Origin of the sequence: Paenibacillus amylolyticus (assembly GCF_001570725.1) — a bacterium.
GTDB lineage: Bacteria > Bacillota > Bacilli > Paenibacillales > Paenibacillaceae > Paenibacillus > Paenibacillus amylolyticus_A.
This window is the reverse complement of sequence record NZ_BCNV01000001.1, coordinates 518,215-575,151: the sequence shown is the minus strand read 5'-3', so window position 1 is coordinate 575,151 and position 56,937 is coordinate 518,215. Positions and strand designations below refer to the sequence as shown.

Annotated in this window: 71 protein-coding genes (1 of these 71 only partly in view); 4 read left to right on the top strand and 67 right to left on the bottom strand. The window is 44.8% G+C overall.

Annotation, left to right across the window (positions count from 1 at the left end; all coding sequences use genetic code 11):
• The 4 genes from PAHA3_RS02775 to PAHA3_RS02760 form a co-directional block, all read right to left on the bottom strand.
• Positions 1-209: the 5' end (the start) of a carbohydrate ABC transporter permease gene (locus PAHA3_RS02775; RefSeq protein ID WP_017689719.1), read on the bottom strand. Its footprint begins 655 nt before the window's first position; only the first 209 of its 864 coding nucleotides appear in the window; the start codon lies at positions 207-209; its stop codon lies off the left edge, out of view.
• Positions 210-211: 2 nt separating this feature from the next.
• Positions 212-1,123, bottom strand: coding sequence for a carbohydrate ABC transporter permease (locus PAHA3_RS02770; protein WP_062833376.1), 912 nt, complete (start codon positions 1,121-1,123; stop codon positions 212-214).
• Between the two features lie 75 nt (positions 1,124-1,198).
• Positions 1,199-4,126 carry an extracellular solute-binding protein gene (locus PAHA3_RS02765; RefSeq protein ID WP_062833375.1) on the bottom strand — a complete coding sequence of 976 codons (2,928 nt, stop codon included), beginning with the start codon at positions 4,124-4,126 and terminating at the stop codon, positions 1,199-1,201.
• A 126-nt stretch (positions 4,127-4,252) separates the two neighbouring features.
• A complete protein-coding gene (locus PAHA3_RS02760; RefSeq protein ID WP_371327895.1) occupies positions 4,253-5,635 on the bottom strand; it encodes an ABC transporter substrate-binding protein in 1,383 nt (460 codons plus the stop codon).
• A 526-nt stretch (positions 5,636-6,161) separates the two neighbouring features.
• Here PAHA3_RS02760 and PAHA3_RS02755 point away from each other — a divergent pair.
• Positions 6,162-7,199 carry a LacI family DNA-binding transcriptional regulator gene (locus PAHA3_RS02755; RefSeq protein WP_062833374.1) on the top strand — a complete coding sequence of 346 codons (1,038 nt, stop codon included), beginning with the start codon at positions 6,162-6,164 and terminating at the stop codon, positions 7,197-7,199.
• Between the two features lie 81 nt (positions 7,200-7,280).
• On the opposite strand, the gene PAHA3_RS02750 is transcribed toward PAHA3_RS02755, so the two are convergent.
• From PAHA3_RS02750 to pgsA, 6 genes are all read right to left on the bottom strand, one after another.
• On the bottom strand, positions 7,281-8,459 hold the full coding sequence (locus PAHA3_RS02750) for a DUF4272 domain-containing protein (protein ID WP_062833373.1): 1,179 nt from the start codon (positions 8,457-8,459) through the stop codon (positions 7,281-7,283).
• A 23-nt stretch (positions 8,460-8,482) separates the two neighbouring features.
• Positions 8,483-9,703 (bottom strand): RtcB family protein, encoded by a 1,221-nt coding sequence (locus PAHA3_RS02745; RefSeq protein ID WP_062833372.1) that lies wholly within the window; start codon positions 9,701-9,703, stop codon positions 8,483-8,485.
• A gap of 173 nt (positions 9,704-9,876) precedes the next feature.
• Positions 9,877-10,299, bottom strand: coding sequence for a hypothetical protein (locus PAHA3_RS02740; RefSeq protein ID WP_235599361.1), 423 nt, complete (start codon positions 10,297-10,299; stop codon positions 9,877-9,879).
• Positions 10,300-10,408: 109 nt separating this feature from the next.
• The gene (locus PAHA3_RS02735) at positions 10,409-10,843 is read right to left on the bottom strand and encodes a GNAT family N-acetyltransferase (protein ID WP_062833371.1); all 435 of its coding nucleotides are present in this window, start codon (positions 10,841-10,843) and stop codon (positions 10,409-10,411) included.
• 48 nt (positions 10,844-10,891) lie between these two features.
• Positions 10,892-11,317 (bottom strand): GNAT family N-acetyltransferase, encoded by a 426-nt coding sequence (locus PAHA3_RS02730; RefSeq protein ID WP_062833370.1) that lies wholly within the window; start codon positions 11,315-11,317, stop codon positions 10,892-10,894.
• Positions 11,318-11,320: 3 nt separating this feature from the next.
• Entirely contained in the window at positions 11,321-11,863 is a 543-nt protein-coding gene (pgsA, locus tag PAHA3_RS02725; RefSeq protein WP_062833369.1) for a CDP-diacylglycerol--glycerol-3-phosphate 3-phosphatidyltransferase, read from the bottom strand.
• A 147-nt stretch (positions 11,864-12,010) separates the two neighbouring features.
• On the opposite strand from pgsA, the gene PAHA3_RS02720 reads away from it, so the two are divergent.
• The gene (locus tag PAHA3_RS02720; RefSeq protein ID WP_062833368.1) at positions 12,011-12,337 is read left to right on the top strand and encodes an SRPBCC family protein; all 327 of its coding nucleotides are present in this window, start codon (positions 12,011-12,013) and stop codon (positions 12,335-12,337) included.
• 86 nt (positions 12,338-12,423) lie between these two features.
• Here PAHA3_RS02720 and PAHA3_RS02715 read toward each other — a convergent pair whose 3' ends face one another.
• The 13 genes from PAHA3_RS02715 to PAHA3_RS02655 form a co-directional block, all read right to left on the bottom strand.
• A complete protein-coding gene (locus PAHA3_RS02715) occupies positions 12,424-14,349 on the bottom strand; it encodes an ABC transporter permease (RefSeq protein ID WP_062833367.1) in 1,926 nt (641 codons plus the stop codon).
• The gene (locus tag PAHA3_RS02710; protein ID WP_062833366.1) at positions 14,346-15,101 is read right to left on the bottom strand and encodes an ABC transporter ATP-binding protein; all 756 of its coding nucleotides are present in this window, start codon (positions 15,099-15,101) and stop codon (positions 14,346-14,348) included. Before PAHA3_RS02710 ends, PAHA3_RS02715 begins: the two co-directional genes overlap by 4 nt.
• A gap of 116 nt (positions 15,102-15,217) precedes the next feature.
• Positions 15,218-16,222, bottom strand: a complete 1,005-nt coding sequence (locus tag PAHA3_RS02705) for a sensor histidine kinase (RefSeq protein ID WP_062833365.1) — start codon at positions 16,220-16,222, stop codon at positions 15,218-15,220.
• A complete protein-coding gene (locus PAHA3_RS02700; protein WP_062833364.1) occupies positions 16,219-16,908 on the bottom strand; it encodes a response regulator transcription factor in 690 nt (229 codons plus the stop codon). Before PAHA3_RS02700 ends, PAHA3_RS02705 begins: the two co-directional genes overlap by 4 nt.
• A gap of 185 nt (positions 16,909-17,093) precedes the next feature.
• The gene (locus tag PAHA3_RS02695) at positions 17,094-17,858 is read right to left on the bottom strand and encodes an SDR family NAD(P)-dependent oxidoreductase (protein ID WP_062833363.1); all 765 of its coding nucleotides are present in this window, start codon (positions 17,856-17,858) and stop codon (positions 17,094-17,096) included.
• Between the two features lie 46 nt (positions 17,859-17,904).
• Positions 17,905-18,624 carry a class I SAM-dependent methyltransferase gene (locus PAHA3_RS02690; RefSeq protein ID WP_062833362.1) on the bottom strand — a complete coding sequence of 240 codons (720 nt, stop codon included), beginning with the start codon at positions 18,622-18,624 and terminating at the stop codon, positions 17,905-17,907.
• 217 nt (positions 18,625-18,841) lie between these two features.
• Entirely contained in the window at positions 18,842-19,225 is a 384-nt protein-coding gene (locus PAHA3_RS02685; protein WP_062833361.1) for a VOC family protein, read from the bottom strand.
• Between the two features lie 128 nt (positions 19,226-19,353).
• Positions 19,354-19,872 carry a GNAT family N-acetyltransferase gene (locus PAHA3_RS02680; protein ID WP_062833360.1) on the bottom strand — a complete coding sequence of 173 codons (519 nt, stop codon included), beginning with the start codon at positions 19,870-19,872 and terminating at the stop codon, positions 19,354-19,356.
• Between the two features lie 37 nt (positions 19,873-19,909).
• The gene (locus PAHA3_RS02675; RefSeq protein WP_062833359.1) at positions 19,910-20,434 is read right to left on the bottom strand and encodes a YfiT family bacillithiol transferase; all 525 of its coding nucleotides are present in this window, start codon (positions 20,432-20,434) and stop codon (positions 19,910-19,912) included.
• Positions 20,435-20,482: 48 nt separating this feature from the next.
• On the bottom strand, positions 20,483-21,025 hold the full coding sequence (locus PAHA3_RS02670) for a GNAT family N-acetyltransferase (RefSeq protein WP_062833358.1): 543 nt from the start codon (positions 21,023-21,025) through the stop codon (positions 20,483-20,485).
• Positions 21,022-21,564, bottom strand: coding sequence for a hypothetical protein (locus tag PAHA3_RS02665; protein WP_062833357.1), 543 nt, complete (start codon positions 21,562-21,564; stop codon positions 21,022-21,024). Before PAHA3_RS02665 ends, PAHA3_RS02670 begins: the two co-directional genes overlap by 4 nt.
• Before the next feature lie 17 nt (positions 21,565-21,581).
• A complete protein-coding gene (locus tag PAHA3_RS02660) occupies positions 21,582-22,022 on the bottom strand; it encodes a cupin domain-containing protein (protein WP_062833356.1) in 441 nt (146 codons plus the stop codon).
• A 6-nt stretch (positions 22,023-22,028) separates the two neighbouring features.
• Positions 22,029-22,706, bottom strand: coding sequence for a class I SAM-dependent methyltransferase (locus tag PAHA3_RS02655; RefSeq protein WP_062833355.1), 678 nt, complete (start codon positions 22,704-22,706; stop codon positions 22,029-22,031).
• A gap of 184 nt (positions 22,707-22,890) precedes the next feature.
• On the opposite strand from PAHA3_RS02655, the gene PAHA3_RS02650 reads away from it, so the two are divergent.
• Positions 22,891-23,664, top strand: a complete 774-nt coding sequence (locus PAHA3_RS02650; protein ID WP_062833354.1) for a sporulation protein — start codon at positions 22,891-22,893, stop codon at positions 23,662-23,664.
• A gap of 168 nt (positions 23,665-23,832) precedes the next feature.
• Here PAHA3_RS02650 and PAHA3_RS02645 read toward each other — a convergent pair whose 3' ends face one another.
• From PAHA3_RS02645 to PAHA3_RS02615, 7 genes are all read right to left on the bottom strand, one after another.
• Positions 23,833-25,800 carry a BglG family transcription antiterminator gene (locus PAHA3_RS02645; RefSeq protein WP_062833353.1) on the bottom strand — a complete coding sequence of 656 codons (1,968 nt, stop codon included), beginning with the start codon at positions 25,798-25,800 and terminating at the stop codon, positions 23,833-23,835.
• A gap of 52 nt (positions 25,801-25,852) precedes the next feature.
• Positions 25,853-28,531 carry a mannosylglycerate hydrolase gene (gene mngB, locus PAHA3_RS02640; protein ID WP_235599360.1) on the bottom strand — a complete coding sequence of 893 codons (2,679 nt, stop codon included), beginning with the start codon at positions 28,529-28,531 and terminating at the stop codon, positions 25,853-25,855.
• A 27-nt stretch (positions 28,532-28,558) separates the two neighbouring features.
• Positions 28,559-29,677, bottom strand: a complete 1,119-nt coding sequence (locus PAHA3_RS02635) for a PTS fructose transporter subunit IIC (RefSeq protein WP_062833351.1) — start codon at positions 29,675-29,677, stop codon at positions 28,559-28,561.
• A gap of 29 nt (positions 29,678-29,706) precedes the next feature.
• Positions 29,707-30,024: a PTS fructose transporter subunit IIB gene (locus tag PAHA3_RS02630; protein ID WP_062833350.1), complete on the bottom strand. Its 318-nt coding sequence runs from the start codon at positions 30,022-30,024 to the stop codon at positions 29,707-29,709.
• Positions 30,024-30,479 carry a PTS sugar transporter subunit IIA gene (locus PAHA3_RS02625; RefSeq protein WP_062833349.1) on the bottom strand — a complete coding sequence of 152 codons (456 nt, stop codon included), beginning with the start codon at positions 30,477-30,479 and terminating at the stop codon, positions 30,024-30,026. The genes PAHA3_RS02630 and PAHA3_RS02625 overlap by 1 nt, the downstream gene beginning before the upstream one ends.
• A gap of 221 nt (positions 30,480-30,700) precedes the next feature.
• On the bottom strand, positions 30,701-30,985 hold the full coding sequence (locus PAHA3_RS02620; RefSeq protein WP_062833348.1) for a hypothetical protein: 285 nt from the start codon (positions 30,983-30,985) through the stop codon (positions 30,701-30,703).
• Positions 30,986-31,011: 26 nt separating this feature from the next.
• Positions 31,012-31,581, bottom strand: a complete 570-nt coding sequence (locus tag PAHA3_RS02615; protein ID WP_062833347.1) for a DMP19 family protein — start codon at positions 31,579-31,581, stop codon at positions 31,012-31,014.
• A 400-nt stretch (positions 31,582-31,981) separates the two neighbouring features.
• On the opposite strand from PAHA3_RS02615, the gene PAHA3_RS02610 reads away from it, so the two are divergent.
• The gene (locus PAHA3_RS02610) at positions 31,982-33,169 is read left to right on the top strand and encodes a glycosyltransferase family 4 protein (protein WP_235599359.1); all 1,188 of its coding nucleotides are present in this window, start codon (positions 31,982-31,984) and stop codon (positions 33,167-33,169) included.
• A 136-nt stretch (positions 33,170-33,305) separates the two neighbouring features.
• Here PAHA3_RS02610 and PAHA3_RS02605 read toward each other — a convergent pair whose 3' ends face one another.
• The 37 genes from PAHA3_RS02605 to PAHA3_RS02440 all read right to left on the bottom strand — a co-directional run bounded on the left by PAHA3_RS02605 (position 33,306) and on the right by PAHA3_RS02440 (position 56,903).
• Positions 33,306-35,093: a cellulase family glycosylhydrolase gene (locus PAHA3_RS02605; RefSeq protein WP_062833345.1), complete on the bottom strand. Its 1,788-nt coding sequence runs from the start codon at positions 35,091-35,093 to the stop codon at positions 33,306-33,308.
• Positions 35,094-35,318: 225 nt separating this feature from the next.
• Positions 35,319-35,807, bottom strand: a complete 489-nt coding sequence (locus tag PAHA3_RS02600) for a DUF3298 and DUF4163 domain-containing protein (protein WP_167350841.1) — start codon at positions 35,805-35,807, stop codon at positions 35,319-35,321.
• A gap of 169 nt (positions 35,808-35,976) precedes the next feature.
• Positions 35,977-36,501, bottom strand: a complete 525-nt coding sequence (locus PAHA3_RS02595) for an NUDIX domain-containing protein (RefSeq protein ID WP_062833343.1) — start codon at positions 36,499-36,501, stop codon at positions 35,977-35,979.
• Between the two features lie 291 nt (positions 36,502-36,792).
• Positions 36,793-36,963: a YHYH domain-containing protein gene (locus PAHA3_RS30100; RefSeq protein ID WP_094030640.1), complete on the bottom strand. Its 171-nt coding sequence runs from the start codon at positions 36,961-36,963 to the stop codon at positions 36,793-36,795.
• A 109-nt stretch (positions 36,964-37,072) separates the two neighbouring features.
• Positions 37,073-37,849 (bottom strand): Cof-type HAD-IIB family hydrolase, encoded by a 777-nt coding sequence (locus PAHA3_RS02590; RefSeq protein WP_062833342.1) that lies wholly within the window; start codon positions 37,847-37,849, stop codon positions 37,073-37,075.
• Positions 37,850-37,941: 92 nt separating this feature from the next.
• Positions 37,942-39,507, bottom strand: coding sequence for a PH domain-containing protein (locus tag PAHA3_RS02585; protein WP_062833341.1), 1,566 nt, complete (start codon positions 39,505-39,507; stop codon positions 37,942-37,944).
• The gene (locus tag PAHA3_RS02580; RefSeq protein ID WP_062833340.1) at positions 39,504-40,001 is read right to left on the bottom strand and encodes a PH domain-containing protein; all 498 of its coding nucleotides are present in this window, start codon (positions 39,999-40,001) and stop codon (positions 39,504-39,506) included. Before PAHA3_RS02580 ends, PAHA3_RS02585 begins: the two co-directional genes overlap by 4 nt.
• A 140-nt stretch (positions 40,002-40,141) precedes the next feature.
• A complete protein-coding gene (locus PAHA3_RS02575) occupies positions 40,142-40,708 on the bottom strand; it encodes a GNAT family N-acetyltransferase (protein WP_062833339.1) in 567 nt (188 codons plus the stop codon).
• Between the two features lie 27 nt (positions 40,709-40,735).
• Positions 40,736-41,158, bottom strand: coding sequence for a hypothetical protein (locus tag PAHA3_RS02570; RefSeq protein WP_062833338.1), 423 nt, complete (start codon positions 41,156-41,158; stop codon positions 40,736-40,738).
• 87 nt (positions 41,159-41,245) lie between these two features.
• On the bottom strand, positions 41,246-41,926 hold the full coding sequence (locus PAHA3_RS02565) for a zinc dependent phospholipase C family protein (RefSeq protein WP_062833337.1): 681 nt from the start codon (positions 41,924-41,926) through the stop codon (positions 41,246-41,248).
• A gap of 134 nt (positions 41,927-42,060) precedes the next feature.
• Positions 42,061-42,840, bottom strand: a complete 780-nt coding sequence (locus tag PAHA3_RS02560; RefSeq protein ID WP_062833336.1) for a hypothetical protein — start codon at positions 42,838-42,840, stop codon at positions 42,061-42,063.
• A 108-nt stretch (positions 42,841-42,948) separates the two neighbouring features.
• Positions 42,949-43,095, bottom strand: coding sequence for a hypothetical protein (locus PAHA3_RS30330; protein WP_167350840.1), 147 nt, complete (start codon positions 43,093-43,095; stop codon positions 42,949-42,951).
• 174 nt (positions 43,096-43,269) lie between these two features.
• A complete protein-coding gene (locus PAHA3_RS02555; RefSeq protein WP_371327894.1) occupies positions 43,270-43,479 on the bottom strand; it encodes an HIT family protein in 210 nt (69 codons plus the stop codon).
• Between the two features lie 177 nt (positions 43,480-43,656).
• A complete protein-coding gene (locus tag PAHA3_RS02550; RefSeq protein ID WP_235599358.1) occupies positions 43,657-44,109 on the bottom strand; it encodes a GNAT family N-acetyltransferase in 453 nt (150 codons plus the stop codon).
• Positions 44,110-44,124: 15 nt separating this feature from the next.
• Positions 44,125-45,021, bottom strand: a complete 897-nt coding sequence (locus tag PAHA3_RS02545; protein WP_062833334.1) for a PhzF family phenazine biosynthesis isomerase — start codon at positions 45,019-45,021, stop codon at positions 44,125-44,127.
• On the bottom strand, positions 45,014-45,679 hold the full coding sequence (locus PAHA3_RS02540) for a Type 1 glutamine amidotransferase-like domain-containing protein (protein ID WP_062833333.1): 666 nt from the start codon (positions 45,677-45,679) through the stop codon (positions 45,014-45,016). Before PAHA3_RS02540 ends, PAHA3_RS02545 begins: the two co-directional genes overlap by 8 nt.
• Positions 45,680-45,699: 20 nt before the next feature.
• The gene (locus PAHA3_RS02535; protein WP_062833332.1) at positions 45,700-46,242 is read right to left on the bottom strand and encodes a GNAT family N-acetyltransferase; all 543 of its coding nucleotides are present in this window, start codon (positions 46,240-46,242) and stop codon (positions 45,700-45,702) included.
• 30 nt (positions 46,243-46,272) lie between these two features.
• Positions 46,273-46,788, bottom strand: coding sequence for a nucleoside deaminase (locus PAHA3_RS02530; protein ID WP_062833331.1), 516 nt, complete (start codon positions 46,786-46,788; stop codon positions 46,273-46,275).
• A 49-nt stretch (positions 46,789-46,837) separates the two neighbouring features.
• Positions 46,838-47,341, bottom strand: a complete 504-nt coding sequence (locus PAHA3_RS02525; RefSeq protein ID WP_235599357.1) for an NUDIX hydrolase — start codon at positions 47,339-47,341, stop codon at positions 46,838-46,840.
• A complete protein-coding gene (locus PAHA3_RS02520) occupies positions 47,326-47,511 on the bottom strand; it encodes a hypothetical protein (RefSeq protein ID WP_062833329.1) in 186 nt (61 codons plus the stop codon). Before PAHA3_RS02520 ends, PAHA3_RS02525 begins: the two co-directional genes overlap by 16 nt.
• 38 nt (positions 47,512-47,549) lie before the next feature.
• Positions 47,550-48,389 (bottom strand): hypothetical protein, encoded by an 840-nt coding sequence (locus tag PAHA3_RS02515; protein ID WP_062833328.1) that lies wholly within the window; start codon positions 48,387-48,389, stop codon positions 47,550-47,552.
• Positions 48,390-48,451: 62 nt separating this feature from the next.
• Positions 48,452-48,961: a hypothetical protein gene (locus tag PAHA3_RS02510; protein ID WP_062833327.1), complete on the bottom strand. Its 510-nt coding sequence runs from the start codon at positions 48,959-48,961 to the stop codon at positions 48,452-48,454.
• Positions 48,962-49,198: 237 nt separating this feature from the next.
• Entirely contained in the window at positions 49,199-49,546 is a 348-nt protein-coding gene (locus PAHA3_RS02505) for a hypothetical protein (RefSeq protein WP_062833326.1), read from the bottom strand.
• Between the two features lie 219 nt (positions 49,547-49,765).
• Positions 49,766-50,305 (bottom strand): nucleoside deaminase, encoded by a 540-nt coding sequence (locus PAHA3_RS02500; RefSeq protein ID WP_062833325.1) that lies wholly within the window; start codon positions 50,303-50,305, stop codon positions 49,766-49,768.
• Positions 50,306-50,594: 289 nt separating this feature from the next.
• Complete coding sequence (locus PAHA3_RS02495; RefSeq protein WP_235599356.1) at positions 50,595-50,876, bottom strand: hypothetical protein; 282 nt, start codon at positions 50,874-50,876, stop codon at positions 50,595-50,597.
• A 131-nt stretch (positions 50,877-51,007) separates the two neighbouring features.
• On the bottom strand, positions 51,008-51,406 hold the full coding sequence (locus PAHA3_RS02490; RefSeq protein WP_062833323.1) for a hypothetical protein: 399 nt from the start codon (positions 51,404-51,406) through the stop codon (positions 51,008-51,010).
• 15 nt (positions 51,407-51,421) lie between these two features.
• Positions 51,422-51,832: a hypothetical protein gene (locus PAHA3_RS02485; RefSeq protein ID WP_062833322.1), complete on the bottom strand. Its 411-nt coding sequence runs from the start codon at positions 51,830-51,832 to the stop codon at positions 51,422-51,424.
• Positions 51,829-52,275: a LytTR family DNA-binding domain-containing protein gene (locus tag PAHA3_RS02480; protein WP_062833321.1), complete on the bottom strand. Its 447-nt coding sequence runs from the start codon at positions 52,273-52,275 to the stop codon at positions 51,829-51,831. The genes PAHA3_RS02485 and PAHA3_RS02480 overlap by 4 nt, the downstream gene beginning before the upstream one ends.
• A 207-nt stretch (positions 52,276-52,482) precedes the next feature.
• Complete coding sequence (locus PAHA3_RS02475; RefSeq protein WP_062833320.1) at positions 52,483-52,890, bottom strand: hypothetical protein; 408 nt, start codon at positions 52,888-52,890, stop codon at positions 52,483-52,485.
• A 119-nt stretch (positions 52,891-53,009) separates the two neighbouring features.
• Complete coding sequence (locus PAHA3_RS02470; protein WP_062833319.1) at positions 53,010-53,513, bottom strand: DUF4188 domain-containing protein; 504 nt, start codon at positions 53,511-53,513, stop codon at positions 53,010-53,012.
• Between the two features lie 33 nt (positions 53,514-53,546).
• On the bottom strand, positions 53,547-53,999 hold the full coding sequence (locus tag PAHA3_RS02465) for a hypothetical protein (RefSeq protein WP_062833318.1): 453 nt from the start codon (positions 53,997-53,999) through the stop codon (positions 53,547-53,549).
• Positions 54,000-54,068: 69 nt separating this feature from the next.
• Positions 54,069-54,212, bottom strand: a complete 144-nt coding sequence (locus tag PAHA3_RS30325; protein ID WP_167350839.1) for a hypothetical protein — start codon at positions 54,210-54,212, stop codon at positions 54,069-54,071.
• A 34-nt stretch (positions 54,213-54,246) separates the two neighbouring features.
• A complete protein-coding gene (locus PAHA3_RS02460; RefSeq protein ID WP_062833317.1) occupies positions 54,247-54,732 on the bottom strand; it encodes a hypothetical protein in 486 nt (161 codons plus the stop codon).
• A 196-nt stretch (positions 54,733-54,928) separates the two neighbouring features.
• Positions 54,929-55,420, bottom strand: coding sequence for a hypothetical protein (locus PAHA3_RS02455; RefSeq protein ID WP_062833316.1), 492 nt, complete (start codon positions 55,418-55,420; stop codon positions 54,929-54,931).
• Positions 55,421-55,456: 36 nt separating this feature from the next.
• Positions 55,457-55,762, bottom strand: a complete 306-nt coding sequence (locus PAHA3_RS02450; RefSeq protein WP_062833315.1) for a hypothetical protein — start codon at positions 55,760-55,762, stop codon at positions 55,457-55,459.
• Between the two features lie 101 nt (positions 55,763-55,863).
• A complete protein-coding gene (locus tag PAHA3_RS02445) occupies positions 55,864-56,346 on the bottom strand; it encodes a hypothetical protein (RefSeq protein WP_062833314.1) in 483 nt (160 codons plus the stop codon).
• 146 nt (positions 56,347-56,492) lie between these two features.
• Positions 56,493-56,903 carry a hypothetical protein gene (locus PAHA3_RS02440; protein ID WP_062833313.1) on the bottom strand — a complete coding sequence of 137 codons (411 nt, stop codon included), beginning with the start codon at positions 56,901-56,903 and terminating at the stop codon, positions 56,493-56,495.
• Positions 56,904-56,937: the final 34 nt, after the last annotated feature.

The following is a 56,937-nucleotide window of genomic DNA, read 5'->3' as shown; positions in this document are numbered from 1 at the left end:
AGATCTGTAAAGTTGCTGAACGTCGGATTTTTGACAAACAGCGTTGGTGGAAAGGTGAAAATCTCATCCAATGGTTTGAATGCATTGTTGATTGCATAGATCAGCGGCAGCACCATGAAGGCACCAAATACGAGCAGAAGGGCAAACAGGGAGAGACTTCCCGATAGCGAGCGATTTACCCGCTTTTTGCCTGTCGCAATTGCAGCCATAGCTATTCTCCCACCCTTCGAAGCAGTTTCTGTACCAGCAAGTTGGTGCCCACCATAATCATGAACAGTACGGTGGCAATCGCCGATGCGTAGCCCATCTCAAACCGTGTTGTACCGAAGTCGATCAAGTGGGTGACCACCGTCTCTGCCGCATAGTTCACGCTCGGGAACCCGGCCAGTGCGATCGACACATCGGCCACGGCAAACGAGGTTGTGAGCTGAATGACTGCGCCGAACATGAGCTGCGGACGCATTGAAGGCAAGGTGATGTACCATAGCTCCTGCCAGCGATTTTTAATGCCATCCACCGCTCCTGCTTCGTACAACGTCCGGTCCACCGTCTGCAAACCAGCGATAAACGCCAGAAATCCGGTTCCGAGACTCAGCCACAGTTGCACAAGAATGAGGATCGGCATAATGTAAGCTTCCGTCTTCAACCATTGGATCGGCTCCAGCAGAAAGCCCCATTTGATCAACAACCCATTCGCAATGCCATAACGATCTCCCGAGAAGATCATCAGCCAGATAAAATATACATTGCCCGAGATGGAGGGCGCATAGAAGATCAGCGTCATGAACGCTCTCCATTTCGGCGTTAACTCATTAATGATCCATGCGAAGACGAAGCAGGCAATATAACTGATTGGTCCGGTAATAATAGCGAACAGCAACGTATTCTTGATCGCAATCAGGAATACATCATCCTCCAGAAACAGACGAGTATAGTTCTGCCAGCCAATAAAACGCGGAAATTCCAGCATGTTAAAGTAGGTGAAGCTGAGTATGATCGAGATGACAACCGGAATCACGGTAAACATGATGAACAGGAGCATATAAGGTGCAAGCAGGACATAGGAATGTTTGCTGGCCTTCATTTCCTGGAGCTTCCAGCTCCACCACGATTTCATGCCCATCCTTGACGCTTTCTCAGGAGGACTGTTTTGTCCGTCTCGGAGTGATATTTGTGGCACGATTAACCCTCCCTCTGCTTACGGAAGACCAAATTCATTACGCTTGACGCGAATCTCGTCCTGAATATATTGGGTATAATCCATAATGGATTCCCTGGCTTCCACTTGGCCAACAACGGTTTTGTAAAATGCATTGAACAGATGGCGGCCTGTAAAATAACCACCGGGTACTTCAGGAATGCCCTTCACCGTTTCAAATTGCGCTTTGAGATTGGCGTAATCCTCCGCAGGCCACGGCAGGGAATCCAGTGCCTTGATGTTTGCCGTTGGATAACGGGCAGCCGCACCCATCAGCCCTTCCATCTCCCGTCCGAATTCCGCCTGAATCGGTGTACTGGTCCACCACTTCATGAACTCCCACGCCGCGTCCTGATCCTTGGCACTTTCCAGCATCATGACCGCGCTGCCTCCACCCGGTACGTCCCGATTCAAGGTTCCATCCGCCTGAACGGTTCCCGGGACAGGAACGAATCCCCATAGTCCCCGAATCTCCGGTGCAAATACGGACAACTGGTTGTACATGGTGTAATCCGTTAGTCCAATAGGCATCTGTCCTGTCCGGAAACGGTTGGCAAAATCATATTCCCGCTCCAGCTTGTAATCGGTATAGAACTCCGTCCACTGCTTGAACGTCTCAATCCCGATCCGGGAATCCAGATCTGACTCCTTGTCATCGTTCCGATAGAAAGCGCCTCCGTTCTGAAGCAGCATCGTTGCATACTGCGAGTTCGGCGGAATATTGACACCCTGCATATTGGCCTGGGTCACAATCGGCATACCGAATTCCATATGATTCTTGCTCAGAATCGCGAGCAGAGCTTCAACATCCTCCCAGTTCTGAGGCACTTCAAGCCCCAGTTCTTCAAGCACGTCTTTACGATAAAACAGCATATTAAAGGTTTGTGTTTCCGGCAGAGCATATACGCCTGAGTCATAGGCATACGGCACGATCGCACTTTCCCTGAACTCCTGTTCCACGCTGCTATAATCACTGAATTGCGTCAGATCTACAGCCGAGTTCCGCATCGCAAAGTTCACCGGCAGATCGTTGCCGATCTGCATCGCTACGTCCGGTCCTTCACCAGACAAAGTCGCTGGCAGCAGGGTTCCCATATTCACCAGCTTCAGATTGACATTGATACCACTGTCTGGTGTAAAGGTCTTGTCAATCATCGCTTTCATCGTATTCGCCTGGTCACGTCCACTACCAATCCAGACGGTTACCGTCCGCTGATCTTCCGATGTGGCTACATTGCCGATCTGGTTATAATCAATGAAGAACGAATGATAGAATATCTTCGCTTCATGACCGAGCTTCGCGAGTGGCCCCATGCCTGTGCCGGGAATATCGCGGTCGATCGAAGTGACGTACAGTGCGTCGATCTCCAGGGGCTGTTCTCGTGCCTGCTGCACCCATGTGCCGAGACCGCCTGTGTTGGTTTTATAAGCCGCAAGCCGTCTTGGAATGGTATCTGGCTTGTCAATCATCTCGTCCAGTTGAAGCGCCATCGTCTTAATCAAGGCTTCCTGATCACTGGACTGTCCTGACAGGAGACGAAGCTGTGCAGCCACGTCCTTGAGACGTTTACTTTCTCCGCTGAATACTTCCAGCAGGTTCGGGATCTGCTTATCCACCCGATAATCCCGGAATTCATCAGGCTTGGTACCTGTAATCATCAGAATGCGTCGGTACATGGAGTTCAAGTTGTACAGACTGTCCTCCACATTGCGGATAAGGGGTGCAAAGTCACCGAGGCTGTTCTCCAGCCGTAGCACATGTTTTCCTTTGTCCAATTGAAACTTGTATGCTTCCTTGCCTCCCATGACGTCAATGCGATAGTCGCTTTGGTAACGGAAAGGTGCTTTGGCCATCTCTGCAAACGGAACTTCACCATCAATGGTCAGTTTGCGTGTAGAATAGATGCCTTTGACAAAATTCTGCTGTGCGGTAAAACCGATATGATAAAGTCCACTCTCCGGCACATCCACTTCCCATTCAATCCATTGTCCTGGCAGCCGCCAGTTAAAGCCACCAATCGTATTGATGCGTACCTGGGAAGCGCTGTAAGGAGATACAGCAGAACTTGACCTTTCGCTTGTTGGGTATAACGTAGGTGAAGATTTGGCAATTGCGGCTTCTCCTTCAATGCGAATAAGTACATCCTTCGGCTGCCCGGAGGAATCCGATTGTTGTGCCCCCGCAGTCTCTGCGTAAGGAACGGCGGCCTTCTCATTGAAAAGACGAATGGATCGGATCACCATGGGCTCACGCGATGATTTTAGCGTTAGCGTGTGTTCCCCTTTTTCCAAATAAAACTTGAATGGAGCCTGTTCGTACCCGTCTGAGTCCTGAAACGTTTCTTCCATCCAGCGAGGTTGCTCCACTTGTCTCGGGCGAAGGTCATTGCCTTGGTTATCCTGTTCAACGATATCTTTCTCATTCGCCCATACCCGGTCAAACTGCAAATAGGCGGCTTCCGCAAATGGAAGTTCACCGTCAATGTACAATGCACGCTCAATGGCCGAACTCTTGCCTTCAACGGGAAAATAGATCGCGGACAGGTTATACAGCCCGGTCTCCGGTACGTTAATGGTCCAATCGACTTGTCCGGTCTCTCCGGTATGGAGAGATACACCATCCATTTCTTCATAATTAGTCAGTTTGCGGACGTCTTCACCTTCGGCTCTTATGTAATCTCCTGCTTCAATGGTGATGTCCACATTCGGCTGCGAAGCCTGGCCCGTTCCGGATCGATACTGTTCGTATCCCTTTTTCTGCCGGGTCTGCTGCAAGATCGCATCCACTTCAATGGCAGGCAGACTGCCAGGTGGAATGTCTGCACTCTTCACATCAGAGCCGGAAGTTACATATAGAATGATGCAGGCTGCCGCCACGATGATCACTGTGGACAATATCCATGTCTTGCGTTGTAGAATTCCAGCCATCCTACGAGTCCTCCTCATCAAGGCTGATGCCAGCAATGCCGATTTGGTGGTTCAGGAAAAAGGGGCTCCGTGCAACTTTGCCGACACGAGCCCCCTGCCTGAATCGTTTGCTGGTGATAAGTGTTATTATTGTTTGCCGAGTTTATCAATGGCCGCTTGTGCCTGTGCTTTATATTTCTCGGCTGTTGCCGTCACGGAAGCATTGTTTTTGATGATATCGTTCACAAAGTCTCCGAATGGGTATCCTGTGTAGGCATCATCCAGCAAGATGCGGCCTGTTCCAGCGATGTGCTCGCGAATGATCGCAATATCCTTCTCGTCGGTATAACGGCTCTCCAGATAATCCTGACCTGGATACTCTTCAATCTGCGGAATATCGAAGGTCTCTTCGTAGATTTGGTAGACGATCTGTGGATCCTCCACACCTTTTGGAATGAACTTCGCCGATGCCGCGTTGTTTGCATAGGTTACCTCTTTACTACCCTGTGGCCCGTTCGGAATCGGCACAACACCGACTGCAAAGGTGAGATCGCCCAACTGCCATTCTGCGGCGGTGAACAACGCTACGTCTCCATCCTTGAACGTATTGCTTTCCTCCCAGTTGGTTTTGTCGCCAGTTTTGACCTTCACGACATTTTCCACGTTATATAGACGTTTGACGAATTCGGCAGCTTCAATCGTTTTCGGATCAGACAATCCTTCTTTGCTATTTGCATCATCTACGATCGTGCCACCATTGGCTGCGGTAAAATGGCGAACGACATCAAGGGCCCAGCCTGAGAATCCGTATACGTCGATTTTGCCATCGTTATTGGTATCTTTGGTTGCCTGTTTGGCGAGTTCCATGAATTTGTCCCAATCCCATTCGCCTTGGTTATACAGTTCTTGCGGATCAGGCAATGATAGTTTTTTGAACAAGTCACGGTTATAGTGAAGTCCCAGACCAATGCTGGTTGGAGATTCGAAGGCGTATTCATTGCCTGCAATGGCAGGAAATTTTGCAATCAGGTTAGCCTCTTGGTTGATGTTGTTCTCAGGTGTAGTGAATTCGGAGATGGGCAACAGCTGCCCTTTGAGGATAGCGGGTAGTGCGGATTTGTATTCCATCTGAACGATGTCAGCGAACGGTTCGCCAGCCAGTGCAGACGTTGTGAATTTGTTCATGTACTCTTCAAAAGGTACGTTGATGAACTCCAGTTTTACGTTGTATTTCTTCTCGACCTCTGCAATTTTATCGAGTCTGGCCTTATCGGAGGCCGTCTCTCCTGCCGGTTTCAGATCCCACCAGGCCGCAAGCTTGATGACACGTCCACCCAGATCAGGAACATCCACTACAGCTTCTTCCGCTGCGCCTTCTTTCTCTGTCTCAGCGACTTCGGTGCTGTTGCCTGAGTTCGTCGTTCCCTCTGCATCGGTCCCCGTCTGCGCTGTTCCCCCACCGCTGCAAGCGGATACAAAAAGCAATACAGCCAATAACATCAGAGGTAGAACATTCCATCTTCTCATCATGATTTTAACAACCTCCCCGAATGTGTATACCAATCATGGTTCACCCTACATCCTTAACCCCGCTCATCAACCAATCGAAAATAAACGACCACCACCATTTGTTATTTTCTTGTTTGTTTTTGACAAACAAAATTTAACACAGCAAAATGTAAGCGTCAACATTTTTGTTGTTAACATTTTCTATTTATTCTGATAAAATGCTGATTAAGCTCAAATTTTCCTGTATTACAGCTTATTCATGAGTACATCCACTAAGTACACGCTTATTGAAATCAGGATCACTTTCGATATTTTGTTATTTTTAAAAAATAACAAAATAATAATTACCAAGACAAAATTCGTCATACTATCTTAAAATGTGCTTACCTTCATGTTCAATGTCTATCTTAAAATGCTGTGCATCACTAACATTTTGAATTCTCTGTCCGTTATTAGATTAAGAGAAATACAACATGCTATACTAGAATCAGTTGGACATCGCTCCAAATAAGGAATACGGCAGAACTACGAGTGTAAGGATGGTATGATGAAGACGAAGGTAACAATTCAGGAAATTGCACATTTTACAGGTTTGTCGAAATTCGCGGTATCACGGGCTTTGTCTGGAAAATCAGGCGTTAGCGATCAGACGAGGGATGTCATTCTCAAGGCCGCTGGCAAACTTGGATATTTCAAAGATAACAGCATGTTGTCTGGTGAACTGTATAACAGCAATGAATCTCAGGACCCGAAGAATACCCGTTCAAGCGGTACGATCTTAATTTTATTTCCCAATGTTCGTTATCAAAATCAAGAATCCGTATACTGGGGACCCGTATTTAACGGGATCTCGTCCAAGCTAAATCAGAAAGGCATTAATATTCTGACGCTAACGGAACCATCAGCAGACCAGTTATTCACCTTGTTAAATCCGGATGCCATTCGGGGAATCATCACCGTCGGCTCCATCTCGACGCCAATTCTGCTTGAAATCAAGCGTCTTGGTATTCCGGTCGTGATGGTGGATCATCTGGACCCTGTTTTCCACAGCGACAGCATATTCACCGATAACTTTGCATCCATGCGTGAGATCATGCTCTATTTGCTCCGCAAGGGCTTCAAAACCTTCCAGTTCGTCGGCAATATCAGTGATGCTCATAGTTTCTATGAACGCTGGATTGCTTACACTTCTGTACTCATGGGTCACGGGATGGAAGTTAACCAGATTCCTGAGCTGAGTAATCAGGCCTTGGACGAGTTCCGCCAGACGTTCACTTCGGTGATCAACGAGGATAATCTGCCTGAAGTTTTTGTATGTGCCAATGATTTCTATGGGTTATACACCATTGAAGCCCTTGAGAGTATGGGTATTCGTGTACCCGATCAGTGTGTAGTCACCGGTTTTGATAATCTATACGACAACATTCCATTACTGGCCACAGTCAATGTGAACAAGGAATTGCTGGGCTCACGTGCAGTGGATCAGATGTTGTGGCGCATTGCGAACCCCGAGAGCAGCGTAGAGAAAAAGCTGATTCTTGCTGATGTCATTATTCGTGAACAGTTCGGCAGGCATAGTGGATAAAAGCACGCCAAACACCCCTTTAACCGTATTGTTACGGCTATAGGGGTGTTTGTATTGTTGTATGTTCTGTAATATCACGTTCTACGTATCTGTACGCACATCATCCCAGTCCTGATCCAGATAACAGATCAGCCAGTTCAATGCACGGTGACGTTCATAAGCCACTCCGCCATTCAGACCAGCGGGAGGTATTTTGTCATTTACACGACTATCCACGCACACCCAGTTGTAACGGTAGATCAGATCTGCTTCATCCAAAATCTCGCTCTTGCTACGTAGAGATGCATCCGAGAGAAAGTCGGCAAAGCTATCCTTCTGCTGCAAATAACCGACATCCTTCCCTACATTACACAACTCCGTTGGTGCATCCAGTTCCTTCACATAGCCGAGCGCCCACAACATCACGTGGTAGGCTTCATATCCCCAGGAGAAGGAGATGATCTCCTGCTGCTCCGCTCCGTGCTGATCGATAAATGCCTTCTCTACGGGGGAAAAGAATGATGTCGCCTCATACTTGTCGATCACTTCCTGAACCAACGCTGCTGTATCTTCCGCACTTTCACCAGCTCCCAGGCACTCCCCTTTAAGCGCAGCAAGACACAAAGCAACCGCACGTCGCGCGACTTCCGCTTCACTTCGAATCGTCGTGTACTCGTCTCCGGCTCTGGCGGGCAAGTTCGCATTATACGGAACTCCTTGTTCCGTTAACAGTTGCTCTGACCGTGCTTTACGTTGAATCGCAGACTCCGATTGGGGTCTGGAATCGTCAAGGAAACTGGTGTGCGCTGTCACCGTGTAATCCTCCACTTCGGATTCTCCATTCACATCCAGCAGTAGCTGGCCTTGTGCATTGAGCAGAGATCCCCCTCCCCAGAAAATGACGGCATCCAGCGCATCAGCCAACCGCAATAACTCGCCAAAGAATTCTTCCGAGATATCCTCTTCCGTCTCAATACCAACCACCATGTTCAGTGTGGAACATTTGATCAGTACCTTTTCCTGGAGCGCAGCATTGCGCCCCTCAATCTGACTCAAAAATCCAAGCATCCCCTGAATCATGGTCGTAAATTCCTCTGGATGTGTCTGGCTCGTCATGATATTGAAGCCCTTTGTTTTCTTACTGAACCATTTCTTCTGAGTCACTTGGATATGTGTCTTGTCTTCTTGCCGCTCAATGGAATCCTCTGGATAAATGGATTGAACCACTTCAAACAGCTGATCAAGATCAAACTGAGAGCTATATATCGCACAATTTCTCATGAAGTTCACCCTCTTCTCTCTGACTAATCCTTATACGGATCGAATTCATTACCTCCGGCCATGGCAACGCCTACCGGGCGCAGTACATGGTTAATTTTCAGCGTATTCGCATGTGCGTTCAGTACGTCTTGCAGCTTCTTGTACACAAACGGACTTTCGTCCGTGCCTGCTCCCCGCAGCTCAACACCATAGGCGCGAATCGCCTCATGCATCTGTGCTTCGCTAATCTCGCCGCCCATGCGTGTGCGAAGCTTGTAATTCATTTTGCCAGCCGCCTGGGTTCGACTCATCGTTCGCCCTGCTCCGTGCACAGTGCTGCGGTATGATTCGGTATTCTCCTCGCTATGGATCCCCTCCACAATGACCGAGATATCCCCCATACTTCCTCCAACAAAACCGAGTTGTCCGGGTGCCAGCGGCGTTGCACCTTTGCGGACCACGACTACCTCTTCACCCATGTGCTGCTCTTTCCAGGCAAAGTTGTGATGGTTATGTACGGCATATTCGGCACTTGCCCCAAGAATTCCGAGCATCTGTTCAATGACATAGTCACGTCCTGCATAAGCATATCGGCCCGCCAAAGTCATTGCGTCCCAATACATATCACCCATTTCGCTGTTCAGGTCAAACAACGTAGGCGGTTGATCCATCGATTCGCCAGGAGCTTTGCCACTGAACTGACGCCCTGCGGCAAGGTTAAGGAACCCACTCGCCACTTTGTGACCAAACCCGCGGCTGCCAAAATGATTCGCAATCCATACCTTTCCCGTCGCCTCTTGTACAAAAATATCCACGAAATGATTGCCACTGCCTACGGTTCCGAGTTGGTTGCGTGCAAGTGTCTTCAGCTTATGCTGTAATCCCGGTTCGATGGCATCAAACAGCTTCCAGCTCGCATCGTCGAACAAGTCATGATCCACAGGTGTTGGATTGTTGCGGCCCACGCCGAAAGATATAGTCGAATTGATGTCATCCATGATCGTTTTAATCTGATCCCGAATATCGTCCCACATCAGATTCGTGCGCACTGCCTTGTTGCCACAGGCAATATCATATCCGACACCTGACGGACTGATCATATTCCGATAAGCGACAACACCACCGATGGGCTGTGAGTAGCCTTTGTGATGGTCGGCCATCAGAGCCACACCCAGTACATCTCCATATTGCGAGCAAGTCACCGCCTGACTTACGGCGTTCTCCAGCGGCTCCCCCCAGACTTTAATGTTATCTACGATACGCATGATTGTGTTAACCTCCTATGTATTTTTTGAAAATTCATCTTATATTTCTATCCATTTCTTTCCTTAGTTTAACAAAGATCAGCGAGGCTCGAAACATGCTCTTCCTTCAGCTCACCATTATCTAAGCATTAAAAAAAGAGAGCTCGGCTCCCTTTTCTCACACTGATTCCTATTCACTTTTTGCTAATCTTAAACTTGAACGCCCAAGTCGCTGTGTTACCAGAATATCGGCCTCTGTTCTCGGTGACCACCACGGAAAGGGTCTTGTTGGTTGATTTGGAGAACGAAGATAGTTTGACGTTAGCGCTTTTACTCCCATAGTCAGGAATCTTGTCCTGTTCTTCGGCGATGGCCTCCAGTTTCAATGTACCTGTGGATTTCAGGTTTAATGTAACCGACGAGCCCTCTTTCAAATCTTTGCCGTTCACACTTGCTCCGATAGCCCACTCATTACCGACAGAGTTATTCTCCACAAGCTCTGCGCTTACCAGCGTCACGGTTACCTTGACCGTTTTGGCAGCCGCATGGGAAGTTGGGGAACAGACGGCGAATACCAAGCTCAGAATCATGAAGACATTAGCCCATTTTTTGAACACGAGAGTGCCTCCCTCTTATTCATCTCTTTTATTAAGACTATGCCTTATTCGCCATGCTCATTGAGTAATCCTTCCACATTGTGTAAGAACTTTTCATCTGATCGTTTAATTAGAAATGCTTCCGGTAACCCTGAACCTTCTCATCCTTGAAGCCCAGCTTCTCATAGAATATATGCGCTTCCTTGCGCTGATCGCCAGACACCAGAATCATGTAATCACAACCGAGATCCCTGGCAATTCGTTCAATCTGGAGCATCAACTTCTGACCAATCCCCTGTCTGCGCACCTGATCCGACACAATCACATTCTCCACAACCATGAACGGTTTGCATGGACCCACCAGATCCATACACTCAATGCCCATAACGGACCCGACCAATTTGCCATTGTAAAATGCCCCAAGCACGTGATAATTACCATTCTGCTGTATGTAATGAAACATCTTTTTCATCTGCTGCTCGTTCGAAGGTGTTCCTATCAACTCATCATACAGTTTGCTTAAACTCGGCAGATCCTGTAGTTCAATGGCTTTGATCGTAACCATAATATGTCCCCCTGACGTTCTCTCTTATTTGGTATTCTATAATCTATCTTAATTAAGGTCCTTCTTAAAATAATAATGGCAATGCCCTGTTGGAGCATTCTCGATCGTTGTGATCAATTGATATCCGTGCTTCTTGTAGAATTCCGGTGCTTGGTATGAGAATGTATTCAACATAATAAAATCACAGGATTTCTCGCGCGCAATACGCTCCACCTCAAGCAACAACTGGGAACCGTATCCCCGATGCCGCTGATCGGAGTCCACCCAAAGGATATCAAGCTCTACCCAATTCCAGCAAAGTGTACTGAGCAATCCTGCGACAATTTCGCCAGCCTCATTTTTGATATTAAAATTAAATTCTTCATACCGATTTCTTAATTCCTCACTCACATGGGTCGCATTGTATGCGACTAATTGCTGGCGAACATATGCCGAATCTTGCTCGGTACTTGGGGTTATATTTCCTTTAAACATCTCCTATTCACTCCTTTTTCTCAGCAGTTTATAATTTACGATAATGTAATTCATCCCGGATAAGAGGGTAACACCTGCTGCAAGCCATAATAATGCCACGTCCACCCGGATATCAGTCAGTAGCTGAAACGGATAATTGTTGAGCATTATGGCAACGATCGCTCCCACCTGAAGCACCATTTTGATCTTGCCATATCGATCGGCTGCAAGAGCAATACCCTGCTCTGTTGCGACCATTCGTAACGCTGTAATGACAATTTCACGCCCAATAATGATTACAGCAATCCATGAACTGATCATATTCTCCTGCACCATCATGATGAGCGCTACCGCAATCAACAGTTTATCCGCCAGCGGATCAAGTAGCTTTCCCAGATTCGTGATCTGATTATATTTTCTAGCCACATATCCATCCAGTTTATCCGTACCCGCTGCTACTGCAAAAATAATTAGAGCAATCATCACACTTTGCTGATTGAGGAAACAGATTATAAACAACGGAATCAACGCGATTCTAGCCAACGTGATTTTATTTGCCAGATTCATTAGATATCTCCACTCCCCTCGTTAGACTGTTATACATGAATCAGATTCATGAACTCTATTAATCATTTCGACTTAATTCCGAAATCATCCTTTTTTTTACGAAGCTATATTCATTTTCCAGATAACCTGTTAAACAAAAGTAACTAATTGCATTATACTTATCTGTATAAAGTTGTACAGAATGAACCCAAAGTCGGCGGTACTTGGGAAATCGTAGATCATCGTGAGGGGAAGGATTATAGAGCTATTGGAGAATACTTGGAGATTGATCCACCCAGCCGATTGGTGCTTACATTTGAGATGCCACAATTTAGCGAAACTGTTGATACGCTTACCGTTGAAGTCACTTCTCATGGAGAGCGTTCCGAGATGACGTTCACACAACATATTATCGTTCCTCATGAAGAAGGCTGGACTGGAGACGATATTGAAAAAGCAATCCTTAAATACAACACCGGTTCTGAGCAGGGATAGAAAGCAAGAAAAAGAGCAGTCTGTAATCATTACAGCTGCCCTTTACTCAACCTATTTTGCTAGATCAGCATCTCCTGATCCCAATTCTACAAAGCTTCCTTAATCACCCGTTTATAGTACCACACAGACAACAGGCCAAAAATTGAATATAGCAATGTATAGACTATCATGACAATGACCGTAGGTGTCGCCAGCTCCGTACCAAAGAAGAACCAACCTGACTTCACGGCAAAGTAACTATGACTCAATCCCACCACAAGCGGAATACCGAAGTTAAACAACTGCTTGATCTGAATTCCTCTCAACAGATTGCTTTGTGTGAATCCAAGTTTACGAAGAATGGTATAATTGCCCTTCTCCTCTTCACTCTCATTCATTTGTTTAAAGTACAGGATACATCCCGATGTGATCAAGAACGTCAACCCAAGGAATCCAACAATGAACATAATTAGGCCCATCGTGTTACGTTGGTTATTTCTGAATTCAATCTGGGAGAAACTTGGCGCTTCCAACTGCTGCTCCTTATATACGGCGTATGCATCTTCAGCCTGCCCCTCGTTCTTAATACGTACACCATAGTAGTCAGCCCACTCGGCTTTCTGCAGCTCGGGATCGATGTCCAGCTTCAGCTGCTGATATACCGTCTCATCCACGACCGCTACAGGCGTGCCCCCAGTATAATACGCGGGAAGGACTCCATGTTTGGTGGTTCCGATCAGTTGTTGTGCCATCGTATGTTTCAACCCGTGCAAGACGATTGGACCTGTCTCCTGAATGGAAATCAACTGCTGAATGGCATTTCCATATCCCATGAAGACCACTTCACCCGCTTGCAAATCAATGTTATCTACCATGTTGTCACTCACCACACTACTGAACAGGTATTTTTCCGTCAACGACTCATCCATCACCTCTTGAGCATCAATTTCAATATAAATGGGCTGTCTATGCTTCTCTTCATATGGAATCTGTTTGTGTTCCAATTCCGCTACAAAGCGATTTTTTACATCCACCTGAGCAAAAGAGAAATCCTCCGGCAAGCTTTCCTTGGCCTGCGCGTCTGCTGAATAATACGAAATGTAACTGAGCGACAGCATGCCAATAGCAAGCGCCGACACGGTTGTAATAATTGTAAGCAGCAATGCGTTGGATTTCATGCGGAACATGATTGAAGATAAAGACAACACCTCATGAATGGTAAGGTATCCGTTTTTACTTTTGCGAATCAGATTAAAAATAAAACTTACCGATCCCTTATAGAACAGGTATGTCCCCAATATGACCGAGAACAGAATCAGAAGCATCGTATACATCAACTGCTGCATATCCATTGCCTCACCGCTGAACAGCCGTGCAGACACGAAGTATCCATACACAATCAGGGCAATACCCAAGACGCCTATAATCATCTGTCCGACAGACATCTTCTGCACCTGCTGTTCCGAAGTGGCCGACACCCGAAAGAGCGAGAGGATACTTTGCCCCTTGATAAAGGTATAGTTCATCAGCATGATGAGCAGGTATATGAGCGTAAAGACAATGACCGTTTGCAGCAAGGCCATTGGTGAGAAGTACAGTTTCGTAATCGCATCGACACCGAGAATTTTAAACAAGATCATCAATACCAGCTTGGACGCAAGAAACCCAATTAACACACCGACAGCCATGGAGCCAAAATAGAGAATACTATTCTCCGCACTCAAAATGCCAAAAATTCTGCCTTTCGTCAGTCCGATCAATTGAAACAACCCAATTTCTTTGCTGCGCCGCTTGATAAAGATCGTATTGGCATAGAGCAAAAAGATGCCGACAATGACGATTAACAGTACCGAAGACGCGCCTATAGCCGCCGCACCTTTCGTTGAAGCAGCCACCTCATCCATGGAAGGATCATACTGCAACGTCACAAAGGAAAAATATAAGGCCACGCTGAACACAAGCGCAAATACATAGAGATAATAATTCTTCAGATTCTTCCTGAGATTGCGGAAGATAATATAACTCAAGCTCATTGCTGCACACCACCCAACACGCCCTGGGTTTTGATAATATCGTTGAAGAACGATTGCCGGGACTCGTCTCCTTTATTCAGTTGGGTATAGTTCTGACCATCACGAATGAAGATTACTCTGCTGCAATAACTTGCGGCAACCGGATCATGGGTAACCATAATAATAGTCGCCTTTCGTGCATTGTTCATATCACTTAACTTGCTGAGCAGATCCGAAGCCGACTTGGAATCCAGCGCTCCTGTCGGCTCATCCGCAAAAATGATACTCGGCTCGTGGACAAATGCTCGTGCTGCCGAAGTCCGCTGCTTCTGACCACCCGAAATTTCAGATGGATATTTGTCTTTTAATTCGTAGATTCCCAGTTCACCGGCAATCTGTTCAAACTTCCGGTGTGCCTCCTGCTTTGGAATGTTCGTGATCGAGAGCGGTAATAATACATTTTCCTTCACCGTCAACGTATCCAGCAGATTATATTCCTGAAAAATAAAGCCCAGATGATGTTTGCGGAACTCAGCCAGCTGTTTCTCCTTCATTCCGGTGAATTCCTTGCCCTCAATATCAATCGTGCCCTGACTCACCCGATCAATGGAGGAAAGTACATTAAGCAGCGTCGTTTTACCCGAACCCGAAGGCCCCATAATACCGACAAACTCTCCCTTGCTTACCCCGAGGTCGATCCCCTTCAGCACTTCCTGTTTATTCAGTTTATTACCATAGACTTTATGAATTTTTTTGGCTTCCAGTATCCACATATCCCACTCACTCCTCTTAGATCTTCTGCAAAATGCTCATGTCTATATCATAGGCGGGATGTGCAGTGTTATCGTGCGATTCACCGAACAAAACCAAAAAGCATGTGACATTGTTGTCACACGCCTGCAAGATGCACCATGTCGTTTTTTCGCGGAAAAGTAAGTGTGACGATTGTGCCCTCGCCAAGAGAAGATTTTACATGAATGTTCATATGAAGCGTCTGGACCACCTGACGAACCAAATATAGTCCCATCCCAGTAGCTGACCCATTCATTCTGCCTCGGGTAGACGTAAATCCTTTATCAAATATACGTGGCAGATCTTGAGCCTCAATCCCCCGCCCGTGATCCTGAATCATGAGTATGATGTGTCCATCCTGTTCCCGACTTTCAATGAGAATATCCGATGAATCGCTATATTTCACTGCATTGCTCAACAACTGCCGGAGGATGAATCCTAACCATTTGCTGTCAGTGAGCACGCGCGATACCATTAAAGACACATCAAAACCAATGCCTTTGGAAATGCACCACGATTTCAGTGCTCGTATCTCGCTATTCAATACCGGTTCAAGTTCGGTCTCTTCGATGAACAGATCATTATGCATGAACGGAATACGCTTCTGATGAAGCTGCTGATCCAGCAACTGATGAATTCGTAACCATTCATATGTCATTTGGTTCTGTAGCTTATCATCTGGCAAGCGCTCTATCATGAGTTGCAACGCAGTCAGTGGGGTCTTCACCTCATGAATCCAGGACAACATCTCATCCTTCTCCTGTTCCAAAGCGATAAAATGATGTGATGACTCCTTACGATACCGCTCCGTCTGGGAGGTAATAGCCTCGTGTACGATGAGTTCATAGGGACTCTCGGCGATCTCAAGCTCCCCAAGATCATAGGTATGATCCCAGGTGTTCAACTTTTTATAAAAGCGGGTTTCTTTCAAGTATCTCGCCCAGATAAAAACAAGACATACCACTACATTCAGTCCTACGATATACACCACAGATTGGAATGGAATGGACGAATCCAGGTAGGCCACCAATAAGATAATAAGCTGCATGCTTACCAACAGCCATAACCAGCTAGCCTTTTCCCGTATGTATTTGCCGATCATGCTTCCGCCTCTTCCGTTGCCATGTAGCCCTGACCTACTTTGGTTTCAATGTAACCGTCCAGTCCAATGGGTTCAAGTTTCTTCCGTAACCGGTTAACGTTTACCGTGAGCGTATTGTCACTCACGAAATGCTCATGATCCCACAAGCTCCGGATGAGATCCTCACGGGTAACAATCTGATTTTTGTGCTCGATCAGCACTTTAAGGATGAACATCTCATTTTTGGTTAACAGGATGGATTCATCCCCACAGGTCAACGTATTTTTAACATATTCAATAGCCGCACCACGCCAGGTTCGAAGTTCAATATGCTCTGTGTTATAGTTGTACACCCTCCGCAAAGTCGCTTGGATCTTGGCAATCAATACATCGAAATGAAAAGGCTTCTGGATAAAATCATCTGCACCCAAATGCATGGACATGACCATATCCGCAGGATGATCCCGTGAGGACAGAAAGATAATCGGCACATTGGAGTGCGAACGAATAATCCGGCACCAGTGAAACCCGTCATATTGGGGCAACTGAATATCAATAATGACCAGTTGCGGCTGAATCACACTGTACTCCTGCAATACCTTGCCAAAATCCTGCACACCATACACGTCATACGACCACTGGGTTAAGCGTTCCTTGATTTCACTGAATAACGATTCGTCATCTTCAATGAGCATAATTTTAAACAAGAGACTTCACCACGTTTCTGATCTTCTAAGGTTGAAAAAGGTAATTAGACTCCGTTGTTGCAGGATCATCTTTACCGTTACGAATCGTACTTCCGATCGTTGATTCCAGTGTACAGGGAACTTGGGCTTATATCAAAAAGTATGCATACTTCGTAAAGAAAAAGATCCGAAATACATATATCATGTTAGCTCTCAATGGTGTGTATAACATGGCTTGCATCACTGTGTGCGTCCATACGCTCGATCAACTGCATCGCTACGTCTCGTGGCGATCTTAATTGTCCCGCTTCATATACTTGATTGAACATACCAGCAAGGACGAACTCCTCTGCACTTTTGCCTCGTGCAACAGCCTGTAATTCGGTATCGACCATCCCCGGATCAAAAGCAATAATCTCAACAAGGTTCTGTTTGCCTGTTTGTTCCAAGGATACGCATTGGGTGAACATGTTCATGCCTGCCTTGGATGTACAGTACACTGCCATTGAAGGCGCGGGATAACTTCCCGAACCGGATGAGAGATTGACAATTTTACGCCTAGCGGACAGGTGATTTGTCTGTTGAATAAAAGATGAACTCAATATCATTGGCGCTGCGAGGCTGATGTTAAGACTTTGACTTATCTCTGCCGCACTGCACTGATGGATAGGTTTTAGAGGCTCTAGCATCGCTGCGTTATTAATAAGTCCAATGAAATCGGCTTCCTGAGACGAAATGTCGTCCAATACACGTGTAACCAATTCATCTATCCCGGTCAGGTCGGCTAGATCGTACTGAACATGGCGGTAACGCCCGCTCCATTCCTCGCCTGATTCCAACTGATCCGAACTCCCACGTGAAATACCATAAACGTAATCTCCCTTAGCCAATAATAACTGCGCAAGTTGTAAACCGATTCCTTTCGATGTGCCTGTAATGATAAAGTATCTTTTTCCTGTTCCTGTTCCCATTAAGATACCACGCCTCCTATTTCCAAAGCATATCCTTCCCCTATTCTTACGAGTTTTTCTTTCTCCACACCGTGGCCCATAGAAAAGGTACACCAAAACACGGTTCATGCTGCTCCATCGCCTTCATCGCACGGAACTCGACACATTCGAAGCCATCTTCCAGCATGTAGCGAAGCTTCTCCTCCGTGAACGCAAGACCACCTCGCATCGACTTCTCTTGATACACCTGCCAATCATTCATAACGGTCTCCGGCCCACCAATATCGCCAAAACCCGGAGCAAAACAAGTCATTCCAAAATATCCTCCTGGACGGAGTGCATTGTGGATCATTTCTATGTATGGAATGCGCTGATGTGGCAACAGGTGGTGCAGACAACCCGAGTCGTAGACAAGATCATATTCTTGCTCTAGGGACAATTCGAACACAGATCGACATTCAAAATGCACGTCCAGATGCTCTTCTTCCGCCCTTTCTTTAGCCCAGGCAATAGCTGTCTCCGAAAGATCATAAGCATCTACCTGATATCCTTGGCGAGTTAAATACAATGCATTTCTACCCGGGCCACAACCCAGTTCCAGGGCCTTGCCACCACTCAGCACACCTGCGTTCACATGCGCTACCAAATTTTCATCCGGTTTGTTTGGGAAAAAGGGTATAGGTCTGTTCCGATCCTCATAGAAAGGCTCCCAAAACTGCTTGGCAGATCTGAAGTCGGCATCGAGCATATCATACAGATCCTGTACACTTTTAATCGTCTTTTCCACAACCACATTCCTCCTTAAATTCCCGTTCCACTCCTCATTTTCCGCTATCAAATTCTTGTTATTTTCATTAAATTATCCACACTCTATTATAACATTTTTACCCAGTAGTTCTCTATTTTTCTTGTGTTTTATATTCGAAAACATAAGCTTTTTCCCAACAAAAAACGACCGACATGGAATGTCGATCGCTTGCAATAGTGCTGTTTTAAGTTGTAATTTACTTCGCCCGTTCCAGTACAGCAAAGTAATTTCCTTCGTTATCGGCAAAGTTGAAGACACGCCCCGTTGGCATCTCGACAATCTCTCCAACCGTTACATGTTTACCAGACAAGTCGGCATATAATTGATCCAGATTTTCGGTGAAGAACATTAACGAAGGTGTGCCCAGATTTATACCCGCTGACATCCGCTCCACAAACGCCTTGTCATGAAGAATAATGCTCGTCTGCGAATTTGGGGTAGGCGCAATCTCAATCCATCTCATACCCTCATCAAGGTTTACTTCATCCACAATATGGAACCCCGCAATTTCCGTCCAAAATGCCAATGATTCATCCTGATTGTTGACATACAACATAATCTGGCCGACTTTGCTAAACATGCATCATTCACTCCTCTAATCATCTAATCTCTCAACATCCTGCTTATCATTCCTCAAATTCCAATAGAGTATAACATGCGGGACAGCTTTTTTATCATCTTTCTTTGGTAACTAAGAACACATTACACTTATTGCGTGGCTCTTAACTTCTTCGTAAGATAAAGTACAACATCGTCGTCCATAATCGTTTCTTCACCCGGCTGAATGTAATGATCAAGTTTGTGTACACCGTGACCGTCTGGTATGTACCCGCGATGGGCATATAGAACTTGTGCTTTGCCATAATCGGAAAACACACCTACACCAATGCCTGCTACATCCGTTCGTTCCAGAATAACTTCCTCTGCTCGGTCCATCAACCGTGACCCAATCCCTTGGCGCTGGTACTTCATCAGCACATTGAAATCGTTGATTTCAGGAATCCCCTGCTCCTTAAACGCTGGATAATGTGATGCCCATAATACATTAACGTAACCGGCAAATTCTCCATTGAACTCCGCAACTAGGGTCACACGTTTCCCATTTTGCTGATCAGCTAGGTAATGGAAATACTGCTCGGCAGATTTATGCCATCCCTGCGCTTGAAAAGCCTGCGAGATTACAAGTGGATCATTCTCAATTAAGAGCCGTATATGTATATCCGTCATGATGATGCACTCCTTTCATAACAGCTCTATTGCTTATCTACATTCCAAGTTTTTCTCTAAGCGATGTGATGTGGGCAACATGGTGTTTGCCATGCCAAGCATACATGCCCAGATTATAATCCAGTCTTGTCGTTTCTTGCGATGAGGGATGATAGAATTGTTTGGCATAATCTGCATCTGTCAACGCGTTTAACAGAAACACCCAGCGACGATGGAGCGCATCCAGAATTTGCAGCGAGAATTCGATATCCAAGTCCCTTGAATCACTCAATTCAGCCCAGCGCTCTTCATAATAAGGCCGAATCGTTGGTGTATCCTCTGTCAGGGCCAACTTGAAACGAATCATACTGTTCATATGGCTGTCTGCCATGTGGTGAATCACCTGCTTGAGCATCCATCCGCCTTCTCGGTACGGCAGACTTAATTGCTCTTCACTTAGACCCTTTACCGCTTCGCGCGCGCGTTCAGGCAGCTCAGCAATGTCCTGAATCCACTGTTCTCTCTGTGCAGGCGTAACCTTGCCCGTGTGTACAAATGGTCCTATCGGAAATCTTTCATCCATCCATTATTCCTCCTCGTTTGTATGATTGAAATTAACTTTAAACAGCAACTACAGTGTATATGCCATAAGCCAACAGTCTCGCATCTGTCCTTCATGCATCTCATGTTTCTCTAACAGCTTGATCCTTTGGAAACCACATTTCTCATAACAGGATATTGCTCGCAAGTTCCAAGCTTGAGGGTCCATGACTACTTTTCGAGCATGCTTTTCGTTAATCAGAAAATTCAGCATGGACTGCACCAACTGTGTACCTATACCTTTATTCCAGTAATCTACCTCTCCAATAAACTGGTCCGTTCCATAGATGATCTCATCCGTGTCTCCATAACCATACTCCGTTCGTTCCTCTTCCTCAAGCTCATAGAACTGAATGTATCCAATCAGATTTCCTCCATACTCCACGATACAACGAGTAGCATTATCATCCTGATTGTAAAAATGTTCTCTTACCCGTTCCAGATCATGCGGCCGATCACGGCCTTCATAGTATTGAAGGACTTTCGGGTCAGTCAGCCACTTCACCAGATGGTGTTCATTTTCAATTTCCAAAAAACGTACGGTGATTTCATTTGATTCATATACATTATTCACTCTGCATACTCCTTAATGATTTCAAGCGGAGTTCCCGAGACCCAACTCAGGTCCTTGCCCAGAACATTTTCTTTATGAACATAATAGATCATGGGATGCTGAATAAGTTCTGCTTTCTCATCCAAAGGATGAATGGTAAAACGCATCTTGTACGTGCCCGCTGCATCAGGTATGGAGAACCCTGAAAATTCAGTCATTGCCGTGGCTGACTGCCTCTGTAACGCTTGACGAAGAATTCCTTCCATCGCACCCGTGCTGCCGACGGAAACAGGTTGAATAAATCGGTTGTCATTTTTATCACTAAACGATATTGAACCCCAGCCAGGCACAACGGGATATACAGTATGCTGACTCTTATCTTCTTTTCTGCGTGTAATAGATAATTGCACCTCGTATTTCTCCGAAGCGGTCTGCCGAATCGTGCCCTTTAAGCTAACATCCTGCTCTGTAACGCTAGGGGTCAAATTATTATATACAATGAAAGTTGCTACAATAACAATCGCAATGCCAGTTAGCCAACATATTGTACTTCTACGCATGTATTTAACCCCCAAGATTATCCGTAAGTTTGAAGCAATTCGCTCTCCATTAATGTTTGTGTAACGCAGTCTAATTCCGGAGAAGCAGACCAATCACTATGTGTATTCAACCCATATTTAATTGTATGGATAACGCTATTGGCTGACATATATACATTGTGATGAACTCCCGGCTGGACAACGATGTGCTCTCCTTCACGCATCACTTGAATCGAAAGCACCTGATCTTCTCCATAACTGGCATAAGCAATCCATCCGGATTGCACCACATAAAACTCCGTTAGTTTGATATGTACATGACTGTTTTGCCATGCTCCCTGGGCTGAAGCAACGGTTCTGCAATAATAACTGCCGTCTTCTGCTATCATTTTATATTTCTGTTCCCCGTTCGCCATCTTTTCAGAGCTAGTTTTGACACCAGTCTCACCATGTTCCTGTTCTGAAAATTCTGTGTTCACTCGACTTCAGCTCCTTACGGCTTGCCAGATATACTTGCGTTCTCTCACAGCAAGTCTACCGTTAATCCGGTTCTCCTCCAGCTTGGTTTCCAGCTGTCCCCGGTACTCATGCTGTGTATAATCCGGGTTTCCGGGGATATCGGAGAGAAAGATGGCAAACTCTTTTTCATCCGGGAAAATCATGAGTGCCTCGTTAAATTCCTCGATCTTGATTTCCTCATACGCATTTCTTTCCAATCGCTCTCGCACCTTGGTTATATCCGTATGAATACCAATCATAACCCCACCCTTTTGCAGCAATCTCTCATGCTCAATAATGGAAGTTGGACCTCTGCGATCATAGATCAGACCGAACTGCTCATCTGCAAAGGGCATCTTTTCTTTAGTCGTAGTGCATACAAATTCCACATTCGTAATCAAACTTGAATGAAGAGCACTTCGGGCAATCTTAATCATCTCTTCCGAGTTATCGAACCCCATAATGTGATCGGTATATTTCGACATTTTCAACGTAAACTCCCCATGTCCACAGCCTGCATCGAGCACGGATGTATACTGAGGCAGAAGCTTAATCAACCGCTCTTCAAAAGTATCTTCAGCAGAGTTACCTTCCAGGGTATACAAAGCTCTACCCTTGTATCCCCCATTACGTCGTGCAATCATATCGTACCATTCCATGCTCATAGAGTTCCTCCTTACAAAAATCCCCTTCTTCCAAACCATTCGACATAGGTAAGTCGATTCTCCTGTTTGGATATGCGATATATCTTTTACTAAAATTTGAAACGCTTCTCTTCCAGTTTCCGTATTAAGGTCGAAGTCGTATTTATCCCCAAATAGTAAACCATCTGATCTGGAGGTTGAGCGCATGTCATTTTTCAAGAAAATGTTAGCCAGTGTAGGTGTTGGAGCAGCCAAAGTAAATACAGAATTGCATACACCAGAGGTCACGCCTGGAGGAATCATCTCGGGGGTTGTGTACATTGAGGGTGGAGATGTGGAACAGAACGTAGATCGAATCTATCTTTCAATCAAAACCCATTACATACGGGAGCGCGATGATCGCAAAGTAAAAGAAACAGCCGTTATAGCCAAATATTTGCTCACCGAAGGTTTCACATTGCAGCCTGGTGCCAAATTGGAGAAAGACTTCTCATTTGACCTGCCAGAAAATTTGCCTATTACACTACATCGTGCAGAAGTATGGGTAGAAACGGGCCTCGATATCTCAAGCGCCGTGGACCCATCCGACCGGGACAGATTGCATGTTGTGCCTAGCAAAGACATGAACACCGTGCTCGGTGCAATTGATATCCTTGGCTTCAAGCTACGTGAAGTGACTAACGACTATGCGCCGAAGCTTGGCGGCAATCTGCCATTTGTGCAGGAATTCGAATTTGTGCCAACGAGCAAGTTCCGTGGGCATCTGGATGAACTGGAAGTGCTGTTCTATCCGATGGGGGATTCACTGGAACTGTTATTACAGATCGATCGCCGCGCTCGTGGACTCAGTGGAATATTCTCCGAAGCGATGGGAACGGATGAGAGCTTCGTCCGCCTGCATCTGTATGAAAGACACCTGGCGCGGGGTCCGCATTCTGTCGCTCAAGGTCTGGAAGAAGTCATATCCAAACATATTTAATCTATAGTTTGTGTAAACGAAATAAACCGTCCTCTGTCAGAAAAAATCTGATGAAGGACGGTTTTTCCCCTTTCGAAAAGGGGATCAGAAAAATCTGGGGATAACAGCGATCGGAAGGTTATTCTGTCATCGGAGTGTCAGTGGAATTATCCTTAGTGAACTTATATATCAATACACTTCGGTACTTTTCAGACTCAACGTTTCACATACAAGTTGGGCAAAGGCATCGAAGCTGCCGCAGGATCGCAGGCTTTCCAACTGCTCCTCCTGCCGAATCAACTCTACAAACAGATCATAGATACCCATCGCCTGTTCGTAATCCTCTTTGCAGATAGACAACATGAATACGGCATGCACTTCATTCTCCTCATCCCACGGAATCGGCTTCTCGAGCAGACATACCGATACGGTCGTATGAGTTGAACTCAGCTCCATGGGATGTGGAATCGCCATACCTCTTCCAAGCGCGGTTGAAGCCATCTTTTCCCGCTCCTGCACAGCTGGCCAGAATTGCTCGGTTACAATCCCCTTCTCCAACAGCGCCCCGCTCATCTCAGCCATAAGTGTCATTTTGTCAGGCTGATCGGACCGAAACATGAACAATGCTGGATCAAAGTAACGCAGCAGCGTCATTTCCTCCTGCTCATCACTGGTTCGCACCAGATGAGTGATCGTTGCCATGTCGCGTTCCGATGGAATCGCAGCAATGACGGCCGACGGTTTGCCTTTGGACTCCCGTAACCGGATCGTGGAAATGACCAAATCTTCAGGCACACTCCCCATCTCCTCGTACTCTCTTAGCGAAACTACACGAGAGACCTCCAGCTCGGCAAATAAAGAGCGTAATCTGGATTCAAGAATACGGGCTGTGCCGTATCCTGAACCACAGACGAGTAATACGGATTTCCGTTTGCGATGAGGAATCTGGTATTTACGTTCCAATGCTGCCCCAATATGAAGAGCCAGGTAACCAATCTCACTGTCATTGATTTCATGAGGTACGTATGTCTGTAGCTGTTTCACTGCACTTATCGTAATCTCATAGGCGAGTGGATAATATTTACGTATATGTCCCAGCAGTGGATTCCGCATATTCATGCCATGTTCTAACCGCGTAATCATGGGCTTCAGATGGGCATAGAGATCATTCGGCAAGCGGTCATCATCACGCAGATCATAGGTGTACCGATCATAGATGTGACCCAACATCTGCTGTACAGCAACATATAATGGGTCACTTCGTAGTCCATTCCAATCGGTAGCGGTCATTTTTTTACTAACAATATGCAGCAACAGATAATCTCGCTCTCCGACTGGACAGTGAATGGAATATAACGACTCCAGATCCTGAATAATGTGTTGTGCAAGTTGCTGATCCTGCAGATTCGCCTCCACTTTCTCGAATCGCTCCAGTTCATGCCCCTGTTTAATGCGCAACACCATAACAGCCAGATGCGTAATCAGATCTTTCAGCGCCACATCTGCAATACGAACATCCTGTTTGCCTACATGGCGAATGACGATTTCGCGGATGTGTGCGGGTTCGATTGGGTACAACAAACGTTCCTGTGCAGCAGTCATGCCCTCCGGTCCCAATTCTTCATCTCGCGCATCGGCGTACTCGGCAAGACAATAACGGAACCTTTGCTCGTCTCCGACGACCTTCACACCATGTCCTGGCTTGATCTGAAGCTGAAGCTGGTAGTTCTCCAGAATCTGACGAATGATTTTCAGATCATTGTTCATCGTTGCACGGCTTATATACAGCTGATCAGCGAGGTCTTCCATCTTAATATGACCCGGTTCACCAAGCAGCTTGAACAATTCATAACGGATACGCTCATCGGGTGACCCAGGTACTGGCGCACCTTTTTGCCGATCATCCTTCCGTTCCTCCAACAGCTCATCATACAGCTTCGCTTCGTGTACACGAATGGAATATCCCCGTCCACGCTTGGACTCTAGGCTCCCGCCATGCCCTGTAAGGATATGATCCAACTTTTTCAGATCATCCCGAATGGTACGCACCGTAACCTCCAGCCTGTCTGCAAGTGCTTGGCTCGTCCAAGCCTGTTCCTGTCCTTCACCATGAATGAGGTGGAACAGCTTTTTCAACCGTTTAGTTGGAAAAATCATACCGATATCCGACCTCCCTTCTGATCAGGATTGTGTATAACTAAAGCTCACCTTATATCGATACAAGTACAGTCATCAATTTACAATGTGTGAGTTCCGGCAAACGAACGACCTCTTCTCCCTCAGTTAACCTCTGCTGAGGCTCCAGGGGTTGTTCACCAAGAGATACACGCTCTGCATGTACAGGCTGATTAAAGTGCATATTCACGTTTGCAGACTGTGACAAATACGGATTGAAGACACGTACAATGTAACCCTCACTCTGCTCTGCTTTCTTGAAACTGCTTAACACCACGTTGGAATCGTCGCTGAACGACATCAGGCTGTAATCGGGTTCCAGCACACGTTCCTCATCACGGAAAGCAAAGATCAGTCGTCCGTTCAGAAAGTCGCATAGCTGATAACTGCTGATCGGTGTCAAATATTCACGCGCAGCACGGGCTACATTCGCTTCGTCGAATCCAGAAGTCTGGATATGCAGGCCAAAGGTAAAGGAGAGCTCACCAAGCAATTGCGCGTCTGGCGTTGCTACAATTTTCTCACCGGAAGCCCGGCCAGGACGATACAACAGGTTTTCCTTACCCATGAAACCGAATGTGCGGAACAAGGTCAGGGCAATGGTATCCATTTGTTCGCCAACAATTTCATACTCACGTACACCTTCCGTCATCATAGCCATACCATGCGAACCGTTGTTTAACCCAGCATAACTCTGCATCGCTTCAATGGTGATCGGTTTCTCCTGCCATTGTTCACGCTCCCATACCTCCACTTCTGGCAATGAGGTTGGACGAGTAATCACACCGAAAGGCTGATCTGCAATAGATAGAGCGGAAGCAATTCCTGTATCAAAAAGGACACGCAGACGGTGGCTGAACACCTCATTCTGCACCTGAACCTGGAAGCGAATCAGCTTCTCTCCTTTGCGAAGAGATATCTGCACCTGCATTGGCAATGCTCCCGACGTGATGCCTGCGGCGCGCTCTTCCAGATCGTAGGGAACATCCAGCGTGAAACACAGGCATAGTGTCTGAGATACAGACGTTTGAGTGGTTGTTGCACTCATCTGGCTGCCTACCGAAGAAACAATCAGATCCCGCTCGGGTGGAGAATAATTGTAGGAATCTCCGTCATCCCCATTATCTTCGAAGAGCATTTGATCTGCATACACTTGGCCTGATCGCTTGTCCGTAATTTGCAAGGTGCCGTTTGCTTGTAGCGCAATGGTGAAATGTTCATTTTCAATCGTGTCCCCGTTACGCCGCTCCATGACGGGTGCAGCGCCCTGACTGAAATCAAAGATAATCTGGGTGTAGCCCATCGCCGGAACCTCTTGCAGTTCCACCAGCAATTTCGCACGATATACCCGTTCCGGCAGATGCACTTTGCGGCTTGGATTGAGATCGATGTGCTGTCCAAGCACATAATCGGTCTGGTCTACTTTTTCCAAAATGGTATAGGCTAGCTCGCGTCCCTTCGTATCCCGAATCACAAAGGATTCTTCCGGAATATAAGCTTCGATCTCGGTAACCCCGCCTCGCACATAAGGTAGCGTGTTGAACAGGGTGAACGCAAATGTCTCCTCCTGCTGTATCGTTGAAGCAATCATCCGCATATGCAGGTCAAGCAGATTCAGTGCGATATCATAGGCCTGTTTGTAACGAAACGCAACGTCCTGATTCGTTGTATCGCTGTTACAGCCACCGATACTGTCATGCGCCGCATTCTCAAACAGTAGCTTCCAGATGTCCTCAACAATGCGATGCGGGTAATCATGCCCGAGAGAATGGCTTATGGCAAGCACAGGTTCGAGCGTATTAGCGATCAGATTCTCAATCTGGTTATTCTGTTGTTTGAGATCCGCACGGGTGGAAAAAATGGACTTATGAATTCGCATGTGCTTGGCTTCCATTAATTCACCCCGAAGTACAGGCAGATCCTGAATATCTGCTTCGATCTCCGCCAGAAAACGTTCCGGTTCATTCATCATATATTCGCGTTCTGTATCCAGCGCATTGAACCGTTCAATCAACTCCGGCAGGTTCAACCGGACAGGTGCCTGGTCAAATCCATTAGGGAAATAGATATGTTTGGTGGAGGCCTTCCGTTCAAGCGCACCAATCTGTTTTTCCAAATAAGGGATCAACTCTTCTTCATTTTCCGGAATGTTACCGCCGTAGTAATACCCGAACGGCATCTGCACAGCAAATACACGACTACCGTCCGATCCTTCCCACGTAAACTCGGTATGTGGATTCGTATTATCTGATACGCCTCTCCAGAACAGGAAACGTTCGATGCCAAACTCGCGATAGATCTGCGGCATCTGTGCCGATTGTCCAAACGCATCCGGGACGTAACCAACCTTCATCGCATGTCCGTACTTTTGTGCCGTTTTCATACCATAATACAGGTTTCGGACCATGGATTCACTGGAAATCACCAATTGATCCGTCTGTGTATACCAGGGTCCCGTCATCAGTCGTTTGGCTGAAACCAGTTGGCGGATACGTTCCTCATCTTCGGGACACCAGCGGATGTAATCATCCAGCAGCGAGCCCTGTGCATCCAGCAGGTAATAATGAAATCCATCGATATTTTCCAGTGCGTTCAATACTTCCTTGACGTGTTTGACAAGATACACTTTGGAACGGGAGGTCGTAAAATACCATTCCCGGTCCCAGTGCGTATGTGGAATCACATGTACTTTGGTGCGATTGCTCTCACTCATATCTCTATATCCCTCCAGATGCTTTTTTTAGTCAAAAACGAGTTCGATTTCTTCCCCGTTTTTCTTCACCGAAGCTTCCTGAGTCTTGGCAGGCTGTTTCTCTTCTTCATCACGGAAGTTCACCAGCATGGTGCCACCCGCCACGATTAGTGCACCGACAATGCCTCCGGCAAGATACGCGATTGGGGTTCCTACCGATACAGCTCCATATAACCCACCGATCGGTGGCATGATGATATGTGCTCCCAGCAATGCAGTCAGGGCAGCACCCGTTGCACAGGCAAACATGTTGACCAGAATCATTTTGGCAGGGTTACGCAGTGTGAACGGAATTGCACCTTCCGTGATGCCGATCACGCCCATAATCACTGCACCTTTTCCTGCTTGCTGATAGGTTTTTGAAAAACGTTTCTTCATCAACAATGTCGCCAAGCCATAACCAAGCGGCGGAATGCAGATGGCAATATTGATAAAAATATTAGGCAGATAGACACCGGACAGGAACAGGGCGTTGCCTGCCATCCATGCCGCTTTGTTGACAGGTCCGCCGAGATCGAATCCGATCATCGCGCCCAGAATAATCGCAAGTAGAACGGTATTCGTTCCGCTCTGGCTCATGTTTTGAACCCAAGCTATGAGATACTCATTCAGTGCGCCCAGTGGGCCACCGAGAATGACCGCCATCAGAAATCCCGTTAGACCGACAGTAATCAGCGGTAAAATGATTAACGGTACCGAGCCAGCGGCCGGACCTGTAATCTTGACTTTGTTCTTAACCCACAAGGTGATATATCCGGCAAAGAAGCCTGAGATCAACGCGCCCAAGAAACCAGCGTTGGTCTGCTGTGCCAGCACCCCGCCGATTAGACCTGCGGCCAGCGCAGGTTTGTCGGCAATGGAGTACGCAATGTAACCCGACAGGACAATGGTCAATAGTCCAATGCCGCTCCATCCTACATTTTGCACGAGATATAAAATATGCAAGAATCCGCTTCCATCTTTGTACGGATCAAGATCAGTAATGCCCATCGTTAGTGCGATAATTTTACAGATGGCAACGACCAGGGAACCCGCGATAATGACCGGCAGCAGATAGGAGATACCTGTCATTAGATGTGTTTTTGCTTCACCAAACCATTTTCTCATCGTACTCTCTCCTCATGTGGAAGGTGGGGTTAAGCTTGTGCGTTCACAGCCTCGACGGCTTTGGTTAATACCGCTTCTGCCTGACTTACGGCATGACCGATTTTGACACGTACGACTTTTTTATCGCCAAACCGATCCATGTCCTTCACCGTTTGATCCGCTGCAATCAGGACAAAATTCGCTGCAGCAATATCTTCTTCCGTCAGCTTATTGACTTGTCCCATGGCCCCCTGCTGTTCCACTTTAATCTCATATCCCAGTTGCTGAGCTGCTTTCTCCAATGCTTTGGCAGCCATCGGAGTATGGGCGAGACCTGCGATACATGACGTAATACCTACGATTTTCATTATGACACCAGTCCTTCCGTATATTGATGAAGCAACGCATATACATCTTCCGGCTGCACCGCTTCTGCGATAGCCTCTTTGAATGAATCTTCCAGCAATAAGGTGGCAAGTGAAGAGATAATTTGCAGATGGGATACGTCTACATGACCTTTAGGCACAAGGATGGCAAAAATATATTTTACCGGCTTGCCGTCATGAGATTCCCAATCAATGGGCTCCCGTAATCGAATGACCATCACTGCCGGACGTGTTACAACTTCACTCTGGGTATGGGGAATCGCAAAGTGATCCTGAAGTCCGGTGGAGTAGACACGTTCGCGTTCCCACAGATCAGCCGCAAGTTGCGCACGGTTTGTAGTGATGCCGTAACGCTCTGCCTCTGCAGATATAAAATCAAATACGTCCTCTTTGCTATGCCATGTCTGATCGAGATAAATCTGATTGGTTGTAATCATGATCTCTGTCTCTCCTCCTCTCTCTATCCAAAACGATAAGCGCTTACAAGATCATTGTAACGGATTCTGCCTGGACCTTGGATCTAGAAAATTTCCCCTTCGAAGCGGAAAAACATTAGCCACAGTAAAAACCCTGAGTCTAATGGACTCAGGGCAGTTGTAAATGGTGTGTTATATAGATCACGTAAGTACACTGAATGTGGGGCCTAAGCGGACAAATTTCAGGAACGCTGTGTCCAGCGCTGCATTCCTGATCGAAGACCGTAATATGCAGCGGCGAACAAAATGAATCCGGCAACAGCCATGATCATGGATGTTATATTCCATTGAACAAGGGTTCCAAAAGCAACCTTGGATTGCAACGGGGTACCCGAAGAAGCGGTGTTCATCAGATCAGGTACGTAATTCATGGTCATGATCATGCCTTGAACGACATTCCAGGCTACAAAACCGATGATGAATAACAGAGTAACCAGAACGGATTCCATCGCTAATCGTTTGTTCATGTTTGTCATTTGCCTCCTCTTTCCATTCAATTAGACAAGAATTGCTGCATCTCCTGTCTCAGACGATCTTTATTCGCATCCACATATTGATACAACAGGTCGAAGCTTTCTTCGTTATCCGATTGCATACTTATATTGCCGGCTTCCAGCTCAATTCGCTGCAATACCTCATGAATCTGTTCCCCGTGTATTTGCAGGCTTGTCGTGATGTCATCTTCGGACAGGCCATTCACATTATCTCGTAATTTCCCGTGCGTTACGCCGCTCTCGGACAATATCTGCTCGATCTTCTTCAGGATTACGGCATCAGCCTCATTACCGATCCGCTCCATCGCTGCTATTGTCTCACCGATATACTGCCCGCTGGCATTCTCAAGGAAACCGGTCATTCCGTTCATGGACAGCTCGGTATCCAGATCGATGATTAGAATGGTATCTCGCAATACTTGCGGAAGTTCCGGTCCACTCTCTCGAATCGTCGCAAATTCAGCCCGATAAAGGTCCATGGCAACACTCCCCACCACTTCTTCACCTGACATCTCTTCAAGCTGATCGAGTGGTAACAATTCCTGCAGTTCTTCTTGTAACTTGTTCATCTTTCTCTGCCTCCTGTATCTCTCTGTCTGAATAGTTTGAACGAATGTTTTTACACTGGACCACTACGCGGTCAGAATAAACTTCCGATCGCTGTTATCCCCAGATTTTTTCAATCCCTTTATTAAAGGGGAAAATCCGGGGATAAAGGCGAAGTGTATGCTTCCGAAGCAGCTTTCTTGCAGAAAGCTTTTAGCTCCGCTTCTTCAGTTTTTTTCTGCCCTCTCCGTTATCGTGTAAATTTCAAGTTCAACTACGCCGACACGTTATTACATCATATCAGAATACGCTATATAAGTTGAACTTATGGAAGTTGGTATAGTATATCCTTTAACAATTTACAGGGAATATCGTCAAGTTAACGCGCACTTGACCTCGGGAAAATGTTCCGCTGTTATGATCTTGGCATCACGAGTCTTGGGAGGGGTAATGATGCGCCTGGCCTTGTTCACAGACACCTATCTTCCGGAAACCAATGGTGTTGCTGGCACGCTCCACCGCTTGAGTAACCATCTGAACCGCAGAAGAATTGAACATCTGCTGTTTACGCCGAACTCCGTCATTGAAGGAAGCCATGAGACTCAAGTCCGATCGGTTGCTAACATTCCTTTTTTTCTGTATCCCGAATGCCGCATTGCGCTACCCAACAGAGCAAATACTCACAAGCAGCTACAAGTCTTTCAGCCCGATCTGCTGCATATCGCCACGCCTTTTAATATGGGGCTGCTTGGCCTGAGGTATGCGCTCAAACATCATCTTCCGCATGTTGTCTCCTACCATACCCACTTCGATCGTTACCTCGAATACTACCGGTTGAGAAGCATGATTCAGCTCTACTGGAAATATATCCAATGGTTCCACCGTGCCTGTGATGCAACACTCACCCCATCGCAGGAAACGTTAAACACCCTGCAAGCCCAAGGCATTCAGCGTCTGAAGCTGTGGTCCCGCGGGATTGATTGCAACCTGTACTCCCCTGAAAAACGCAGCTCGGATATCCGTGAACGATACCACATCACCGCTCCCCTTATTCTACTCTACGTTGGTCGCATTGCCCCGGAAAAAGACATCGCTACGCTCACAACTACCATGCAGCAATTGCCACAGGAAATGCAGTCCCGTGTTCACTGGATTATCGTTGGTGACGGCCCATCTCTTCCCAAAATGCGTTCGCAAACCCCACCCAATGTCACCTTTACAGGCTATATGCATGGCGAAGAACTTGCTGTTATGTATGCTTCGGCGGATCTGTTTGTGTTTCCTTCTTCTACGGAGACATTTGGCAATGTCGTACTGGAAGCGATGGCTTCAGGACTCCCTGTGGTGGCGGCCAATGCCGGAGGTGTAAAGGATCTGGTATCCCACCACCGCAATGGTGTGTTATTCGAGCCAGGTCAGGCAGATGCATTGATTCGGGAGATATGTCTCTGGGGAAATCACGTGAACCAATTGAGGATGATGGGACTGGAAGGCAGAAAGCTGGCTGAGCAGCGGTCGTGGGAGCATATTTTTGACACACTAATCGGGGATTATGAGGAAGCGATAGAGCATCGTAATCGACGAACGAAAGATCGAATTATTACAGCATAATTTGACGAAATGAGCTTCTTCCAACAACTCATAACAATCGCCTCTGTCTCTGCAAACTTAAACCCGTTCGCCCGTTCAGGCTGCCGCAGCATATACACGCTGCTACGGTCAGCCTGAATAGCGGATACGCTTTGCGTTAAGGTGTGATGCCTGAGATCAGGTTGCCATTCTGATGGAGAGTCACCCTGTTCCACACGTCATAGGTAGTTTGCGTTGGACGGAAGGAATAGTCATTATTTTCGTTGAAATTGCCCCAATTATCCTTGTGGATGCGCAGCTGAATGTCTCCCGTCTGACCTCCCGCTGGCAGAGACCCTGCACCCGAAGTGAAACCAATCTCGACATAGGTATCTGCATTCGTGCCCGTGATACTTCCAACGCTTGTCGTAATGTTGGCTGCTCCGATCTGCGCCCAATCGATGATCGTGTTCAGTCCCTCGGAGCCATCTTTTGTAAAGTAATAACGGATCTTCAGACCACTCAGGTTAACCGCAGATGTACCATTGTTTTTGATATTAAAGTAGGGCTTGATATGATTGTTCGTTGCATCGGTATCTGCCGCACGATATTGCAGAACCAGATTCGACGTTGGCGTGGTCGTACCCGCTTGTGGTGTCGCACTCACCAGTACTGAGCTTGGGCTGGAGCCCGCGCTGTTAACGGCTTTGATTTTGTAATAGTACGTGGTTCCATTCGTCAAAGACGTATTGGTGTAGGTTGTGCCGCTCACATTCGTAGCTACATCCGTATATGTTCCTCCGCTCGTTGTCGCACGCTGTACAATGTAACTCGCTGCTCCGGGTGATGCGCTCCAGTTCAGCGCTACTTGTCCATTACCCGGCGTGGCAGTTACACCTGTCGGCGCAGCCGGGATCGTGACAACTCCCCCACTACCGTTATCTGGAACAGGTTGATATCCAGGGGTTGTATAGATCGTGTTCAGAGCAGAGGTTGCCAGTGTACCGTTCGGTCCATTGACCACCGTCTGTCCCCAATCGGTCAGGGAACCTGCTGGACCGTTGTTCAGATCAAGGTATTCTACACCGCCACCGTTACCGTACCAGGACCAGGCCAACCAGCCAACCCCCTTTTGCTGTGCGTAGCTCAAGATCGTCGCTTCATCCACATCACCACTGGTGTGCTTGAATCCGAATTCGCCTACAATGACAGGTACGCCGATGGCCAGCGCATGATCAATGTTGCTTTTGACCGTTGCTGCATCGCCGCCTGCGTATTCATACATATGAATGGAGAAGATGGTATTTGCCAGTGGGTCCGCATTAAACACATCCAGTCCACGATTGAAAATTGCTGTAGGGTATTGCCCCCAACCTGCGGTATCTACGACAAGCGTATTCTTGATGCCGGCCTGACGGAGTTCAGGAATCACTTGTTGATATCCATCCGCCCATACTGCGGTTTCCCATGAACCGTACCATTCATTCGCAATGTTCACGATCACGCGATCTTCCTTGCCAATCAGGGCATCCTTGATGCTGATAAAATAATCCGAGGCTTTCCGCAGTTCCGCAATACTGTCCGACCCGGTAGCATCATGTACTTCCAGCATAACGGTTAGTTGGTACTGGTCACACAGCGCCAGAATCTGCTCTACATCCGCCAGTGAATCTGCCGTCCAGCGACTGCCGTTGGACAATACGATACGCACGGTATTCGAACCTGTCGCAGCAATAGCCGGAATAGCCGCTTGTAGATCATTCTTAAACCAGGTATGGGCATGATTCACCCCACGCATGACAAAAGGTGTACCTGTAGCATCCAGTAATTTGGTACCGCTTACATGAAATCCTTTGACAGGCCCACTTGCAGCGGAAGCTGGATGAGGTGAGTACGCGATAGACACCAGCATTAATGATAGAGAGAACAGCATTGCTTTACGAAACATGTTTCCAATACGCTTCATAACAAAACCTCCTTCTTGGGATGGGTTAAGCTATTCACACGGTATGTAGACACATAGAAGCCGAACAGATCACCAACATGGATTATCTCATCACTCACCTCCCAGACACTCTTAATATACTATAAAATGTCAGAAAATGTTGGAATTTTTTAGATTATTTTAAAATATTTTATATAAAAAGACATGACCTCATCGAACTGGATCATGTCTTTTATTGCATACGATCTATTGGTTGAATTTACTGTATGGGACTTTGATATCTACAAACCCTTTTGCGTAGGGTGCAACCTCATACGGATGGAATCGGATGACGATCCCTTTGTCATATAAAAAGAATTGAGATGTTTGATCAAGCTGAAAATCATAAATATTTTCTTCAAAAATAGAAACTCCTGCATTATACATGGCTAATAGACTGTTGGAGATTGATTTCTCTACCTTCTCCATCTGAGTATCGTCTTTAACATACTCGCTTAACTTCAGTTCTTTCCCCGTTCTTAAATCATAATTATATGATTTTGTCGCATCCATTCCATGTGCTCCGCCAGTGTACACATGATCTTCATACACCACAGATAACTTTTCTTTGGCATTGTATTTTACACTAGCCATGGTGATGTAGAAATAATTTTTGTTTGATTTCTTTTCTTCTTTGTCCAAGCGAGCTGCTTTCACTGCATGGAGTTTAAATGTCTTGTTCAGCTTATCCGTCACAGATTTCTTTCCACCTGTTAGATGTATGTATGGCTGTCCTTTGTAATATTGGACCTTCGTTTTCACTGTAATCGAGCTGTCTGCCTCTACATGACTAATCGGAAGGATTATAGCAATCAGTACAGTGATCAACAGGTAATTTATCCATCTCAATTTTTTTATTCCAGTTCTATATTTCAACATTATTGATAACCCTCTTTGGCTCAAATGATATCGTTTCGTGCATTTTGTTCCATATTACCTGTGGAGTACCCTTTAGGTCTGTTCCGTTCTGTACGTTGCCAATCCAGATGTCCTCTGCTCCCGGATGTTGTAAATAGTGCCTAAGTGTCGCTTTGATCAGAATAGATGCATGTAAATCCAGCACCTCATCCAGCGGTATCCAGAATAACTCCCCTTCATCCGAGGGCACAAACCGTCGATGCCTCGTCTCTCCGAAATATACAAATTGCTGCCAAATCTCACCACCACTGACCTCTAACAAAATATATCGAAGCCGAAAGTGTTCGACATCCTGTGGCTTGAATCCGGTCTCTTCTTCAATCTCCCGATAGCTGGCGGTCATGGGCGTGTTCAGTTCTCCTTGTTCCAGATGCCCGCCAATGCCGCCCCAAAATTCAAAATCAAACAGTCTGCTGCCTGCCTTCTTCATCATCAGCATGTCCGAGCCATTGCTCAAAAACGCTGTAGCCATCTGTCTAATCTCCATATGTTCCTCGCTTTCCAGAATGTGATTATAGTAGTCTTTATCTACATAAACTGAACTAAAGAATATTTACACTAAGTCACTCCGATGACAGAACAACCTTCCAATCGCTGTTACCCCCAAATTTTTTTGATTCCTTTTTATAAAGGTAAAATCCGGGGATAAAGGCGACCGCTTTCGCTTTTTCAAGTTATTTCTGTCCTCTCCGTTATCGTGTGATGTTTAGTTAAACTTATAACTACCTCAGTACAAAAACAACTTTGATGAAAGAAGCACCAGTTATTTTTTCTTTTTATGATAGTGATAACCCGTACACAGGCCCTTTTGTTTGGATTTGGCTGAACAGTTATGTCCACCGTTCTTATCCAGTCTGCCTGGATGAGCATAAGCAGAAGAGGATACACCAACAAGTACAACAAGAGACAGGATTACGATAACAACCTTTTTCATAAGTCACCCTTCGATCAACACCCTATGCTTTAGGGCTTAATACGTGCTATCTCATTCTACACGAAAATCCACAATTTGGATATAATTCATCTTTTTAGCCGGTCCATTCTCATAAAATCTTAAATTGCTTCAATGCATGGGTAACTCCATCTTCACTTGCCCGCAGGGTGACATAATCGGCGCTTTGTTTAATTCGTTCTCCGCCATTTCCCATCGCAATTCCGATTCCCGCATACTCTAGCAGATCCACGTCATTCTCCCCATCGCCAAAGGCCATTGTATCCTCTCTGGATATCTTCAGGTAGTCGATAACTTTCTCTGCGGCTATAGATTTGCTGACTTCGCTCGCTTCCAGCACATTCACTACATACGGATGGAATCTCACAAATCGTAAGGAAGGAAATCTGGACTGGAATTTCTCCGTCTCCGCTTCATCCACATATAAACAAATGCAATAAACGTCCTGTTCCAACGTACTGATTTTCTGCGGCGAATCCATGAGTCCAAGCGTATCTCTTAAGGCGTCAGTAACACGACCATCTGCTGTACATAACCCGTTCGTCTCAAATGACTCTGTAAAATATGAAATACTGTGCCCGTGCAACTCGGCAAACTCACTAAATGCTCTAACCATCTGTGCTGAAAGTACAGACTTATGTATCACTTCAACACCCGCTTTGATCAATGCTCCATTAGCCGAAATGATCGTATCGATTCCGAGATTTCTGAATTCTTCGCATAAATTATATGGCCTGCCTGTGACGAGTACGACTTGAACGCCTTTACGAATCAACTCCCGGATCGACTCAGCTGTACGCGGTGATAAACTCCGATCTATTTCGCTCAGCAATGTACCGTCCACATCAAAGAACACAGCTTTCACCAAAATGTCCCTCCTCTTCTGTTATAAAAAGTCTTCAAATAAAAAGAGCAAATACAGAATAACCTTGTATGGTCTTCCTGCACTTACTCTTGTAATTAACGGGTCTGAACATCTTGGGTACGTCCCATGTACCATGATTGAAATGATTCCGCCATATCCAGGGGAATGTCATGTGCCCGATGATGCAGAACAGGTTTGGCACGGTTTACCGTATAAATGGAAGCAACACCCAACCAACGCTGTAACACATTACGGGTGATCTGCACTTCGATGACTTTCTCACGTTTGGAGATGAAGAGTGTTGAAGTGAGCGCACCGGTTCGAAGTTGAATGAAATTCTGATTCAAGATGTATCGGGTATGGAAAAATTCCACGACTCTGCATGTTACAATCCATACTAACAGAATCGCCGAAATCATCCACCAGGCATGCTTCTGCCCTAACACGAATGGTTTGAAATACCACAATAAACCCGTGATCACGATCCATCCCCAGCTTGGTTTGAGCATGCGCAGCCATAGTGATATTTGTGGCAGTTTTTCCATCTCCTGCGTAACCCGATAGGATGGTAGAATCTCCTCAATCATGCTATAGGCTTGCTTCACAGGCAGGAAGGGATAGAGCGAGTTCACCTCATGTTCGGATTCCCCCAGACTCCCCGCAGTGGTCAGTTCTACTTCAGCTAGTCCAAGTAGCCTTTTCATCGGAGACTGTGTAATTTTCACGGCCTGGACTCGTTCTTTCAGGATTGAAAATGACGTTTGCTCCATCATGCCCTTCGAGATATAGATCCGCTTGGCATCCGAGGTGATCTGGAAATTGCCATACTTTACGAAGGTTCTGACTATGCCCAGAGCAATAGATATGATCAATAAAACTAAAATCATCAAACTGGCAATCCACCAGGAATCAAGCCAGGTTAATAACAAACTTTCCGTTACTTCTTCATCAGGGAAGAAGTCCTTCACCCAGGAATAGAGCGTAGCCAGGACCGGAATCAGTACGAGAAAACTAAGTGACGTAAAGGATGCTTTGAATATGTCTTTGCGGGTGGAATGATAATGAACAACCCGTTCCTGTTTTTCTTTTGCAGGCAGAGACATGGCTTTATCCGGTATAACAGGTTCAAATTGTGACTCTCCCTCTTCTATGGGATCAGCTACATGCAACGTATCATGTTCCTCTGTGGCGGCTTCTACCGTTTCTGCTTCTTCTGCTATATACCCCGCTACAATCTTCTCCAGCAGTTCCGCTTCGGAAATTGAAACAACGTGTAACTGAAAAGTAGCATCTTCTCCCTTGATTCCGGTCTCGAAACGCATCGACGTCACGCGGAACAACCGATGAAACACTGTAGTATGACGATTCACATTCTGGACCTTGGCATACGGTATCGTTCTACGAGTACGGTTGAACACACCACTATAGATATGAAAAGCCGTATCATCTGCTGTATAACGAGAAGTAAACCACTTCCAGATGATCGAAATCAAACCTATTGAAATACCTACATAAAAGGCAATTCTTCCATAGAAGAGCCATTGGGACTCTGAGTCCTGACGGAAGACAAACAAAAACAGGATGATCGCGAACGAATTTTTCACCAGTTTCCACAAGCTCCACAGCATGGTTAATGGGTGATGTCGTTTTATATCAATCATTCGTCCACCTCATTAATCCGTGCATAGGACGCAATCTGATGACGGAGCGCAAGCGCAACTTCCTCTGGCAATGCCGGGATTTCATGTGATGAACCCATCGTGCCAACCGATACGGAATAGAGTCCATATTTTCGCATCAATGGTCCCTGATTCGTTGTAACCGATTGCACTTTTGCCATGGGAATGATCTGATGTACCTTGGTTAGCGCCCCATGCTTCAGTTGCAGGAACTCCTCATTCACATCATAATACCAGTGCTTGTATAACCATGAAGGCTGGATGAAAATATCCCACACCGCATAGAGCACAGATATGGCCGTAACGCCCCACAATATCCAACCGATCCACGTCTTCCACCCATAGATGGAGTCGAGTAATAAAAGTCCGGCAAGTATCAGAAGGCCTATGACATTCCATATGATGGCGCTAATTCTCCACAGGTTTACTGCATAAGGAGATAACCGTTGCTCGGGTGGCTTCCACTGTATTGACATATGTTCACTCCTTTTTCCTCGGGTACATCAAAACACACATGATACACTGTACGAACAATCGCCCATGATCGATGCAGAAAGATTTCGTTAGTTAGTAAAAGAGATGACCCCTGTATAGCACAGGTCGTCATCTCTATTGTTCATTTTACTTTTACTATAAAATCCTGTACTTTGCATAACCATACCATATGATCTGTTCCTTCGCCCCAATAGTTCTTCGCCACCACATAGGGTTCACCGAATTTGCGTTGCCACTTCTGCTGTGCGATTCGATAGCCGCTATCTAAGCAGAATTGCTGAATACCCAGCCGCTGAAGTTCAGTACCCAGTGCTAGAATGAGCGCTGAACCAATCCCTTGACCTTGAACCTCGGGCAAAACGTACAGGCTACCCAGTTCTCCGATATCATTCAGCCGTTGATCTGTACATTCTCGAATCTCCTCACCACAAGGTCCATACGAAATTGTGCCTACAATGGACTTACCCATTTTGGCCACGAGGAAAAATACATTTGCTTCCTTGTTATGATCTGGCTGCAATGCAGTGTGAATTAATGCTCTCTTATGTGCTATTTCATGCTGGATATCATCCAGTAGCGAGCCTATGCCCTCCTGTTCGAATGCTGCGGGGATCGTTGTTTCAAACACCTGACACGCTGCATCCGCATCCGTTTGCGTCAAAGGTTCAATAGTAATTTTGTCATCCACAGGTTCTTCTCCATTCCTTATACCTTCTTAATCTGTACGTCGCTGGATCAGTCTTCTTAATTGGTTAGCATCCTCAAGGGATATACTATACCCGGTAGACGTGTCTTCCTGGTTTACTAAGAGGCCCTGCATCTTGGGATCCATTCCTAGTGAAAAATCATACCGTGTTACCGAGCCATCCCCATTCGTTATGCTCATGTTGTACTGTGTGCCATAATTGAGATTACCCGGCAAACGCTCTGCCTTATGTATGGCCTCCATCATGATCCGAATCTCGTCAGCTCGATCAAACTCAACATCTTGGCATGGTTCCAAAGTGAGGTTTGGATTACAGGTTAAAGTGATCAGCACAGGAAGCCCTTCTTCCGAGTCCGCTTCATTCGGTTGACTGCATCCTGTCATGAATGTAGCAATGACGAGCACCATCAAGCATCCTACATAATTCACCATACCACCTGCCTCCCTGACTTCGTAATGAATAGAGAAGTAACGATTACAGCATCTAGTGATTCAACTGAACTATCTAAATATCCGTAGTCATATCCAGTTACGTAACTCCGGGTCCCATGAAGACAACATAGCCATCAGTCGCTCTACGGTCTCTTCCACAAATACCTGAACCCTCTCACCCGTAATGAACTCAGGAGTAATTCCCGGTTCTTCCCCATTTAGAAATGAAAACGTGTGATCCCGCCAGCGAATAATCTCATCCGCAGTTAAACGATCCATCATGTCATAGCCTGGTGAACTGTTGAGCACCTGCCACACTTCTTCACTCCAACTTGAACCTTGATAGATATTGAAATCGATCTGGTCCGTCTCCTGGTAATATAAACGCGCCAGTTCATCCTTCGATCTGCTACTTCCTGTGTGTTGGTCTGCCTTATTGACCCGTTCGACGAATTCAGGATGCACACTTCGGAACCAGTAATAGTCTGTCAACACATGCATAAAGTACCCGCGCACAAACCACTTCCATCCTTCATCGGTAAGTTGTTGCATATAGAATGAGTATAGTTCCTTCAGTCCACCAAGGTAATCTCCATTATCTTTCGGGTTAAAATGGGTGTATTTCTTGTCCTCTCTGGTTGTGCCTTCACGCATATGTATGGAATCCGGGGCGATGTTCCCCAGATAGAATGAATCTCGACCAAACTGCATTTGCAGAGATTCTGCAATTCGATTAGCAATATTGAGATGAACCATAGGTAGCGGCATAGAAATAATCTCCTTTTATCGGGTAGTATTCTACTGACTTAGGATAAAACGATATAACCTACGGGTGCAACGTACAGATCACCGGAATAGATAAACTTCGCTATGTTCCACCTTTTTTCACCGTAAGTTCGTGATTAACCCTCTATTCTCTCCACTTGCATCCGGTCAAACAACTGCTCCAGATCCATATGGTACTCCGGCTGTTCCTTCACGAGCAGGCTAATATATTCCGATCCACACTCATAGAATACCAGACGATTGAACGGAGCTGTATCTCCAAAATGATTACTTTCCTGTCCAAATTTTGCCCGAATCAGATTCTCAACATACCTTGCGTAACCTTCGTTCCACTCCAGCCAACTCCAGTACTCCGCTTGTTCTTCATTTAATGAAGTGAACAACGCCTTTCTAGCTGTGTGTACTTGTGTCAGGTCTTTACTCTTCAAAGCAGACAACAATGAGTTAATCCGTTCCACAACGACTTCATCTTCATACGGAAACTCATAATCCAGTTCCCATGTTACACGCTTCAGTTGGTCCATTTTATGCTTAATCTTGAGACGGTTGACGATCCGTTCATCATATTTCTCATAAACATAACAATGAACATATTCGTGGAACAGATAGACTTTCTGCTTCAGATCTTTGAACGCTGCATCCGTTACAATCGCACACATTCGTCCGTCCATATGGTGCACCGGCATCGCAGCAAGGCATTCATCTGGAATATATAAATCGTCCGGTACCGTCTTCACCCACTCATATTGTTGCGTTTTGGACGAATAATCATAGATATATAATAAAGCTTCATAGGCTACAACCACTGGATAATGTTCTGCAAACAAAGGATGTAGGCTAACCAAGTCTTTCTGAAGCTCGTTTAACTCGTTAATTTGCTCTAAAAAAGCATCCATGTCATTAACCCTCTCTTTACTGGATTGATGCGTTAATCATACTAGAATAGGAAAGATAAAACACTGAGAGAAAAATGATAATTCTGTTCGAGTATGAGATGGTGAACGTTAGAAGCGCTCTCCGCGTTTCTCATACAGGTAGATATCCAGTGCCTGAATCCCGCGTCGGGCAAGCTTAATAAACAGGATCAGCGCATACACACCCAGTCCATATAACAACACATTAATCAACATTAGAAATATCGTAATCATCATTGTTATTCCTCCTATTTCACATTTTAAATCACAACTCCCTATTCTAGCATATTTTTCTTTAGTTCATTTTTTGGGTAGATGTAAGAGTCGCTTAGCGTGCTTATTGGTTCAAAACAAAAAACTTCCACATCCGTATGTGAACGGTGGAAGTTTGTTAATCCGATATACAGTTTCCTAAGTTCGTTCACCACTGACTATATGCCAATGCAGATGCTTCGAGTCTTGATAACTGCCCAAGTTAGTTACAATCTTCGATGAGCCTGTCTGAGCTAACATGTCAGCAGCAATCTTTTTAATGACACGCATCATTTCCAATAAAAGTTCATCATTATTCTCTTCTTCTTGGGAAATGAATGACTGGATATGAATCTTGGGAATCACCACGATATGGTGTTCGTATTGACTTGCGTTTTACCACTCAGCACCTCATCACAATAGAAGTCCTGCGTCATCTTGCTCTCCCCTCTCTACTCATTTCTAATATATATCCTGCCTTAATGCGTATTGAAGTTATGAAAAATCATACCTGTTTTCCCTGACGCAACTGCTTCGTTTATACTATCAAATCTTATATTCATAAATTCTCGTCTCTTCATCATCCAGCAGATATCCTTTACCGATATAGGCCCAGTTATTTTTCTCATAATAATCGGTCAGATCAGTACACAAATAGAGCTTGTCATACCCTTTTGCTTTCACCTCATTTAATGCATGGGTCTGAAGTTGTCCACCCAGGTTTCGGCCCCGATATTCTGGATCAACATGAAGACATGCAAACCAGGGAAAGAGATCCTGTCTGCTATTCAGATCACTTCGTAATAAGGCGTACCCACCAATAATTCGGTCTCCATCCAACATCACATAAAATCTTGGCACATCACTCTCTGTATCCACAGAACGCTCTATACAATCTTGATAGAAATGGAAGCTCGATTCCGAGCCCCATTGTTTCCAAAAATACTGTACTGCTTCTTGCAGCACGTCCGGCTTCTGCCGAATATCAATAATTTGCAAAATGTTAATCTCCCTTCATACTTTTGTATGTTCAACGTTCAGTTCACGCACAAAAACAGCCGTCCCCTTCATTCTGACATCCATATCCTTACCATCCCGAATCACACTCACTTGAACCTTTCCATCTCTACCAATCTCATGCCCTTGTTCTACCACAAACTGTACCTCATCGATCTCCGGTTTCACATACGTTAAATAATAGGCATCCATGACCCCGGAGGCTGTTCCAGTCACTGGATCTTCCGTCGTACCTGAGTAAGGTGAGGAAAAATGTCTGGCATGCATCATCGCATCGGAATCACGGGTTTCGAAACAAAAGGGATGCAGCGAAGCTTTGGGGTTTTCAAGTAAAATTCCTGGGAATAGGGAAGAATCCGGTTTCATTTTCGTAAAAGAGCTTAGTTCACGAATTGGGATTAATAACGTCCAGGTTCCTGTACTTCCATAAACGATTGGCGTAGAATGGTCGACATCATCCAGAGTGAGGTTTATGGCGCTCACCAGCTTCTCGATATCACCCTGGAACGGTATAAACTGCGGCTGATCCTGTTTCATTTCCATGTAAATGGTGTCGGCATTGTGCTCAAATCGTATGGGTAATAGACCTACATTGGTTTCAATCGTGATTAACTCTTTGTCACCCAACATACCTCGTGTCCTCATACCATACAGTGATGCCATTGTGGCATGACCACACAGATTAATCTCATGACCCGGCGTAAAATAACGTAATCTGACGTCAGCTACTTCCGAGTTCAACACAAATACCGTCTCATTAAAACCAACCTTATAAGCGATCTGCTGCATCTCCGTCTCACTTAAATGATCCGCATCAAAAACCACTCCTGCCGGGTTACCTTGACCGGGAACTGTAGAGAAAGCATCATAATGATAGACCGTAACCTCACTCATGATCAGACCTACTCTCTCTGTAATCTACGAGACGTACATTTCCATATAACTCTACACTTTCACCATCTATTACAACCCCGCCACCATCTTGGCACGCATAGACCGTTGTACGGTTAATACGCGTGTATTCTCTTAATGAATTCAGGGTATCTTCAGAACCGTCCCAGTGCAGTGCAAACTCAAATTTAACGAGCCCCAGTGCTTTCATATCAACTAATCCCACATCGTTTTCATCTGCATCTTCACCATACCCAGCTATCTCGATCGTAGGTGTCATCAGAATACTGCCTGCACTGACCCCGATCAAAATGCCGCCACTATTCACATAGGAACGCAGCAAACCAAGCACATTTCTCTTCTGTAATAAACTTAGAAAATAATACGTATTTCCGCCGGATAGATGAATCGCATCACATTCGAAAATAGCGCCAAATGTGCTCTCCTCATACTCCAGATCAAGATCATAATATTGAATGTTATCTGTTCCTATTTGATTATAGTAACGTCTAGTGTGTTCAAAATATATTCGTTCCGGGTCGGAACTTGAAGGGATATATCCAATGGAAGGTTGTTCACTGTCGAACAAGCTTCGTATTCTCTGATCCAATTTATCGTTAGATTCGAATACCAGATCACTTAGGAGAACCAACGTAGTCATTTTATTTCCTCCCTTACCTATTAGACTGGCTTAAACTCTCTATCCAAAATCGAGAAGAAATACTGGTCTGTCCACTGATTGTCCCACCACAGTTCTTCCTGGAATACGGCCTCCCGAGTCATACCCACATGCTTCATCAGTGCAGCTGAGCGAACGTTTTGTGAATTACACATGCCGACGACCTTATGAGCTTGTAACTCTTGAAATGCAAATTGTAACAAAAGACGGGTAGCCTCGCTCCCATATCCGTTGCCTGCGTACCCTGAAAGTACTGCGAATCCAAGTTCCCAGCTTTTTCGGTAATCCACATAACTCCACATCTGAACAATACCAATGGGTGTATCTTCCGGATCATTCAAGCGGCGTATAACGAAATCATAGGCATACGGTTTCTCATCTGCGACAGCAAAATGGCTGCGATATTTCTCACGGACCTTTTCCTCATGAGTTTCAACGTTCTCTTCAAAACTCCATATGGTTGTGTCACATTCAAGTTGACCAATGAAGTTGAGGTCCTGCTCTTTCACTGTTGTTATTTTTACCTTCTCTCCCACGAACTCCATGTGGCTTCATCTCCTTTCTTTGGATTATGATCATTGCTTTGGAATCTCCCACTCTGTATTAAGCATCCCTCTACCAATATTCCATTTGGCGAGTAAAGCTCTTTGTCTATTTTCCAAATCAAGATAGGGAGCCGCAACACAGGATAACGTGTCAAACATATGGATAAAATGAGGCCCTTCCTTGAAACGTCGAAGCCCGCCATATTCTTCATCATCTGCTGCCCATACAATCTTTTTAATGCCCGACATTAATATGGTACAAGAGCACATGGGACAAGGCTCACAGGTAGTGTAAAGCGTCAAGTCTTTCTTCTTCGAGAATCTCTTCTTCTCTACATCCAGCAAATGTTTTCCTGCCCGACGAATGGCATCCACCTCAGCATGTGCGGTGGGATCGCAATCCGAGAAAACTCGGTTTCTGCCTTTACTCACGACAATCCCATCCACATCCACGATTATCGCACCAATCGGATACGTTCCTTCAGTAAATGATTGTTCTGCTTCTTCCAGAGCCAAAGTTAAATATTCATAATCCGATAACTTCATTGAAAGTCCCCCTAAGTACAGTTATAGATCACCTACAAAACATATCCCTCTATTTCTGAACGAAGTGTTTGATGCTTTTTGCATCAGGGAGATTAGTCAGTTCCTTTCTCAAAAACACAGGATATACTTCCATCTGCTCTAGTTCGTCCAAGGAGAACCATCGGAAGATTAGCTTACCGTTATCTTCTAGGCCATTGAACTCAACTTGGCTGTATAGCTTATGGGCTTCCGGCAATGTGATGACATAATAAAAACCAACTTCATGATACTTCAGGCCATCATATTCAAAGAAATCTTCACTAACATATGCGAGTCTTTGCGCTTCTACATGAACACCCAGTTCCTCCATCATCTCTCGAACAATAGCCGCTTCTGTTGTCTCGTTCAATTCTACCCGCCCTCCGGGCAGATTCCAGAAATCATCCTTTTCAGTCGTATGCAAAAGAACTCTCCCCTTATCTATCACAATACCTGCCACACGAAAGTTGAATTTGTTATTATGCTGCTCATACGATATATTTTTGTTTTCTGAATTACTCATCTCGCTGACCATCCATCAGACAATCCATCCATGAATCCCATGATGAATGACGGGATGATAAGTACGAGCAATAAAATCAAACTCGCTATACCCCATCTAAGAATTACTTTCCGTTTGCTTCGAACACCTATAATAATTAAGATTGCGGTTGTTGCAATTAGGGCTACTTCATAAAATGTCATAGAACTGTCCTCCGGTATGTATTCGTATTTTATTATGGTTACTTCAGAATCTTTTCTAGTTTACGCCTTGAAACCTCGCGGTCATAATCCGAATTATCCAGCCATACCTTATTCATCTGAAGTAAGCCATAGATTTCGGACTCCAACATTTTTCTTTCCTGCAGAACCTGCACCGTACCCGGAACACCCTGATAACCCTGCGCTTGCCCGAATCCCTGATTCGTATAATAATTAATGAAGCCCTCTGACCATTCCTTTGGTCTTTCACTGACCGCCTTATCAAATGTATATGATATATCCTGCTGGTCGATATAGATGAGAAGCGGATTCAGAGCATGAATGATACGCCATAGTTCCAATACATACTGCACGTTCTGCTCTTTGGATTGATTACATTTCACAAGACCCATGGTCAGTGGATTCTGGATAAAACAGCATTCAAATATCGTGATGAAGTCATCATCCGTTCTTAACAGGTTTTCAGTGAAATTCTGCCACTTCTCGGTGATCAATTTAACATTTTGTTCAAAAGGAATTTCGTAAATATCTCGGCTGAAAATATCCTGTAAGACTTGGTCGGGCAGATCTATTCCCCGTTGTTCTTTCATCTTACGGTATGGAATCAGGAAATTTTGATCATAGGCAATCGCATTGCTTTCCAGAACCTCTCTGTAATCTTCATGCGTGCTCAATAAAGCCTTGAAGTCTTCAGCATGATAAAAAGCAACGCCTTCATAATCAGCAGGGTGATCCAGGTTTCCTTCCTGAAATAGTTGTACCTGCTTGCCTTGACCTATCAGGATTTCGGATGCCATCTTGGCAATCGTTGACTTGCCTGAACCCGGTAATCCTTCAATGAGTATTAATCTCCTAGCCATCAGTACATCATCCTTCATTTTGTGTGATTATATGGATCTTCCATCTATCAGCCACTATGTTATCAATCAATATCTGCAATAACCCATTGCGCAGAATCGCCATCTTCTTTCTTTTTCCAAAACACCATCGTATTGCTATACTCTTCGTCGTTCTCATTTAACTCGTTAATCATCACCACTGCCTGATAGAGCTTCTTTTGCTCCTGTATCGTTATGTCGCTCATGGAAGTAACCTTGAGAACTGTGTATCTTCCCATACCTAATATAGGAGATTCAGGATCAACCAGACTCATATATGCTACTTCATCCTTTTCGTATAAATAACGCATACGTGCATTCATCAGTTTGACAATTTCCAATTGGTCCCCGTTATAACTTGTTTCATCGAGGTACTCTGGTGGGATTTCTTCCTTCTCTTGGGATGTCGATATTTCTTCATTCTGTTGTGCCTCTTTATCTGTGACATTTAAGGTTGAGGAATCTATTGTTTGCTGTGCATCTTCAGTGTTTGTCTGGTTCTGACAAGCAACCAGAAGTAGAAACAATAATGAAACTAGGATTAACTTTTTCATATTCCGTCCTCCAATCAGCAATCGTCTACATAAGAAGACTTCCTATCTATGTAAAATTTTCTCTCAAGGTACATCATAACCCATAATGTGGGATTTGCGAACGAACGAAATTAGCCATTTCTGCATATAAGGCATCTCACGCCAAAATCACGCTTCTCTGCACAAGTTATATCATGCATAGAGCGTGGATATCAGCAGAACTTTTTCCTAACTTCTAACTGTCCATAGTCAATCTAACTATGTATTAAATAGCATTTTCATTATGCCAACCGCTCCAATCACGATCTCTTTTTCTTCATTATCCGAGAAAAGATAACTATATGTTGAAAATATCCCCATATGGCGTATGTGTCTACCTTTGTAGTGAAGCCTCTTTTCGTCACCGTCGATTGTCTGCGTAAACGTCCTGCCATCAGCCACATCATATGAAGAATGGATGGCATGTTCACTTGAGAGCCAGGCAACAAAATCCTCTTCGTTTGGATTGGTCATGACGAGAATAACGAACAGAATAAAAAGCATAACCATGGCCGTTCTTAGTCCTTTCCTCATCTTGTTACCCTGTTGCGCGTATTCAGTCTTCATCGAATTCACCCCGTTTCTTGCAACTTACCCACAAGTTTTTCATTTGGTAAAATTATGCTTCCAATACGTGATGAGCACTTCAGTATGATCTCGGTATATCCTAAAACAAATGGATAAATCAACGAAAAATGAACAGTCTATAAAACTACAGACTACTTCATTGACTCTTCAACTAACGTTTCCCGTTAGCTTAATATATCAGGTGCAAAGTTTCATTTATTATTGAACAGTTTCATTTGCTAATTCATCATTCCAATGGGTATCAGTATATCCTCGGCTGTTGTTCCATTCTGCTAACATTTTTCTTTGTCTCAATTCTAAATCTCTGTAAGGAGCTGCAACAAACTCGATGTCTTTGAACAGATCATTATAAATAGGTAATTCGCTATTTAATTCCTTGAATTTTTTAAATGCACCTATATCCTTATCATTAGCAGCCCAAACCACTTTTTTAATCAAAGACAATACGATTGTACTTGTGCACATGGGACAAGGCTCACAGGTAGTATATAAGGTAAGTTCGTTCTTAGGAATAAATTTCTTACTCTCAAGATGCAGTATCATATTTCCGGCTTTTCTTATAGCATCCACTTCGGCGTGAGCTGTAGAATCACAGCTTGAAAAAACTCTGTTCCTTCCTCGGCTGACAACTGAACCATCCGCATCAACAATAATTGCACCGATAGGAAAGGTCCCTTCATCTCTAGCCTTTTCTGCTTCTTCAAAAGCTAACAAAAGGTTTTCGTAATGCTTGTCCATCTTATACACATCCCATCTTAATAATTCCCAATAATAATATATTCCAGAAATATACTTCTACTCCTTTTCCATATAGTGATTTTTTTCTTGCTCGGTTACACTAACATGCCAGTTAGTTTAATAAAAAAGACAGCCGATTACTTGTAGGCTGTCTAAATTTAATTATCATAAGTCGTCCTGACGAGGACTCACGGGCAACTTATGTTTCCAAATACATCGAAAACACCAAAATTCTAAGCATTTTCTGACATACATATTGGAAATATCTGATTCCTTAGTGGATTAAGTCTCAATCCCACTGAATCTCTACGTTCTTCGCCAAAACCCACCCACTCAATCCATACGAGGAAGAGATCACCATGTACTTGTATTTCTCCTCGATCAGCCGGATTTGCAATTCCTCATAGGAAACATAACTGACAGGCCAACCGTAGCCCTTCCCCGACTCTAACAACTCTCGATTATGAGGGATAAAATGCTCTATGTCCCACTCATCTAGATCCAAAATAATGCTGCCATGCAGCGGTGTATCAAACGCATGGGCCATTACTCCAGAGAATAAAACATCCATATTTTTTGGCACCTCATGGCTCGAACAAGTATGCATCCTGATCCTTTCGTTCTCTAAATCGACTTCGTAACTTAGTATGATGTTGTCATGCAAACTTGGCATAGTACCTCTCCTTCCAGTGTTCTCATATATTAAACACCATAATATTGTTTATAGTCTGAGACCCATTCCGCTTTGGAAAAATCAACAAAGTCATACGGCTCGCACTGTCTAAGGTAAAGCAACTCCTCATGCGCCTGTTCCCGGTCCATATTTTCCAGATAAAATAAAGTCTGCTCATATCCCGCTCCACATAATAACTGCACATCAATATAACTACCTGTGTCCTGATTCTTCCGTTTGGCTTGCCAGATCAGCGTGGTGTCCTCCACATTTCCGATGCAGAACAACATAATGCACAATAGTCTCAGAACCTCGTTATCCTCTGACTTTCGGTTCTCAATCTCTTGCTGAAGCAGCTGTCGGATCGGCTCTCGATGGATGTCATCAGGCTCCAATCCGTATAACTCCAACATTTCTTCCTCGTTCATATTTGTTCCCCTTACCTACTTGAGAATGTTGTTTAACTCTTCCGCTTTTTTCCTGCTATCCATTCTAGCATAAAAATAAAAAGCGATGACGTGCAGCACGATAGATAGCAACCACATGCCGGGGAACCAGGGAGCGATGAATTGGAACATGTCTACCGAGAACAACCATACCATTGCCATACCTCCTGCAATATTGAATGTGGAAGAAATGACGATATTCCATATCGGTTTTAACGTAAAATAGTTCCACAGTATGTTATACATCATTCCAAACACCACAGCTGCAATGAAAGAAATACCCGCTATATTCCATAAATAGGACATCTGAATGGGCAGATCATCAAAGAATATTGTAGCCAAGAGTGTGATCCATAGCGTCATTATAGTGAATACTTGAAAAAAAGAATGTCTAAGTTGAGTAATCATGATAATTTCCCCCTAAAGTTTTTGATATAAAATCGGCTGACAAAGTAACTGGAGCTATCGCTCAGATCCACCTTAATCCGAGCTTGGTCTGTTGCAGAGAATGCGGTGATGTACCGCGTATTGATGATCGTTTGATTATTGATTTTTACAAAATGAACGTCATTCAGGTCCTCTTCTACAAATTTCAACCGTTTGTTAAGCAAGTATCTCTCGCCTGTAATCACACGTATACAACACATCCGATCCTCCGACTCAATGGCGACCACCGAGCTTAATTGTATCTGTACGTTGCGATTGTTCTTGGCATGGATGACCGTTAGTTGGATTTCGGACTGGCCAATCGCTTTCTGAATACGATCCCACTTCGACTTCTCCGAAGGATGAGTTATGACCTTGGCCACTTTTTTACCAATTGCTATGTCCTCTTCAAAAATGACTTTCACGTGTTGCCCCTCCTCTCACAACTCATATTACTAGCATAGTTACGGCAGTCCCACTGTATTGCGTTTTGTTGCATGATTTTGCAAGTTTGTTGCATTGGCATTGCTTAGATACTAAAAAGAACCACTCCATAAGAGCAGTTCTTCCATGTAATCTTCCAGAGCATTCAAGGCATGAGCTATTCTTTTTTATCAAGTTGCTGCCTTAACCTACTCAACCTCCAGATACATCTCCTGATTTTGAAGAATCATCTCATTCATGTGTGTAATAGCTGCTTGTGCCACAGTCCGATAGGTAGCATATAATGCCTCTGTTCTCTGAAGTAATATCGGGTCCTTCTCCAGATCTGTTGGCAGCACCTCACGCCATGCTTCATCCACTCTGTTTTTGTCCGTGATCAGACTTTCTATCTGGTCCAGTACAGTTACCATTTCATCTAAATGAAAAAAGTGCATCCCATTTTTAATTCCATTCCAGCTCTTGATCTCGATGATGTTATATGCCGAAAACCAATAAAACTCTGCCAGACTCTTCGTGTGATTGTGATAGGAATAGAACAGAAATAAGGCTTGTTGCCCTTCATGTAACTGTCGGTATATCTCTGTTTTGGCGGTCATATCTCTGCCCCGTACAGAAATAAGCATCGGTTCAATACATAACCAGCTAAGTTGCTTTGAATGTATATCTTCTACTCGCACTCTAGCCTTCAATAACATTCCCCTCTCTGTTCACCACTTTAAGGATTCTCTGGTGCTTTCACTGCCGGGTCATTCTCTCCGCCCATTCTGCGTCTGGATGTCTCCATCTTCCCTGTCGAAGGCACATGTTCAGACGCTTTAGCTAATCCGAATTTGGGCATGTTGGCGTATATGGTCTCAAAGGAACCCAACTGAGCCTTGTATGTTTCATGATAGATCCCTACGGTTCCATCGGAACCAATGGAGCGGTTGAATCTTTTCCAAGCTTCCAAGTGCAGTCCACCCCGTGCGTATTTCTCCAACTCATCGTAAGAGCGCCAGTATTGTAACAGGGTCACCCCACGCCAGCTTATAAAATACTCTGTACTGAGAAATCCGGTCTCCGGATTCATATACAGCTCTTTAATCATCGGGCCCATGGACTTAAAAACAGGCAGCCATTTATGTATAGCCCATAGACGATTAATCCTCATCCCGATAATAAAAACAACAAATTCTCCCTCAATCTGAGCTGAATATCTTCCCTTATGTATGTACGCCACGTTATCCCTCCTTCTCTTCAAAAACATTCGATTTCATCGGATCTGGACGACCCTTCCTATCCGCTCATAGGCATTCAGGGGAAACTCAAAACTCCACCGTTTTTGATATTCCTCGGGTCCCATTTCCTTTAATTTGCTTAATTCTCTATAGAACAGCTTGGTCAACTTGACCAGGGTTAGCTCCTCGGACATAAGTAATCGCCCCTCTGTGACGGCTTCCGTGCTAAAGTTATCACTCATCTCATACACCATAAATTGAACGATTACCTGCGAACGTTTCTTGATCCAGAATCGATATTCTCCAGGTTCGGTCTGCATGGTCATGGTTACCTCCGTGGCTCCTTTGTGCAATGCAACGATTTGACGTGCTATCTCCTCAACCGCATCCGACAAAAAAGAAACCGGAATCTCAATCGGTTCTCCCTGATCAGGTTGAACCAGGATATCCAGCCATCCGTGCGGTTCAAGCGTCATAACGATGTCCATAGAAATCCTCCTTTATGTGATTCTATGATGCAGAATTAATTGGAGACCATGCCTTTCATTACAAATATTCTAATGAGTCAGGTGGTAAAGCCACGCCCCGATATCTTTACCAAAGGCATAAACCAAATTTAACACAATGATAGATAATAAAAATGCCGCACTCTTAGGATACTTCTTCATCAGATCAGATAGTTCAATTATTGTTTTTTGCATGATAGGGTCTCCTTTTTAAATTAAAATTAAAGCCTTATTCTTCTACCTCAATCGAATTATAGAAGTTAATGATATTAGGTGAAGTAGTGAGTATATTGTTGTCGTTAGGTATATCGCTTACATGTACATACAATCCAAATTCCTTCATATATTGTGCAGAATCCGGCTCTTCTTCATCGGAAATAGTTATCGTATATTCCTGCTCATCCAATGTAGGGAAACTCCATTTCGCCCACGCGAGTTCGCTTAGTCTCACGTCAGCTGAAAGCTTAGCTACTGCGTATTGTCCTTCGACTTCGAGTAATTCACCGATAGAATACGTTCTCTTACTGGACTCCGTGAAAACCAACTGACGATCCTCATTTCCTGTACTAATCTGTGCTACTGGACCAGTCATATGATATGACTTAACATATTGCAGAATGGCTTCTTGAGCGGTATCGTACTTTTTCAAACGTTGGATCGGATCGATCTCTTTACTGGGTGAACTACATCCAGCGACTATAATCAACAGCAACATACATATGTAGAACGTTCTTTTGATTTGGGTTCACGCTCCTTGTTATTCCTTACTTATACATCGATGCGTAAATCTTTATACACATTCCATTCGGTATACAATCGTTTTAGCGCCAATCCTGTTGTATGTATGAACTCTTCCATAGCTTCCATGGATAAAATATTTAAATCACCCAAGGGTTCGTTGTCAGAGTCAGTTAAAAACTCAAGTTTCTCTCCCCTATACTGATACACCTCAGATTCAGCAATCCACCTAAATCAAATGCTCTTCCCACGTTCAGCTCATTTAACCATTCACGAGCCCCGTCCCAATTCCGTAAAATCATAAACTCCAGCTTTGAGACATCCTGCGTATACACGCTTCTTCCATTGGGATGAACTTCATATGTAGGATATATATCGAATGTCCACACTCGGTCCGTATAGATGTGGGCGATGTAACCGCACAGATATTGCATGAATTTGGGATCACTATAAGCCAACTTTTTGTTGGACTCAAAAAAGGCTTCAAGCTCTTCGTCTGTTGCGAATCTTCCTGCCTCTGCCATGAGGTGAGTTTTTGCTTTTTCGGTACGGGTGTTGGTTCTTACGTGGATAGAATCAGGAGCGAGACTTCCCAATAACAATTCAGGGGATGGCTCGGATATCAATTCGGATGCAATTGCAAAATGAACCATTGGCCAAGGCAATAAAAAAACTCCCTTCTTTATTAGAATGGATTTACATTAACAGTCTGAATTTTGAATCAACTGATTAAATAGGTCTTTATAATGTATCGACTCAGGAAATTCTTTATTGATAAACTGTATTCTACTCCAAAAGTCATCTTCACAATTTGAAATTGTGTCTTCGGCCAGAGACAATGCAAGATTGTGAAAAGCATTTGTCATGTGAAATATGAGTAAACTACTTCTTTTAGTATCCTCGACATCTACAACTGAGGGATATGCTAACTTGGATGCAATCACACGTATATCTAAAAACGCTTGGTATATTAATGTTTGGTATGCTTTAATTTTGTTTTGTTCCATTCCTACACCTCTTAGTGATAATATCAATCTCATATAGACTTTTGAAAACAACAAGTATAGCAATTCTTTTTTTGTTTATCCCCAAATAAAAGAATTAGATTTCATATTCCAAAATGCACAATGCATTTTCCATTTACCTCAGCATACTTTGCCATGTTCGCAAGCTTATGTAATTCGTTGATTAATTCGACTTTGTTGTACACGAGTTTCTCATAGTAGCCCTTCTGATCTTCTCCATCATTACTGTAATTCCCTGTAAGAACAATCGGATCAGTCGCATGGCTAAATAGATCAATCCAGACTCGAATCAGTTGTTGAAACTTCAACAATGCATTCTGCTCTTCAATAACGGTTATTCCATAGTTGTTCAGTCCACTACATCTCGTACAGGTGTACGGATTCCATGTATCCAACCATTGAAGGGAATCATAGATGTATGCAATAAATTCGTCTTCCAGGGTCGCATGATTCTCTGGCGTTAACCCACTTTTATGTATCAAGTCCTGAGAGTCCCAAGAGTAGGAAGTATGGATATACTCGTTTACTTCCGCTTTGTTTTCAATAACAAAATGATGCTTCGGCATGCTTATGCCCCCTCAAACACTTCACTCCCATAGACTCCTCTTAATTCATCATAACCCATGTCTTGGAAAATGGAAATTGAAAAAGATCCTATCTATCTCCCAACTCAGGAGAAGCACATAGGACCTTGAGAAAAAATTCATTACATTTAGAAAATCCTTCTTTTACTCAGAAACTCTGTTCCTTCTTCACGATACATCGCTATAAATTCATTGGTCACATGATCATGTCTCAATATGCCCATATAGTCTGTACCTGGTTTCTTCGGTCTATAGTCGGAATCAATCGTGTAAATATTGAAGTGCACCTCATCTTCGTCATCTGACACATCTGTATTATGAAAAAGTGAAATCACTTCAGCTTTGCCGAGAAACCTAAAGGGAGATTCCTGACGCTCTATAATATAAAAAGGATATGTGATGTTCTCTACCTGAACGAATTCCTGGTATTCCTTAAGTTCATCAGGTATGAGATCCATATACAGTCTAGCTACATCTTCTCCCTGAAACACACCTGAAATCCACTTCAAGTCCCCCTTGGTTGCTACGATAATAAACAAGCTAATCACCTTCTAGTTTAAATATTCAAAATAT

Bases quoted from the DNA above. Each gene is read 5' to 3' on its own strand.
- PAHA3_RS02770 (WP_062833376.1), bottom strand. From the start codon at position 1,123: ATGGGCATGAAATCGTGGTGGAGCTGGAAGCTCCAGGAAATGAAGGCC.
- PAHA3_RS02765 (WP_062833375.1), bottom strand. From the start codon at position 4,126: ATGGCTGGAATTCTACAACGCAAGACATGGATATTGTCCACAGTGATC.
- PAHA3_RS02760 (WP_371327895.1), bottom strand. From the start codon at position 5,635: ATGATGAGAAGATGGAATGTTCTACCTCTGATGTTATTGGCTGTATTG.
- PAHA3_RS02755 (WP_062833374.1), top strand. From the start codon at position 6,162: ATGAAGACGAAGGTAACAATTCAGGAAATTGCACATTTTACAGGTTTG.
- PAHA3_RS02750 (WP_062833373.1), bottom strand. From the start codon at position 8,459: ATGAGAAATTGTGCGATATATAGCTCTCAGTTTGATCTTGATCAGCTG.
- PAHA3_RS02745 (WP_062833372.1), bottom strand. From the start codon at position 9,703: ATGCGTATCGTAGATAACATTAAAGTCTGGGGGGAGCCGCTGGAGAAC.
- PAHA3_RS02735 (WP_062833371.1), bottom strand. From the start codon at position 10,843: ATGGTTACGATCAAAGCCATTGAACTACAGGATCTGCCGAGTTTAAGC.
- PAHA3_RS02730 (WP_062833370.1), bottom strand. From the start codon at position 11,317: ATGTTTAAAGGAAATATAACCCCAAGTACCGAGCAAGATTCGGCATAT.
- pgsA (WP_062833369.1), bottom strand. From the start codon at position 11,863: ATGAATCTGGCAAATAAAATCACGTTGGCTAGAATCGCGTTGATTCCG.
- PAHA3_RS02715 (WP_062833367.1), bottom strand. From the start codon at position 14,349: ATGAGCTTGAGTTATATTATCTTCCGCAATCTCAGGAAGAATCTGAAG.
- PAHA3_RS02710 (WP_062833366.1), bottom strand. From the start codon at position 15,101: ATGTGGATACTGGAAGCCAAAAAAATTCATAAAGTCTATGGTAATAAA.
- PAHA3_RS02705 (WP_062833365.1), bottom strand. From the start codon at position 16,222: ATGATCGGCAAATACATACGGGAAAAGGCTAGCTGGTTATGGCTGTTG.
- PAHA3_RS02695 (WP_062833363.1), bottom strand. From the start codon at position 17,858: ATGGGAACAGGAACAGGAAAAAGATACTTTATCATTACAGGCACATCG.
- PAHA3_RS02685 (WP_062833361.1), bottom strand. From the start codon at position 19,225: ATGTTTAGCAAAGTCGGCCAGATTATGTTGTATGTCAACAATCAGGAT.
- PAHA3_RS02680 (WP_062833360.1), bottom strand. From the start codon at position 19,872: ATGACGGATATACATATACGGCTCTTAATTGAGAATGATCCACTTGTA.
- PAHA3_RS02675 (WP_062833359.1), bottom strand. From the start codon at position 20,434: ATGGATGAAAGATTTCCGATAGGACCATTTGTACACACGGGCAAGGTT.
- PAHA3_RS02665 (WP_062833357.1), bottom strand. From the start codon at position 21,564: ATGCGTAGAAGTACAATATGTTGGCTAACTGGCATTGCGATTGTTATT.
- PAHA3_RS02655 (WP_062833355.1), bottom strand. From the start codon at position 22,706: ATGAGCATGGAATGGTACGATATGATTGCACGACGTAATGGGGGATAC.
- PAHA3_RS02650 (WP_062833354.1), top strand. From the start codon at position 22,891: ATGTCATTTTTCAAGAAAATGTTAGCCAGTGTAGGTGTTGGAGCAGCC.
- PAHA3_RS02645 (WP_062833353.1), bottom strand. From the start codon at position 25,800: ATGATTTTTCCAACTAAACGGTTGAAAAAGCTGTTCCACCTCATTCAT.
- mngB (WP_235599360.1), bottom strand. From the start codon at position 28,531: ATGAGTGAGAGCAATCGCACCAAAGTACATGTGATTCCACATACGCAC.
- PAHA3_RS02635 (WP_062833351.1), bottom strand. From the start codon at position 29,677: ATGAGAAAATGGTTTGGTGAAGCAAAAACACATCTAATGACAGGTATC.
- PAHA3_RS02630 (WP_062833350.1), bottom strand. From the start codon at position 30,024: ATGAAAATCGTAGGTATTACGTCATGTATCGCAGGTCTCGCCCATACT.
- PAHA3_RS02625 (WP_062833349.1), bottom strand. From the start codon at position 30,479: ATGATTACAACCAATCAGATTTATCTCGATCAGACATGGCATAGCAAA.
- PAHA3_RS02620 (WP_062833348.1), bottom strand. From the start codon at position 30,985: ATGAACAAACGATTAGCGATGGAATCCGTTCTGGTTACTCTGTTATTC.
- PAHA3_RS02615 (WP_062833347.1), bottom strand. From the start codon at position 31,581: ATGAACAAGTTACAAGAAGAACTGCAGGAATTGTTACCACTCGATCAG.
- PAHA3_RS02605 (WP_062833345.1), bottom strand. From the start codon at position 35,093: ATGAAGCGTATTGGAAACATGTTTCGTAAAGCAATGCTGTTCTCTCTA.
- PAHA3_RS02595 (WP_062833343.1), bottom strand. From the start codon at position 36,501: ATGGCTACAGCGTTTTTGAGCAATGGCTCGGACATGCTGATGATGAAG.
- PAHA3_RS30100 (WP_094030640.1), bottom strand. From the start codon at position 36,963: ATGAAAAAGGTTGTTATCGTAATCCTGTCTCTTGTTGTACTTGTTGGT.
- PAHA3_RS02585 (WP_062833341.1), bottom strand. From the start codon at position 39,507: ATGATTGATATAAAACGACATCACCCATTAACCATGCTGTGGAGCTTG.
- PAHA3_RS02580 (WP_062833340.1), bottom strand. From the start codon at position 40,001: ATGTCAATACAGTGGAAGCCACCCGAGCAACGGTTATCTCCTTATGCA.
- PAHA3_RS02570 (WP_062833338.1), bottom strand. From the start codon at position 41,158: ATGGTGAATTATGTAGGATGCTTGATGGTGCTCGTCATTGCTACATTC.
- PAHA3_RS02565 (WP_062833337.1), bottom strand. From the start codon at position 41,926: ATGCCGCTACCTATGGTTCATCTCAATATTGCTAATCGAATTGCAGAA.
- PAHA3_RS02560 (WP_062833336.1), bottom strand. From the start codon at position 42,840: ATGGATGCTTTTTTAGAGCAAATTAACGAGTTAAACGAGCTTCAGAAA.
- PAHA3_RS30330 (WP_167350840.1), bottom strand. From the start codon at position 43,095: ATGATGATTACGATATTTCTAATGTTGATTAATGTGTTGTTATATGGA.
- PAHA3_RS02545 (WP_062833334.1), bottom strand. From the start codon at position 45,021: ATGAGTGAGGTTACGGTCTATCATTATGATGCTTTCTCTACAGTTCCC.
- PAHA3_RS02540 (WP_062833333.1), bottom strand. From the start codon at position 45,679: ATGACTACGTTGGTTCTCCTAAGTGATCTGGTATTCGAATCTAACGAT.
- PAHA3_RS02535 (WP_062833332.1), bottom strand. From the start codon at position 46,242: ATGGAGTTCGTGGGAGAGAAGGTAAAAATAACAACAGTGAAAGAGCAG.
- PAHA3_RS02530 (WP_062833331.1), bottom strand. From the start codon at position 46,788: ATGAAGTTATCGGATTATGAATATTTAACTTTGGCTCTGGAAGAAGCA.
- PAHA3_RS02525 (WP_235599357.1), bottom strand. From the start codon at position 47,341: ATGGTCAGCGAGATGAGTAATTCAGAAAACAAAAATATATCGTATGAG.
- PAHA3_RS02520 (WP_062833329.1), bottom strand. From the start codon at position 47,511: ATGACATTTTATGAAGTAGCCCTAATTGCAACAACCGCAATCTTAATT.
- PAHA3_RS02515 (WP_062833328.1), bottom strand. From the start codon at position 48,389: ATGGCTAGGAGATTAATACTCATTGAAGGATTACCGGGTTCAGGCAAG.
- PAHA3_RS02510 (WP_062833327.1), bottom strand. From the start codon at position 48,961: ATGAAAAAGTTAATCCTAGTTTCATTATTGTTTCTACTTCTGGTTGCT.
- PAHA3_RS02505 (WP_062833326.1), bottom strand. From the start codon at position 49,546: ATGAAGACTGAATACGCGCAACAGGGTAACAAGATGAGGAAAGGACTA.
- PAHA3_RS02500 (WP_062833325.1), bottom strand. From the start codon at position 50,305: ATGGACAAGCATTACGAAAACCTTTTGTTAGCTTTTGAAGAAGCAGAA.
- PAHA3_RS02495 (WP_235599356.1), bottom strand. From the start codon at position 50,876: ATGGATGTTTTATTCTCTGGAGTAATGGCCCATGCGTTTGATACACCG.
- PAHA3_RS02490 (WP_062833323.1), bottom strand. From the start codon at position 51,406: ATGAACGAGGAAGAAATGTTGGAGTTATACGGATTGGAGCCTGATGAC.
- PAHA3_RS02485 (WP_062833322.1), bottom strand. From the start codon at position 51,832: ATGATTACTCAACTTAGACATTCTTTTTTTCAAGTATTCACTATAATG.
- PAHA3_RS02475 (WP_062833320.1), bottom strand. From the start codon at position 52,890: ATGACCGCCAAAACAGAGATATACCGACAGTTACATGAAGGGCAACAA.
- PAHA3_RS02465 (WP_062833318.1), bottom strand. From the start codon at position 53,999: ATGGACATCGTTATGACGCTTGAACCGCACGGATGGCTGGATATCCTG.
- PAHA3_RS30325 (WP_167350839.1), bottom strand. From the start codon at position 54,212: ATGCAAAAAACAATAATTGAACTATCTGATCTGATGAAGAAGTATCCT.
- PAHA3_RS02460 (WP_062833317.1), bottom strand. From the start codon at position 54,732: ATGTTGCTGTTGATTATAGTCGCTGGATGTAGTTCACCCAGTAAAGAG.
- PAHA3_RS02450 (WP_062833315.1), bottom strand. From the start codon at position 55,762: ATGGAACAAAACAAAATTAAAGCATACCAAACATTAATATACCAAGCG.
- PAHA3_RS02445 (WP_062833314.1), bottom strand. From the start codon at position 56,346: ATGCCGAAGCATCATTTTGTTATTGAAAACAAAGCGGAAGTAAACGAG.